At 67.1% G+C, this 55,703-nt stretch carries 57 protein-coding genes, 1 pseudogene and 1 riboswitch; of the genes and pseudogenes, 25 read left to right on the top strand and 33 right to left on the bottom strand.

Annotated features, from left to right (window positions below; all coding sequences use genetic code 11):
- Nucleotides 1-20: 20 nt before the first annotated feature.
- Nucleotides 21-917 (bottom strand): bile acid:sodium symporter family protein, encoded by an 897-nt coding sequence (locus tag ON22_RS31190; protein ID WP_033245713.1) that lies wholly within the window; start codon nucleotides 915-917, stop codon nucleotides 21-23.
- A 223-nt stretch (nucleotides 918-1,140) separates the two neighbouring features.
- Nucleotides 1,141-1,299, top strand: a riboswitch (FMN riboswitch).
- 75 nt (nucleotides 1,300-1,374) lie between these two features.
- Here ON22_RS31190 and ON22_RS31185 point away from each other — a divergent pair.
- Nucleotides 1,375-1,824, top strand: coding sequence for a 6,7-dimethyl-8-ribityllumazine synthase (locus tag ON22_RS31185; RefSeq protein ID WP_033245714.1), 450 nt, complete (start codon nucleotides 1,375-1,377; stop codon nucleotides 1,822-1,824).
- Here the strand turns inward: ON22_RS31185 and ON22_RS31180 are convergent.
- Nucleotides 1,797-3,371, bottom strand: a complete 1,575-nt coding sequence (locus ON22_RS31180) for an adenylate/guanylate cyclase domain-containing protein (RefSeq protein ID WP_033245715.1) — start codon at nucleotides 3,369-3,371, stop codon at nucleotides 1,797-1,799. The two genes, ON22_RS31185 and ON22_RS31180, sit on opposite strands and share 28 nt — an antisense overlap.
- Nucleotides 3,372-3,513: 142 nt before the next feature.
- Nucleotides 3,514-3,936, bottom strand: a complete 423-nt coding sequence (locus ON22_RS31175) for a DUF6924 domain-containing protein (RefSeq protein ID WP_051158329.1) — start codon at nucleotides 3,934-3,936, stop codon at nucleotides 3,514-3,516.
- A gap of 214 nt (nucleotides 3,937-4,150) precedes the next feature.
- On the opposite strand from ON22_RS31175, the gene ON22_RS31170 reads away from it, so the two are divergent.
- On the top strand, nucleotides 4,151-4,516 hold the full coding sequence (locus tag ON22_RS31170; RefSeq protein ID WP_033245860.1) for an HPF/RaiA family ribosome-associated protein: 366 nt from the start codon (nucleotides 4,151-4,153) through the stop codon (nucleotides 4,514-4,516).
- A 347-nt stretch (nucleotides 4,517-4,863) separates the two neighbouring features.
- Nucleotides 4,864-6,603, top strand: a complete 1,740-nt coding sequence (poxB, locus tag ON22_RS31165) for a ubiquinone-dependent pyruvate dehydrogenase (RefSeq protein ID WP_033245716.1) — start codon at nucleotides 4,864-4,866, stop codon at nucleotides 6,601-6,603.
- A gap of 128 nt (nucleotides 6,604-6,731) precedes the next feature.
- Here the strand turns inward: poxB and ON22_RS31160 are convergent, their stop codons facing one another.
- The 12 genes from ON22_RS31160 to ON22_RS31105 all read right to left on the bottom strand — a co-directional run bounded on the left by ON22_RS31160 (nucleotide 6,732) and on the right by ON22_RS31105 (nucleotide 19,613).
- Nucleotides 6,732-7,355: a hypothetical protein gene (locus ON22_RS31160; protein WP_081595964.1), complete on the bottom strand. Its 624-nt coding sequence runs from the start codon at nucleotides 7,353-7,355 to the stop codon at nucleotides 6,732-6,734.
- Nucleotides 7,356-7,449: 94 nt separating this feature from the next.
- Entirely contained in the window at nucleotides 7,450-8,598 is a 1,149-nt protein-coding gene (locus tag ON22_RS31155) for an acyl-CoA dehydrogenase family protein (RefSeq protein ID WP_033245717.1), read from the bottom strand.
- Nucleotides 8,599-8,606: 8 nt separating this feature from the next.
- On the bottom strand, nucleotides 8,607-9,770 hold the full coding sequence (locus ON22_RS31150) for a thiolase family protein (protein ID WP_033245718.1): 1,164 nt from the start codon (nucleotides 9,768-9,770) through the stop codon (nucleotides 8,607-8,609).
- A 404-nt stretch (nucleotides 9,771-10,174) separates the two neighbouring features.
- Nucleotides 10,175-11,023 carry an enoyl-CoA hydratase/isomerase family protein gene (locus ON22_RS31145; protein WP_051158333.1) on the bottom strand — a complete coding sequence of 283 codons (849 nt, stop codon included), beginning with the start codon at nucleotides 11,021-11,023 and terminating at the stop codon, nucleotides 10,175-10,177.
- Between the two features lie 5 nt (nucleotides 11,024-11,028).
- Nucleotides 11,029-12,264: a CaiB/BaiF CoA transferase family protein gene (locus ON22_RS31140; protein WP_033245719.1), complete on the bottom strand. Its 1,236-nt coding sequence runs from the start codon at nucleotides 12,262-12,264 to the stop codon at nucleotides 11,029-11,031.
- Nucleotides 12,264-13,031, bottom strand: coding sequence for an SDR family NAD(P)-dependent oxidoreductase (locus ON22_RS31135; protein WP_033245720.1), 768 nt, complete (start codon nucleotides 13,029-13,031; stop codon nucleotides 12,264-12,266). Before ON22_RS31135 ends, ON22_RS31140 begins: the two co-directional genes overlap by 1 nt.
- Entirely contained in the window at nucleotides 13,031-14,197 is a 1,167-nt protein-coding gene (locus ON22_RS31130; RefSeq protein WP_033245721.1) for an acyl-CoA dehydrogenase family protein, read from the bottom strand. The genes ON22_RS31135 and ON22_RS31130 overlap by 1 nt, the downstream gene beginning before the upstream one ends.
- Nucleotides 14,198-14,337: 140 nt before the next feature.
- Nucleotides 14,338-14,715 (bottom strand): hypothetical protein, encoded by a 378-nt coding sequence (locus ON22_RS31125; RefSeq protein ID WP_033245722.1) that lies wholly within the window; start codon nucleotides 14,713-14,715, stop codon nucleotides 14,338-14,340.
- Nucleotides 14,712-15,419 (bottom strand): ABC transporter ATP-binding protein, encoded by a 708-nt coding sequence (locus ON22_RS31120; RefSeq protein ID WP_033245723.1) that lies wholly within the window; start codon nucleotides 15,417-15,419, stop codon nucleotides 14,712-14,714. The genes ON22_RS31125 and ON22_RS31120 overlap by 4 nt, the downstream gene beginning before the upstream one ends.
- Nucleotides 15,416-16,129 (bottom strand): ABC transporter ATP-binding protein, encoded by a 714-nt coding sequence (locus ON22_RS31115; protein WP_033245724.1) that lies wholly within the window; start codon nucleotides 16,127-16,129, stop codon nucleotides 15,416-15,418. Before ON22_RS31115 ends, ON22_RS31120 begins: the two co-directional genes overlap by 4 nt.
- Nucleotides 16,107-18,233 carry a branched-chain amino acid ABC transporter permease gene (locus ON22_RS31110; RefSeq protein ID WP_033245725.1) on the bottom strand — a complete coding sequence of 709 codons (2,127 nt, stop codon included), beginning with the start codon at nucleotides 18,231-18,233 and terminating at the stop codon, nucleotides 16,107-16,109. Before ON22_RS31110 ends, ON22_RS31115 begins: the two co-directional genes overlap by 23 nt.
- 6 nt (nucleotides 18,234-18,239) lie before the next feature.
- A complete protein-coding gene (locus tag ON22_RS31105) occupies nucleotides 18,240-19,613 on the bottom strand; it encodes an ABC transporter substrate-binding protein (protein WP_033245726.1) in 1,374 nt (457 codons plus the stop codon).
- Nucleotides 19,614-19,950: 337 nt separating this feature from the next.
- On the opposite strand from ON22_RS31105, the gene ON22_RS31100 reads away from it, so the two are divergent.
- From ON22_RS31100 to ON22_RS31070, 7 genes are all read left to right on the top strand, one after another.
- On the top strand, nucleotides 19,951-20,481 hold the full coding sequence (locus ON22_RS31100) for a carboxymuconolactone decarboxylase family protein (protein WP_033245727.1): 531 nt from the start codon (nucleotides 19,951-19,953) through the stop codon (nucleotides 20,479-20,481).
- A 4-nt stretch (nucleotides 20,482-20,485) separates the two neighbouring features.
- Nucleotides 20,486-21,748: an aromatic ring-hydroxylating oxygenase subunit alpha gene (locus ON22_RS31095; protein WP_033245728.1), complete on the top strand. Its 1,263-nt coding sequence runs from the start codon at nucleotides 20,486-20,488 to the stop codon at nucleotides 21,746-21,748.
- Entirely contained in the window at nucleotides 21,738-22,079 is a 342-nt protein-coding gene (locus ON22_RS31090) for a hypothetical protein (RefSeq protein ID WP_033245729.1), read from the top strand. Before ON22_RS31095 ends, ON22_RS31090 begins: the two co-directional genes overlap by 11 nt.
- A 2-nt stretch (nucleotides 22,080-22,081) precedes the next feature.
- Nucleotides 22,082-23,296, top strand: a complete 1,215-nt coding sequence (locus tag ON22_RS31085; RefSeq protein WP_033245730.1) for a metal-dependent hydrolase family protein — start codon at nucleotides 22,082-22,084, stop codon at nucleotides 23,294-23,296.
- Entirely contained in the window at nucleotides 23,280-23,696 is a 417-nt protein-coding gene (locus ON22_RS31080; protein WP_033245731.1) for a nuclear transport factor 2 family protein, read from the top strand. The genes ON22_RS31085 and ON22_RS31080 overlap by 17 nt, the downstream gene beginning before the upstream one ends.
- Nucleotides 23,697-23,767: 71 nt before the next feature.
- A complete protein-coding gene (locus ON22_RS31075) occupies nucleotides 23,768-24,883 on the top strand; it encodes an acyl-CoA dehydrogenase family protein (protein WP_033245732.1) in 1,116 nt (371 codons plus the stop codon).
- Between the two features lie 51 nt (nucleotides 24,884-24,934).
- On the top strand, nucleotides 24,935-25,765 hold the full coding sequence (locus tag ON22_RS31070; RefSeq protein ID WP_197039707.1) for an acyl-CoA dehydrogenase family protein: 831 nt from the start codon (nucleotides 24,935-24,937) through the stop codon (nucleotides 25,763-25,765).
- Nucleotides 25,766-25,778: 13 nt separating this feature from the next.
- On the opposite strand, the gene ON22_RS31065 is transcribed toward ON22_RS31070, so the two are convergent.
- The 4 genes from ON22_RS31065 to ON22_RS31050 form a co-directional block, all read right to left on the bottom strand.
- A complete protein-coding gene (locus ON22_RS31065) occupies nucleotides 25,779-26,330 on the bottom strand; it encodes an MTB12 C-terminal domain-containing protein (protein ID WP_033245734.1) in 552 nt (183 codons plus the stop codon).
- Between the two features lie 286 nt (nucleotides 26,331-26,616).
- The gene (locus ON22_RS31060; protein WP_033245863.1) at nucleotides 26,617-27,126 is read right to left on the bottom strand and encodes an MTB12 C-terminal domain-containing protein; all 510 of its coding nucleotides are present in this window, start codon (nucleotides 27,124-27,126) and stop codon (nucleotides 26,617-26,619) included.
- Nucleotides 27,127-27,317: 191 nt separating this feature from the next.
- A complete protein-coding gene (locus ON22_RS31055) occupies nucleotides 27,318-28,106 on the bottom strand; it encodes an enoyl-CoA hydratase (protein WP_033245735.1) in 789 nt (262 codons plus the stop codon).
- A gap of 144 nt (nucleotides 28,107-28,250) precedes the next feature.
- Nucleotides 28,251-29,249: an acyl-CoA dehydrogenase family protein gene (locus ON22_RS31050; RefSeq protein WP_033245736.1), complete on the bottom strand. Its 999-nt coding sequence runs from the start codon at nucleotides 29,247-29,249 to the stop codon at nucleotides 28,251-28,253.
- A 185-nt stretch (nucleotides 29,250-29,434) separates the two neighbouring features.
- On the opposite strand from ON22_RS31050, the gene ON22_RS31045 reads away from it, so the two are divergent.
- The 4 genes from ON22_RS31045 to ON22_RS31030 are packed head-to-tail and all read left to right on the top strand — an operon-like array spanning nucleotide 29,435 to nucleotide 32,523.
- Nucleotides 29,435-30,091 carry a TetR/AcrR family transcriptional regulator gene (locus ON22_RS31045; RefSeq protein ID WP_033245737.1) on the top strand — a complete coding sequence of 219 codons (657 nt, stop codon included), beginning with the start codon at nucleotides 29,435-29,437 and terminating at the stop codon, nucleotides 30,089-30,091.
- Between the two features lie 48 nt (nucleotides 30,092-30,139).
- Nucleotides 30,140-30,991: an acyl-CoA thioesterase gene (locus tag ON22_RS31040; RefSeq protein WP_033245738.1), complete on the top strand. Its 852-nt coding sequence runs from the start codon at nucleotides 30,140-30,142 to the stop codon at nucleotides 30,989-30,991.
- Between the two features lie 32 nt (nucleotides 30,992-31,023).
- Nucleotides 31,024-32,085, top strand: a complete 1,062-nt coding sequence (locus ON22_RS31035) for an NAD(P)H-dependent amine dehydrogenase family protein (protein ID WP_051158327.1) — start codon at nucleotides 31,024-31,026, stop codon at nucleotides 32,083-32,085.
- A gap of 3 nt (nucleotides 32,086-32,088) precedes the next feature.
- The gene (locus ON22_RS31030) at nucleotides 32,089-32,523 is read left to right on the top strand and encodes a nuclear transport factor 2 family protein (protein ID WP_033245739.1); all 435 of its coding nucleotides are present in this window, start codon (nucleotides 32,089-32,091) and stop codon (nucleotides 32,521-32,523) included.
- 28 nt (nucleotides 32,524-32,551) lie between these two features.
- Here ON22_RS31030 and meaB read toward each other — a convergent pair whose 3' ends face one another.
- Nucleotides 32,552-33,472, bottom strand: a complete 921-nt coding sequence (gene meaB / locus ON22_RS31025) for a methylmalonyl Co-A mutase-associated GTPase MeaB (protein WP_051158326.1) — start codon at nucleotides 33,470-33,472, stop codon at nucleotides 32,552-32,554.
- A 567-nt stretch (nucleotides 33,473-34,039) separates the two neighbouring features.
- Nucleotides 34,040-35,188: a thiolase family protein gene (locus ON22_RS31020; protein WP_033245740.1), complete on the bottom strand. Its 1,149-nt coding sequence runs from the start codon at nucleotides 35,186-35,188 to the stop codon at nucleotides 34,040-34,042.
- Between the two features lie 100 nt (nucleotides 35,189-35,288).
- Between ON22_RS31020 and ON22_RS31015 the strand changes: the two genes are divergently transcribed.
- The 3 genes from ON22_RS31015 to ON22_RS31005 all read left to right on the top strand — a co-directional run bounded on the left by ON22_RS31015 (nucleotide 35,289) and on the right by ON22_RS31005 (nucleotide 37,566).
- Nucleotides 35,289-36,053 carry an SDR family NAD(P)-dependent oxidoreductase gene (locus ON22_RS31015; protein ID WP_033245741.1) on the top strand — a complete coding sequence of 255 codons (765 nt, stop codon included), beginning with the start codon at nucleotides 35,289-35,291 and terminating at the stop codon, nucleotides 36,051-36,053.
- Nucleotides 36,050-36,874: an SDR family NAD(P)-dependent oxidoreductase gene (locus ON22_RS31010; protein ID WP_081595961.1), complete on the top strand. Its 825-nt coding sequence runs from the start codon at nucleotides 36,050-36,052 to the stop codon at nucleotides 36,872-36,874. The genes ON22_RS31015 and ON22_RS31010 overlap by 4 nt, the downstream gene beginning before the upstream one ends.
- 182 nt (nucleotides 36,875-37,056) lie before the next feature.
- Complete coding sequence (locus ON22_RS31005) at nucleotides 37,057-37,566, top strand: pyridoxamine 5'-phosphate oxidase family protein (RefSeq protein WP_033245742.1); 510 nt, start codon at nucleotides 37,057-37,059, stop codon at nucleotides 37,564-37,566.
- A 156-nt stretch (nucleotides 37,567-37,722) separates the two neighbouring features.
- Here the strand turns inward: ON22_RS31005 and ON22_RS31000 are convergent, their stop codons facing one another.
- The 4 genes from ON22_RS31000 to ON22_RS30985 are packed head-to-tail and all read right to left on the bottom strand — an operon-like array spanning nucleotide 37,723 to nucleotide 41,865.
- Nucleotides 37,723-38,490 (bottom strand): enoyl-CoA hydratase/isomerase family protein, encoded by a 768-nt coding sequence (locus ON22_RS31000; protein ID WP_033245743.1) that lies wholly within the window; start codon nucleotides 38,488-38,490, stop codon nucleotides 37,723-37,725.
- Between the two features lies 1 nt (nucleotide 38,491).
- On the bottom strand, nucleotides 38,492-39,580 hold the full coding sequence (locus tag ON22_RS30995) for an acyl-CoA dehydrogenase family protein (RefSeq protein WP_033245744.1): 1,089 nt from the start codon (nucleotides 39,578-39,580) through the stop codon (nucleotides 38,492-38,494).
- Nucleotides 39,567-40,472: an acyl-CoA dehydrogenase family protein gene (locus ON22_RS30990; RefSeq protein ID WP_033245745.1), complete on the bottom strand. Its 906-nt coding sequence runs from the start codon at nucleotides 40,470-40,472 to the stop codon at nucleotides 39,567-39,569. The genes ON22_RS30995 and ON22_RS30990 overlap by 14 nt, the downstream gene beginning before the upstream one ends.
- Nucleotides 40,450-41,865 (bottom strand): class I adenylate-forming enzyme family protein, encoded by a 1,416-nt coding sequence (locus ON22_RS30985; RefSeq protein WP_033245867.1) that lies wholly within the window; start codon nucleotides 41,863-41,865, stop codon nucleotides 40,450-40,452. Before ON22_RS30985 ends, ON22_RS30990 begins: the two co-directional genes overlap by 23 nt.
- 223 nt (nucleotides 41,866-42,088) lie before the next feature.
- Here ON22_RS30985 and ON22_RS30980 point away from each other — a divergent pair, with 223 nt between their 5' ends.
- Nucleotides 42,089-43,156, top strand: coding sequence for a ferredoxin--NADP reductase (locus ON22_RS30980; RefSeq protein ID WP_033245746.1), 1,068 nt, complete (start codon nucleotides 42,089-42,091; stop codon nucleotides 43,154-43,156).
- 271 nt (nucleotides 43,157-43,427) lie between these two features.
- On the opposite strand, the gene ON22_RS30975 is transcribed toward ON22_RS30980, so the two are convergent.
- The 6 genes and pseudogenes from ON22_RS30975 to ON22_RS30950 form a co-directional block, all read right to left on the bottom strand.
- Nucleotides 43,428-43,940 (bottom strand): anthrone oxygenase family protein, encoded by a 513-nt coding sequence (locus tag ON22_RS30975; RefSeq protein WP_033245747.1) that lies wholly within the window; start codon nucleotides 43,938-43,940, stop codon nucleotides 43,428-43,430.
- Between the two features lie 160 nt (nucleotides 43,941-44,100).
- A pseudogene (locus ON22_RS36125) lies at nucleotides 44,101-45,034 on the bottom strand (alkyl sulfatase dimerization domain-containing protein); the annotation flags it as partial.
- A 58-nt stretch (nucleotides 45,035-45,092) separates the two neighbouring features.
- Nucleotides 45,093-46,040: a PQQ-dependent sugar dehydrogenase gene (locus tag ON22_RS30965; protein WP_197039701.1), complete on the bottom strand. Its 948-nt coding sequence runs from the start codon at nucleotides 46,038-46,040 to the stop codon at nucleotides 45,093-45,095.
- Nucleotides 46,041-46,607: 567 nt separating this feature from the next.
- Nucleotides 46,608-47,120, bottom strand: coding sequence for a carboxymuconolactone decarboxylase family protein (locus ON22_RS30960; RefSeq protein WP_033245748.1), 513 nt, complete (start codon nucleotides 47,118-47,120; stop codon nucleotides 46,608-46,610).
- A gap of 49 nt (nucleotides 47,121-47,169) precedes the next feature.
- Nucleotides 47,170-47,610, bottom strand: a complete 441-nt coding sequence (locus tag ON22_RS30955) for a DoxX family protein (protein WP_033245749.1) — start codon at nucleotides 47,608-47,610, stop codon at nucleotides 47,170-47,172.
- Between the two features lie 39 nt (nucleotides 47,611-47,649).
- Nucleotides 47,650-48,822, bottom strand: a complete 1,173-nt coding sequence (locus tag ON22_RS30950) for an EstA family serine hydrolase (RefSeq protein ID WP_033245750.1) — start codon at nucleotides 48,820-48,822, stop codon at nucleotides 47,650-47,652.
- A 276-nt stretch (nucleotides 48,823-49,098) separates the two neighbouring features.
- Here ON22_RS30950 and ON22_RS30945 point away from each other — a divergent pair, with 276 nt between their 5' ends.
- The 3 genes from ON22_RS30945 (at nucleotide 49,099) to ON22_RS30935 (ending at nucleotide 51,595) form a co-directional block, all read left to right on the top strand.
- Entirely contained in the window at nucleotides 49,099-49,974 is an 876-nt protein-coding gene (locus tag ON22_RS30945; RefSeq protein WP_033245751.1) for a sigma-70 family RNA polymerase sigma factor, read from the top strand.
- 239 nt (nucleotides 49,975-50,213) lie between these two features.
- A complete protein-coding gene (locus ON22_RS30940; protein WP_033245752.1) occupies nucleotides 50,214-50,873 on the top strand; it encodes a GAP family protein in 660 nt (219 codons plus the stop codon).
- A 71-nt stretch (nucleotides 50,874-50,944) separates the two neighbouring features.
- Nucleotides 50,945-51,595 (top strand): Uma2 family endonuclease, encoded by a 651-nt coding sequence (locus ON22_RS30935; RefSeq protein ID WP_033245753.1) that lies wholly within the window; start codon nucleotides 50,945-50,947, stop codon nucleotides 51,593-51,595.
- Between the two features lie 76 nt (nucleotides 51,596-51,671).
- Here the strand turns inward: ON22_RS30935 and ON22_RS30930 are convergent, their stop codons facing one another.
- Both ON22_RS30930 and ON22_RS30925 read right to left on the bottom strand, forming a co-directional pair.
- Nucleotides 51,672-52,295, bottom strand: a complete 624-nt coding sequence (locus ON22_RS30930; protein ID WP_033245754.1) for a P-loop nucleotide/nucleoside kinase family protein — start codon at nucleotides 52,293-52,295, stop codon at nucleotides 51,672-51,674.
- Between the two features lie 204 nt (nucleotides 52,296-52,499).
- Entirely contained in the window at nucleotides 52,500-52,823 is a 324-nt protein-coding gene (locus ON22_RS30925) for a DUF6463 family protein (protein ID WP_033245755.1), read from the bottom strand.
- A 53-nt stretch (nucleotides 52,824-52,876) separates the two neighbouring features.
- On the opposite strand from ON22_RS30925, the gene ON22_RS30920 reads away from it, so the two are divergent.
- The 4 genes from ON22_RS30920 to ON22_RS30905 all read left to right on the top strand — a co-directional run.
- Entirely contained in the window at nucleotides 52,877-53,503 is a 627-nt protein-coding gene (locus ON22_RS30920; protein ID WP_051158322.1) for a TetR/AcrR family transcriptional regulator, read from the top strand.
- Nucleotides 53,504-53,524: 21 nt separating this feature from the next.
- Entirely contained in the window at nucleotides 53,525-53,845 is a 321-nt protein-coding gene (locus tag ON22_RS30915) for a ubiquitin family protein (protein ID WP_033245756.1), read from the top strand.
- A 212-nt stretch (nucleotides 53,846-54,057) separates the two neighbouring features.
- Nucleotides 54,058-54,429: an effector-associated constant component EACC1 gene (locus tag ON22_RS30910; RefSeq protein WP_051158321.1), complete on the top strand. Its 372-nt coding sequence runs from the start codon at nucleotides 54,058-54,060 to the stop codon at nucleotides 54,427-54,429.
- Nucleotides 54,426-55,703: caspase, EACC1-associated type (locus tag ON22_RS30905; RefSeq protein ID WP_043740935.1), on the top strand; the 1,278-nt coding region annotated here is incomplete at its 3' end. The genes ON22_RS30910 and ON22_RS30905, both read left to right, overlap by 4 nt.

Genomic DNA, 55,703 nt, shown 5'->3' with positions numbered 1-55,703 from the left:
CCGTGAACTCGGATACGACCTTATCGAGGAGGCGCGGCCTCAGCAGACACCGAGGTCCGGCGGGCACGGTGGGACCTGGCGAACAGGACGGCAGCGATCGATGCGGGAATGTTCATGAGGAATCCGTACAGCCCGGCCGGCACGGCCATCGTTTCGCTGCCCAGCACGGTGGTCGCGATAGTGATGGCCAGCGCGGCGTTGTGCACGCCGATCTCCATTCCGGCGGCAACGGCGTCGGCGGGTTCCACGCCGAAGGCCCGGGGCACCAGATAGCCGACGAGCAGGCTGCAGATACAGAGCAGCAGAGCGACCGGGCCCAGGTCGCCGAGGTGTTCGGTGACGGTGTCGAATTCCGAGAACAGGGCGGCGGCCACCACGAACACGAGAACACCGGCGGCGGCGATCTTCACCGTGGACTGCCTCCGGCCCGACCAGTCCGGGTAGCGCCGGCGCACCCACATACCGACCGCCACCGGAACCAGAACCAGGGCGAAGACCTGAACGAACTTCGCGGGATGGAAGACGATCGCCGCGCTGTCGTCCAGGAACACCGCATAGGACAGGGCGACCACGAGGGGCAATGTGACCACGGCGAGGACGGAATTGATCGCCGTCAGCGTGATGTTCAAGGCGACGTTACCGCCGGCGATATGGCTGAAGAGATTCGCCGAGGTGCCGCCGGGTGAAGCGACCAGCAGCATCATCCCTACCGCAAGCACTCCGTCCACACCGAACAGGTGTATCAGGCCGAAGCAGATCAGCGGCAGCACGACGAGCTGGCAGAGCAGCGCGATCACGGCGGTTTTCGGGTACTTCACGACCCGGGTGAAGTCATCGGCCGTCAGGGTCAGCCCGAGGCCGAACATCACGATCCCCAGCGCGAGCGGCAGGGCTGTCGCGAAAAGGGTGGAACCCATATGCGTCCTTCCGACAGTCGAGGCCTACCCGGGTTGCGGGCAGCATCGACCTGGGCTTCGCCCCGGGTGCGTACCGTACCCGGGTCGAAGCGATCATCGATACGGTCGCCTTATATCTTTTCGACAGCTGCGACCGGCGCAAGCCGACAAACCTTCGGGGTAGGCAGCGATCACCAGGGGTGCTGTCGCCGCAACCGCAGGGCATTGTTAAAGTCCGCGCTGTACACGTTCTCAGGGCGGGGTGGAATTCCCCACCGGCGGTAATGGCATCCGGGCCGATCCGGGGGCACGAGCCCGCGAGCGCCACCACCCGTGGTGGGTCGAGCAGATTCCGGTGCGATCCCGGAGCCGACGGTCACAGTCCGGATGAAAGAGAACGCGGCAGCGGAGTGCCCGGGCACGGGCCGCTCCTGTTCGCGTTGCCATGCCCTGGGTGACATAGCGAAGAGGAGTACATATGTCGCCCACCTCGAACCGCATCGCTCTGGTTGCCGCGCGCTGGCACGCCGATATCGTCGACCGCGCGGTGGAATCCTGCCGGTCCGCGCTGGCCGGGCACGGGTTCACCGAGGTCGACGTGATCGAAGTACCCGGGGCGTTCGAGATCCCGCTGCGTATCAAACGGCTGGCCGCCACCGGCCGGTACGCCGCATTGGCCGGTTGCGCCCTGGTGGTCGACGGCGGTATCTACCGGCACGATTTCGTCGCCTCGACCGTGGTTGATGCGCTCATGCGAATCCAGCTCGAGGCCGATGTTCCAGTGTTCTCGGCGGTCCTGACCCCGCATCACTTCCATGAGCACAGTGAGCATCTGACGTACTTCACGCGGCATTTCGAGACCAAGGGTGCGGAGCTGGCCGCCGCCATCGCGGCCACGGTTCAACTCGATACCGTCGAAGCCCGCTGAACGGGGCGGGCCAGCCGGGTCGGGGTGAGCCGGCCGCGCAGCGTCACCGATTCGCCGAGCTGCCAGTGCCCGGCTTCGGTGGCTGCGGCCGCGGTGACCGTCTTACCCGAGGTGAGCAGCAGGGAATCCTGCTTCGCCAGTTCGCAGAGCCGGGCGGCTTCGTTGACGGCGTCACCGATCACCGTGAATTCGTAGCGCTGCCGGGCACCGACATTACCGGCGACGACCCGGCCCTCGGCGATGCCGATCGCTGCCTCGAATTCCGTACCGCCGCTATCGAGCCTGGCGCGGATCGCGCGGCCACATGCCAATGCCGCGCCCGCGGCGTCGGACAGTTGCGCCGGGGTGCCGAACACGGCCAGTGCCGCGTCGCCTTCGAATTTGTTGAGCAGGCCGCCGTGCTTTTCCACCTCGTCCACCACCACGTCGAAGAACCGGTTGAGGATCGCGACCATTTCGGGTGCGCTCAGGGTCGCGGCCATGGTGGTGGAGCCGACGATATCGATGAACAGTGCCGCGGCCTCGACCTCGGCTCCGCCGAGCACCGGTTTCCCGGCCAAAGCGGCCTTGGCGACCTCGTGCCCGACATGCCTGCCGAACAGATCCCTGATCTCCTCGCGTTCGCGGAGCCCGCCGACCATATTGTTGAAACCGCTCTGCAACTCGCCCAGTTCGGTGCCGTCGTACACCGCGAGCGTGAGATCGAATTCGCCCTTCTCGACTTCGCGCATCGCCCGGCGCACACCACTGATCGGGGCGACTGTCGCGGCCAGTGTCTGAATCATCAGCAGGGAGCCGATCACGAGGGCCGCCCCGCCGAGCGACAGTACGCACACCGCCAGTCGCGTGATGCTCACATCGCCGGTGGTCAGCGCCACCACCGCCACCACCATCAGGCCTGCCACCGGTAGACCCGAGCCGACCAGCCACATCAGCAGCGATCGCCCGAAGACACCGATCCCGCTGCGGGCGCGAGAGGTTCTCGCCGACAGCACCCGCGAGGTCACGGGCCGCAACGCGAATTCGATGATCAGGTAGGTACTCGCACACACCACGATCGCGCTGAAGGTGATGCCGAACGCCACTTTGGGGATCAACCGGGGGTCGGCGACTCCGGCCAGCAGCGTGAGCACGACCACTCCCCCGAACCACAGCAACGCCTGCATCCGCACCAGCCGCCGCGGCACGGCCGCGGCGGCGGCCTGCTGTTCCTCGGTGGGCACCGTTTCGGGATCGAGAGCCCAGCCCAGTGCGCCCAGCCCGCGGGCGGTGCCCCACCACACACCGATCAAGACCGCGACCGCCGCGTACACCGGAGCCGCGACCGCATCGATCAGGATCATCTTCTCGGTGAACACGGAAGGTCCGGGCAGGACGAAACCGATCAGCGTGATCGATACGAAGACACCGGCCAGGTTGGCCAGCACGATCGGCACCGTCAACAGCAGTTGGATACGAAGCCGCCGGATTCCCGCGGCCTCCTCCTCACGCCCGAGTAGTCGCGACCCCCATGGCGCCGCCGCGAGTGGGTCGTTGCTCCGCGGCATGTTCTGCCCGCCCTTTCCGGATCCACGCGTACCGAGTGCCGGTAGACCGGTACGGCGCCCGAGCTAAGGCATACCACGTCCGTAGAGGCTGCACAGCTCGGCCTGCACCTGGCTTGTTACCGGTCGTGAGTGCCGGCCGCGTTCACCGATCGAAGCCGCGGAAAACACCGTCGTCGTCGACATTGCCGGCGTAGTCCTCGAAGTCCACGTTGGCGAGAAGGAAGTTGACCTCGACCTCGACCATCGCGATCGGCGCGATCCGGAATACCGGGTCGCCATCCCCGCGGACATCCTCGTCGCTGGTATCGACCGCCAGCAGCGGGTGCTCGGGGTCGGTCATTGTGGTGGTGTCGGCGAGGAAAACATAGGTCTGGCCATCGACCAGATCACCTAGGTCGGCGGGGGCCAGCCCGGCGAAGGTCACGTCGTCGACGGGTGTCAGCTCTGTCATCGTGTCTTCGTCATAGGACGCGATGACCGCCGCGAGGGTTTGGGCCCAGGCCGCGTCGTCGCTGAAGTCCGTACGCACCAGAAGCGATTCGCCCTCGGGCAGAGATCGTGCCATACGTCCGAGTATGTACTACGACAGCGGAACACCATGCGCCACCGATATTCCGACGTCAAGATTCGCCGATACGAAAACTCTCGGATACGAGGCGGCGTCAGAATCCACCGATAGATGACGTCACAGATCGTCGATAGAACCAGGCGGAGTCGATAATGAGCACCATCCGCTTCTGCCCATGGGTACGGTTGCCATCTACCAGAATGGATCGCATATGCAAATTCAGATCAATACTGATAGCAACATCGACAGCGGTGACAAGCTGATCCGGCACATCGAGGGGGAGATCGCTTCGGCGCTCGAGCGCTTCAGCGACCAGATTGTCAGCGTCGAAGCCCACCTCAGTGATCAGCACGCGGGCAAAGGTGGGCCAGGCGACAAGCGATGCGTGTTGCAGGCTCGTCCAACCGGTCAGCAGCCGGTCGCGGTGACCCACAACGCCGTGACGATCGACGACGCCTGTCGGGGTGCGGCCGAGAGCATGGCACATCTGCTCGCCAGCCGGTTCGGCCGACTGCACGAGACAAAGGGTGGCGATTCCATCCGGCACCCGCATAAGGATCACCCGCACCCGAACTGAGTCAGCAGCAGCGGGTCGTTCGGCACCGGGTAGCGACTATCCGTGCAGCAAGCCACCCTCTCGACCGCGGCCGGGTGCTACCGCAGATGGTTTCGCGCAGGGCGTGAACCTGCGTACCGGCCGCAGCCGGACCGACCGGATCACGAACCGACAGACAGACCGACCCTCTCGCGGAACTACAGCGGAAAATACCTGGCTGCCAAGCCTTTCCGGCCCCATCAGGCCGGGCTCGCAGCGTGTTTCACATTACATTAATCCTAGCAAGGATAACAAGGATTGCTACCTGTTTTCCGATACGCGGCGGCGACCTCACCGACGATCGCCACCGGCGCGCGTAGGGTCGCGCCATGGCGACTGTTGCTCAACATATGATCTCTGCGCTGCAGGTCAGCGGGGTGAGCCGCGTGTACGGGTTGCCCGGTGACAGCTTGAACGGATTCACCGACGCGATACGGCGATCGGACGGCACCATCACCTGGGAGCACGTCCGGCACGAGGAGGCCGCCGCGTTCGCCGCGACAGCGGATGCCGCGCTGACCGGCGGGCTCGCCGTCTGCGCCGGGAGCTGCGGCCCCGGCAATCTCCATCTGATCAACGGGCTCTACGACGCGCAGCGCACCAGGGTTCCGGTACTGGCCATCGCCGCGCATATCCCGATCGCCGAGATCGGCTCCGGCTATTTCCAGGAAACCCACCCGGAAGAGTTGTTCCGCGAGTGCAGCGTCTACTGCGAACTCGTGAGCAGCCCGCAATCGGCTCCACGGATCGTGGAGATGGCGATGCGGGCGGCCGTAGAAGAACGCGGCGTCGCCGTCGTGGTGATCCCCGGGGAGGTGTTCCAGAGCAAGCTGTCCGGCGATCGCTGGAGCACGAGGCCGGTACTGCCGTCCCGGTCGGTGGTCCGGCCCGACGACACCACACTGCGCCGGGCGGCCGACATCCTGAATGCCGGGTCGCGGGTCACGATCCTCGGCGGGGCCGGGACGGCAGGCGCCCACGACGAGGTCATGAAGCTGGCCGCAACGCTGCAATCTCCGGTTGTCCACGCATTCCGCGGTAAGGAATACCTGGAGTACGACAACCCGTACGACGTGGGAATGACCGGGCTGCTCGGATACGCCTCGGGATACAAGGCGATCAAAGAAGCCGATGTACTGCTGATGCTGGGTACCGATTTCCCGTACACGCAGTTCTATCCGGAGGACGCCGCGGTCATCCAGGTCGATATCCGCGGCAGCCACCTCGGGCGGCGCACGCCGGTCGACGTGGGCATGGTGGGCAGTGTGCGGGACACCGCCGAGGCGCTGTTGCCACTGCTCACCCGGAAAACGGATCGGGCACACCTGGACCGGTCGCTGCGGCATTACCGGCGCACCCGCGCTTCACTGGACGAACTCGCGGTCGACGACCGGGGTCGCACCCCCATCCGGCCGGAATACGTTGCCGGTGTGGTGAACCGGTCGGCCGCCGACGATGCGGTGTTCACCTTCGATGTGGGGTCCCCGACGACCTGGGCGGCGCGCTACCTGACCATGAACGGGCAGCGGCGGCTGACCGGTTCGTTCACCCACGGCACGATGGCCTGCGCGCTACCGCATGCGATCGGCGCGCAGACGGCGTACCCCGGACGCCAGGTGATCGCCCTCGCTGGGGACGGCGGGTTGACGATGCTGTTCGGTGAGTTGCTCACGCTGGTGCAGAACGACCTACCGGTCAAGGTGATCGTGTTCAACAACTCGTCACTGAACTTCGTGGAGCTGGAGATGAAGGCCGCCGGGGTGGTGAACTTCGGTACCGGCCTGGACAATCCCGACTTCGGTGCCGTCGCCCGCGCGATGGGAATATGGGGTCGCCGGGTCGAGCAGCCGGGCGACCTGGAGCCGGCGATCGCGGAGGCGTTGGCCCACGACGGTCCCGCGCTCGTCGATATCGTCGTCGCACGGCAGGAATTGACGATCCCGCCGGCCGTGTCGGCGGAGCAGGCCAAGGGTTTCACCCTCTACGCCATCCGCACCATCCTCGCCGGCCGCGGCGACGAACTGCTCGATCTGGTCACCACCAACGTCGCCCGGCGCATCCTCGACTAGGCGGCGCGGGAACACACCGGCAACCGGTGAGCCGGCGGTAACCGCGCCGTCGATCGAACCGATCCGCAGCTGCCGGGCCGGCCCGGAAGGCGCTCGGTCCGACGGTGGACGCCTGGGCGATCCGCGGGTCAGACCGCGCGGACCAGTGCCTGGCGGCCCCGCAGGTCCGCCAGTAGAACCTCGCCGCTGTGGAAGATCTCGAGGTCTTCGTCCGCGCGCTCGGCGATCCCCGCCGCGCCGAGCGCGCAGCGCTTGAACGCCCGGGCGGCGGTGCTCAACCGGTGGTGCGCCGAGGACACCCGGCAGGCGAGTTCGTCGGGTAGGTCGTCACCCCAGACCGCCAGTTCGGACAGTCCCTTGTCCAGGCAGTCGATGGCCCCTCGGCGGACCCATTCGTTGGTGACGAACACATCGGGTGCGAGCAGCACGCTCTCCGGCCAGGTGGCGTGTACCGGGGAGGCGAGGGCGGTGGTCAGGTCCAGGACGGTGGCGCCGAGGATCTCCAGGGGGCGGACGTCGTCGTGTTCGGTGAGGACGGCGACCACTTCCCAGCCGGCCATCATCCGGTCGAAGATGAAACCGCCCGCGTACTGGACCGCATCCACGGTGTTCGGGGCGACGATCGCGAGCCGGTGCCGCAAGGGATGGCGCCGGGCGTGCGCACGCACGAGGTCGACCGGATGTAGCCCCGCGCGGATTCCGCACTCGGTGTCGACGAGGCAATCGACGTGCTCATCCCGTGGACCGATCACCGGGTACTCCGTTCGATAAACCAACTGCTGAAACAGTAGGGTCGAACGGGCCTCTGTGATGTGGATCTCACCGAAATATCCAGTGTGCTATACATCACAATCCGAGGTCTTTGGCAATGATAACTTTCATGACCTCGCTGGTACCCGCGTAGATACGGGCCACCCGGGCATCGGTGTAGAGCCGGGCGATCGGATACTCCATCATGTAGCCGTAACCGCCGAACAGTTGCAGGCAGCGGTCCACGATACGGGCCTGCGTTTCGGTGGCGAACAGTTTCACGCGGGCGGCGTCCGCGCCCGAGAGTTGCCCGTCCACCAGGTCCAGCACCGCCCGGTCCGCCATGGTCTGTGCGGCCTCGACCTCCGCGGACATGGCGGCGAGCTCGAATTTGGTGTTCTGGAACGACGCCACGGGCGTCCCGAAAGCCTTGCGTTCCCGCACATATTCGATAGTCGCGGCTACCGCGGCCCGGGCCTGCGCCACCGAGCCCACGGCCACCGTCATCCGTTCCTGCGGCAGATTGTGGCCCAGATAGCCGAAGGCAACACCTTCCTCCCCCAGCCGGTTGACCACCGGCACCCGCACATCGGTGAACGACAACTCCACCGTGTCCTGCACCTTGCAGCCCATCTTGTCCAGCACCCGGCCGCGTTCGAAGCCGGGCATCCCGTCCTCGACGACGAGCAGGGTGAGCCCGGCACGCCGGTTCGCGGGGTCGGTAGCGGTCCGCGCGACCACGATCACCAGATCGGCGAGTAGTCCACCGGTGATGAAGGTTTTCGCACCGTTGAGGATGTAGTGGTCGCCGTCGCGGACCGCGGTGGTGCGGATACCGGCCAAGTCGGAGCCGGTGCCGGGTTCGGTCATGGCGACGGCGGTGAGCAGGCTGCCGTCGGCCAGGCCGGGGAACCAGCGGGCCCGCTGATCGCGGTCGGCGTATTCGAGGAAGTACGGCAGGATCACATCCAGCTGCGTGCGAACCGTGCCGAGCGTGACCAGCGCGCGCTGCGCCTCCTCCTGCAACACCACGTTGTAGCGGTAATCACGGGTGCCCATACCGCCGTATTCCTCGGGAATGGCGGTACCGAGCAATCCGAGTTCGCCGAGGCGGCGGAACACCTCACGCGGCATCTGTCCCTGTTTCTCCCATGCGGGATAGTTCGGGACGACTTCCTTTTCGATGAACTCCCGCGCGAGGTCCCGGAAGGCCTCATGGTCGGGGCTGAACAGATCGCGGCGCATAATTCTTCCTAGGTAATCAATTCCACGACGGTGGCGTTGGCCGTACCGCCGCCCTCACACATGGTTTGCAGTCCGTAGCGAATTCCGTTGTCGCGCATGTGGTGCAGCATCCGGGTCATCAGCACGGCACCGGAGGCACCGAGCGGATGGCCCAGTGCGATCGCGCCACCGAGCGGATTGACCAGGTTCGGGTCGGCCCCCGTTTCGGCGAGCCAGGCCAGTGGAACGGGCGCGAATGCCTCGTTCACTTCGAAAGTCCCGATATCGGCGAGCGATAGGCCGGCCTTGCGCAGCACCTTCTCGGTGGCCGGGATCGGGCCGGTGAGCATGAGTACCGGGTCGGCACCGGCCACCGCGCCGGCGCGATAGCGGGCCAGCGGGCGCAGGCCCAGCTGGGTTGCCAGATCGGCGGTGGTGATCAGCAGGGCGGCGGCGCCGTCGGAGATCTGGGAGGAGTTACCGGCGTGGATGACACCGTCCTCCTGGAACGCCGGTTTCAGATTCGCCAGTTTCTCCGCGCTGGTGCCGCGCCGGATCCCTTCATCGGCGGTGACCACACCGCCCTCGGTGAATTCGCCGGCCGGGGCGGTGACCTCGACGATCTGCTCGCCGAACGCCCCACGATCCTGCGCCGCGGCGGCCAGTTCATGGGACCGCGCCGAGTATTCATCGAGAACAGACCGGCCGAAACCCCATTTCGCGGAGATCAGTTCGGCCGATATGCCCTGGTTGAAGGAGAAGTCGTCGTACCGCGCCAGCACAGCCGGGCCATACGGCTGACCGGTGGCCCGCGCGGCGCCGAGCGGCACCCGGCTCATCACCTCGACTCCCCCGGCCACGACCACATCCTGTTGCCCCGACATCACGGCCTGCGCCGCGAAGTCCAGCGCCTGCTGACTCGACCCACACGCCCGGTTCACCGTCGTTCCCGGGATGGATTCCGGCCACCCCGCCGCCAGGACGGCGTAGCGGGCGATATTGCTCGACTGATCACCGACCTGGGACACACAACCCCATACGACATCGTCGATGAGCTGCGTGCTCACCCCGGTCCGCTCGACCAGCTCCCGCAGCACCACCGCGGACAGGTCCGCGGCGTGCATCGCGGACAGCCCACCCTTCCGTTTGCCGACCGGTGTCCGCACCGCACCGGCGATCACTACTTCGCGCATCTACCCACTCCGTTCCGAGACGTCCCTGCCGTCGCTGTCGTACCCGGCGCGCCGGCGACACGCCCCTTTCGACCGGCTTGTTCGCCGCTGCCCCATCATCGCGAACCGGCGAGCCCGGCCCGCGCCGAGACTCGGTCCCGCTCCGATTGCCCCACAACCCACCGGCCGCCTCCGAACCTGCGCGCCGCACGCTCCTACACCGGCCCAGCCGACCGGACGGCGTGCCACCTGCTGTGCGCGGGCCTTTTTCCTGGTCACCCGCGGCCCGGCCCGTCGAGTACCGCTGTAACAACCCGGTTCGCGTTGTGTCCGGCCGGTGCACGCCGGGTTCACCCGGACGGTCGGTGGCGGGAGGAGCCTGCGGAATCCAGGTGTCTCCCGCAGGTAATACCGCACCTCGGCAACTACTCATTCTCTCGGCCCCTGACAGCCTTCGATCCCTCCGCGTGACCGCCGTTTCCTGCGGGTGGCAGGGACCACGCGCCGGTGAACCCGGGTGCGCGTTTCTCGGCAAAGGCCGCATACGCCTCGGGGGCGTCGGCGGTGGCGAAGTTGACGCCTTGGGCACGGGATTCACCGGCGAGCGCCTCCCGGAGCGTCACGTCGGCGCCTTCGTTGAGCAGTGCTTTGGTCTGCGCGAGCGCGACCGGTGGTCCGGCGGCCAGCCGGGCGGCGAGATCATCGGTGAACGCGTCGATCTCGTCGGCGGCGACGATCCAGGTGACCAGTCCGAGTGCCTCGGCGCGGGCGGCGTCGATGGTTTCGGCCAGCAGCGCGAGTCGTTTCGCCTGCTGCAATCCGACCAGTTTCGGCAGCAGCCACGAGCCGCCCAGGTCGAGTGAGAGGCCGCGCCGGGCGAAGATCTGCGCGAAGGTCGCGTCCGGGGTGGCCACCACGAGATCGCAGCCCAACGCCAGGTTCCAACCGGCGCCGACCGCCACTCCGGTCACCTTGGCGACGGTGGGTGTCGGCAGTTCGTGCAGTTGCAGCGCCAGATCGCTGAAGATCCGCATCTTGTCCATCGGATGCCGGGCATCCGGCACCGAGATATCGGCACCCGAGCAGAAGGCACCGCCGGCGCCGGTGAGCACGAGCGCACGTACCGACCGGTCCATGCCGGTATCGCGCAGGACGTCCGCGAGCTCGCGCCACATGGCCCAGGTCATCGCGTTCTTGCGGTGTGGCCGGTTGAGCGTGACGGTACGGATGCCGTCGTGATCGGCGACGAGCAGTTCACCGGCACCGTTGCCCACGGCGTTCACGACTGATCCCGTTCGGCCGCCACCGCGGCGTATTCGGGGCCGATCACCTGCGCCTTGCGCAGTTCGGCGATTTCCGCCGTTGCCCGGCCCAGTTCGCGCAGTACCGCGTCGGTGTGTTCGCCGAGACCCGGTACCGCACCCATCGGGGGTTCGAAGCCGTCGACGACCGCCGGGGGCAGCAGCGCCGGGATCGGTCCGCCCGGACTGTCGATATCGCGCCAGCGATCACGGGCGGAGAGTTGCTGGTGCTCGAGGACGTCGGTGGTGGTGTTGTAGCGGGAGTTGCCGATTCCGGCGTCGTCGGCGGCCTTCTGCACCTCGGCGAGGGTGTGCTCGGCGCACCAGGCGCCGATTGCTTCGTCGAGATCCCCGCGATGCCTTACCCGGTCGGAATTCGTGCCGAACCGAGGGTCCTCGGCCAGATCGGCCCGTCCGAGGATATCGCGTGCCAGCCGTTGCCATTCCCGGTCGTTGGTGGTGCCGAGGACGACCGTCTGCCCGTCGCCGGTGGCGTAGGCGCCGTAGGGGGCGACCGCGGGTGAGCTCATTCCGAGCGGCTGCTGTTCCACACCGGAATGCCGGGTGTAGTTCAGGTGGTAGCCCATCATCTCGGCCATGGTGTCGAACAGGCTGAGGCTGATGGTGCCACCGGGCGGGCCGGTGTCCCGGTAGCGCCCGCACAAGGTCGCCAGGATCGACAGCGCCGCATACAGTCCCGTGGTCACATCCGCCACGGGCGGCCCCGGTTTCGCGGGTTCACCGGGCCGGCCGGTCACCGCGCACACCCCGGACTCGGCTTGGACGAGCAGATCGTAGGCGCGTTTGTGCGAGAGCGGTCCCCCGGCGCCGAACCCGTCGATCTCCAGGGCGATCAGCCGGGGATACCGTTCGGCGAGGGTGGCGGGGGCCAACCCGAGGCGCGCGGTGGCGCCGGGCGCGAGGTTCGATACCAGGACATCGGCGCGGGCGAGCAGCTCGCGCAAGACCTGCAGGCCGCGTTCGGATTTCAGGTTCAGGGTCACCGATTCCTTGCCGCGGTTCACCCAGACGAAATGCGCGGCCTGCCCGGCTACCACATCGTCGTAGTGCCGGGCGAAGTCCCCGCCCACCGGGTTCTCCACCTTGATCACCCGGGCCCCGAAGTCGGCGAGAGTACGGGTGCACATGGGCGCCGAAACTGCCTGTTCCAGCGCCACCACCAGAACTCCGGCCAGCGGACCGGCGGCCGGCATCACATCACCATGCCGCCGTCGACCGGCAGCACCTGGCCGGTGACGAAGGACGCTGCATCGGAGGCCAGGAAGACGAATGCCCCGGCCACTTCCTCGGGTTCGGCCCAGCGGCGCAGCGGGATCCGGTTGATCATCTGCTCCGCGAACTTCTCGTCGGTGCGGATGGTCTCGGTCATCGGCGTGGCGGCCAGCGGCGCCAGCGCGTTCACCAGGATGTTCTTGCGGGCGAGTTCGCGGGCCAGCGATTTGGTGACCCCGATGATCCCGGCCTTGGCGGCGGAATAGTTCACCTGCCCCAATGTCCCGGTGAGTCCCGCGGAGGAGGTGACGTTGATGATGCGGCCGGTGCCGTCCGTGGCGAGGTACGGCAGTGCGGCCTGACTGCAGTTGAAGGTGCCCAGCACGTGCACATCGAAGATCTTGCGCATCGATTCCGGGGTCGTTTTCGGGAACATGGCCGGCGCGGTGATCCCGGCATTGTTCACCACGATATGTATTTTCCCGTCGCCCAGTTCGGCCGCCTGCTCGGCGGCCGCGACCGCGGATTCCGGGTCCGCGACATTCAGCGCGCAGGCCCGCGCGGTACCGCCGTCGGCGGTGATCTTCTCCGCGACCGTCCCCGCCGCGGCACCGTCGAGATCGGTGACCAGCACCGCCGCACCGTGGGCGGCCAGTGCCCGCGCCACCGCCGAACCGATACCGCCGGCGGCACCGGTGACCAGGGCTGCGCGGCCGGTCAGATCGAATAGTCCGTTTTTCGCTGCCATCAGTAACTCCTCGGCATTCCCAACACGTGCGACCCCAGATAGTTGAGGATCATTTCCTGACTGATCGGCGCGATCCGCATCACGCGTGACTCCCGGAAGTACCGGGAGATGTGATACTCCTCCGAATACCCCATCCCGCCGTGCGTCTGCATCGCCCGGTCGGCGGCTTCGAATCCGGCTTCCGCGCACAGATATTTGGCGGTGTTGGCCTCCCGGCCACAGGGTTTGCCCTGGTCGTACAACCAGGTCGCTTTCCGCAGCACCAGTTCGGCCGCGTCCAGCCGGGCCAGCGAATCGGCCAGCGGGAACTGGATTCCCTGATTCTTGCCGATGGGCCGCCCGAAAACTTCGCGTTCGTTGGCGTAGCGCACCGCACGATCCAGTGCGACCCGCCCGATCCCGAGCGCTTCCGCCGCGATCAGCATGCGCTCCGGATTGAGGCCGTCGAGCAGATATTCGAACCCGCGACCTTCCTCTCCGACCCGGTCTTCCACCGGGATCCGCAGATCGTCGATGAACAGTTCGTTCGACGAGACCGCATTGCGGCCCATCTTCGGAATGGGCCGGATATCGACGTGGTCGCGGTCGAGATCGGTGAGGAACAGCGTCATCCCGCTGGTCTTCTTCTCGACATCGTCGTATTTCTGGGTGCGGGTGAGCAGCAGGATCTTCTCGGATTCCAGCGCTTTGGAGATCCAGACCTTGCGGCCGTTGACCACGTAGTGGTCGCCGTCGCGGCGGGCGAAGGTGGTGATCCGGCTGGTGTCCAGGCCGGCGCCCGGTTCGGTGACGCCGAAACACACATGCAGGTCACCGCGTGCGACCCGAGGCAGGGTGCGCTGTTTCAGTTCTTCCGAGCCGTGCACGATCACCGGCTGCATACCGAACAGGGACAGGTGGATCGCGGTGGCGGCGTTCATCCCGCCACCGGATCGGGAGACCTGTTCGGCCAGGATCGAGGCCTCGGTGATCCCGAGGCCGTGCCCGCCGTACTCCTCGGGAATGCAGATACCCAGCCAGCCGCCGTCGGCGATGGCGCGATAGAACTCGGTGGGGAATTGGTGATCCCGGTCCTTCTCCATCCAGTACTGATCGTCGAATTTCCGGGCCAGTTCGGCCACCGAATCCCGGATCAGCCGCTGATCCTCGGACAGCTCGAAACTCATACCCTCGGACACATCAACTCCTCTCGTCATCGCCGCCGCGCCCCCGCGCGGCCGCAGGTCACCGCCGTCACTCAGATCAACTCACCGGGCCGAGAATTCTCGCCCTCGTGCCCGCAGGACCCGCTGTCGAATCGAGCAACTCACCGTTGTGGCATACCGACCTCCCCGAGTTCCCGGCCCGACTCGCCGGGCAGGCGCCCGGCGAGCTGAGCCAGGTCGTAGGACTGTCGCGCCATCCAGTACCGCAGCACCCCGGTCAGCGAGTACCGCAGGAACAGCGCCGCCCCCACGATGTTCAGTGCGATACCGCCCAGGGCGATGATGATCGCGTCGCGCTGCACCAGTGCGTCGGACGTGTTGTTGGACATCAGATAGCCCAGCACGATCACCACCGGGCCGAGGATCAGCAACGCGACACCGACCCGCAGCCACAGACCACCGCGGCCGGCAGCGGGGTCGGGGATCTTCAGCTCCGCGAGTTCCTGGACGAAACGGTCCGCGCGTGTGGATTCGGTCATGAGGGACTTCCTAGATAGAGAGTGGCCAATTGGTTGCGGAGCCCGAGATCGGGTGGGCCCTGATGTTCGATGCGGCCGCGGACGAGTACCGCGGCGGTATCGGCGATATCGAGTACCGCGGCAGCGAACTGTTCGACGATCAGCACCGCCACACCCTGGCGGGCGATTTCGGCGACCTGTTCGTACAGCCGTTCCACCACCAGTGGCGCGAGCCCCATGGACAGTTCGTCGAGCAGCAGTACGGCCGGGTCGGTGGCCAGGCCGCGGGCCAGGGCCAGCATCTGCTGTTCGCCGCCGGAGAGCGTGCCCGCGGTCTGCCCGGCCCGCTGCGCCAGGATCGGGAACCGCGCGAACGCGATATCCTCGATCTCGGCGACCGGGCGGCCGGTGAACGACATCATCAGCAGGTTGTCGCGGACGGTGAGGTTGGGGAAGATACCCCGGCCCTCGGGGATCAGGCAGACACCGGCGCGGGCGAGGTCGCGGGGATCGACTCCGTTGACCGTGCGCCCGCCGAGCCGGAGTTCGCCGTCGGCGATCGGATGTACTCCGGCCGCCACTTTCAGCGTGGTGGTCTTACCGGCGCCGTTGGGCCCCAGCAGCGCGACCACTTCGCCGGCCCGCACAGTCAGGTCGACACCGTGCAGGACGGTGATCGCGTCGTAGGCGGCGCGAATTCCGGTCAATTCCAGTAGTGCGGTCACGAGTCCCCCAGATAGGCCGCCAGGACCTGTTCGTCGCGGCGGATCACCTCGGGCGATCCACTGGCGATCACACTGCCGAGATCGAGGACGTAGACCTGGTCACAGACGCTCATCACCAGCCCCATATCGTGCTCGACCAGCACCACCGCGGTGCCGTCCGCGGCCACCGAACGCAACAGTTCGGCGAAACGATCCGTTTCCGCGCTGTCCTGCCCGGCGGCGGGCTCGTCGAGCAGCAGCAGTGTGGGCCGCACCGCGAGTGCGCGACCGACCTCGACCAGCCGGGCCAGCCCGGTGGGCAGTGAATCGGCCAGATCACCGGCACGTTCGCCCAGACCCAGCCGGTCGATGATCTCGTCGACGACCTTGTCCGCGTGGCGCCGCCGCGGGCCGAGTTCCGCGGCGACCAGCAGGTTGTCCCGGACCGAGAGCCGGCCGAAGAGTTCGAGCCGCTGGAAGGTCCGCGCCATTCCGCGCCGGGCCCGCCGTGCCGGGTCGAGCCGGGTGATATCGCGGCCCGCCAACCGGACCCGTCCGCCCGCGGGCCGCCGCAATCCGCAGATCACGTCGAACAGCGTGCTCTTCCCGGCCCCGTTCGGCCCGATCAATCCGGTGACCTCGCCCGCTTCGGCCTGTAATCCGGCGCCGTCGAGGGCACGCCGGCCACCGAAGGTGACGGTGATATCGCTAACGTCCAGCAGTGATGGCATGATCGAGCACCTCCTTGTCCTCCGGCCGCCACGGCCGTTTCACGCCCCACCATTCGACGGGCACATCCGGTTCCCCGGCGTCGGCGCGCTGTTCACGGTTGTTCGCCCAGATGCGGATGGCGAAGACCGCGAGGAACGAGCCCCAGAAGAACATCCAGCCGTCGATCACACCGGCCAGCCGCACCAGCCACAGCGCCACCGGTACGGCGACCATCAGCACCAGCGTCACCCGGTTGCGGATCGCCGCCTCGAAGCCCTCCCGGATACGGGCGACCGCACCGTGGCTCACCACACCGCCACCGAAGGCGATACCGGCCAGCGCCGGAAGCACGTGGATGAGGTTTTCGGTCGACGGGAACAGCACCGGGATCGCGAGCATCGGCCCGTAGAGCGCGACACCCACGAACAGGCCGTTGCCCAGTGCCCCGAGCCCGGCGAACACCGCCACCAGGAAGATCGGCAGACCGGCCACGAAATTGAACTGTTCGGGGGTCACCGAACCCATCTGCATCCCGAACAGTGCACCGCCGAGCCCGGCCAGCCCGGCGCTCAGCGCGAAAACCGCCACCTTGGCGCGCAGCAGGTTACCGCCGAGGGTGGCGTAGGCGGCTTCACTGTCGCGCAATGCGATGAGCCTTCGGCCGAACCGGCCGCGTCGCAGGGCGGCTACACCGAGTGTGGCCACCGCCAGGCAGACCGCCGCGAAAACGGTGATGCTCGCGGCGGTATCGAGCCGCAGCCCGAACAGGTTCGGCCCGAACACCTCCACCGACCCCTGGTCGAAGAACGAGATCTCCACACCCGCGATCTCGAAGGACGGGAGGGTGAAGATCCACCGATCGAGCACCACCGCGAAGGCCGCGGTTCCCAGCGCCAGATAGACGCCCGAAAGGCGTAGTGCCGGAATCGCGATCAACGTACCGGCCAGCGCCGCGATCGCCACGGCCGCGAACAGGCCCCACAGTTCACCGTCCGGGGCGAGTTGCCCGTAGGCGATCGCCCCGATACCCGCCATACTCAGCTGGCACAACGAGATCTGCCCGGCGTACCCGGACAGCGGTACGAACGACAAGGCGATGACACCGAAGGCGAACATCGGCCCGTAAGCGATCAGATCGCTTTCCCCGAGCGTGGTGGCGACGATCAAACCGATGATCACGATCACCGCCGCGAAGAACAGCGCACCGCTGCGCGACGGTGTGGGCACCGGGCTGAGTTTGCGGTCGCGGCCGCGCAACCGCCCGTGCGGGAACAGCAGCAGCGCCGCGAACAACAGCAGTGCCGGCGCCGCTAGCCGCAGGCCGGGCAGGTATTCGTTCTGCGGCAGATACCCGGTCAGATAGCTCTCCATCAGACCGACCACGATCGCGCCGAGGAAGGTCATGGGCAGGCTGCGCAACCGCCCGAAGATCGCCGCGGTGTAGGCGCTGACGATCAGCAGCGACAGCGTGGATGCGTCCAGCGAGACCGTGGGCGCGATGAGAATGCCGCCCACCGCGGCCAATTCGATACCGAGGATCCAGGCGACCCGGTTGGCGCGGACCGGGTCGGCACCGGTGAGCCCGGCGAGAGCCCGGTCGTCGACGGTGGCCCGCATCTCCGCACCCGTCCGGGTGTTGAACAGCAGTACGCGCAATGCCACCGCGACCGCGATCGCCACCAGCATGGTCAATGCCTGATGCCAGGTGACGGTGGCGGCGCCGAGCCGGATCGGTTCGGCGTCGGCGAAGAAGGTGGGTAGCGTGCGCGCTTGCATCGGATCCCAGATCCAGCGCGCGGTGGCGATGAGGCCGCTGAGCAGCGCGACCGTCATCACCAGTTTTTCCGCGTCACCCAATCCCTGCACGGCCCGCAGCGCCCGTTCGACGAGCAGGCCCGACAGCGGCGCCAGCACCAGCAGCACGATCGCCAGGGCGACCGGTACGGGTACCCCCCAGCCGGCGGTGAGCTGCCAGTAGGAGAAGGCCGCCATCATCCCGGCCGCGCCGTGCGCGAAATTGAAGATTCCGGTGGTCGTATGGGTGAGCACCAGACCGCTGCCGATCACGGCGTAGACGGCCGCGGTGCTCAGCCCGACGATCCCGAAGGCGAGGAATTGATCCATGGTCGGTTACTTGACGTCCGCCATGGTCTTGCCCACATCGGCGAGCGTCATCGGCTCGCCGTAGTCACCGGTGTACCGGTAGGGCGGGGTACCGCAGCGGAACAGGCCCTCGTTTGCACCGAATTCGGGCGCCTTCCAGCCTTCCGGTGTGGCCTGCATGACGTTGAAACAGTTCGGTGCCGGATCCTTCGCGGACAGATCGTTCGGGCTGTGCAGCCCGCCGCCGGTCCACTCGGTCTCCTTCTTCGCCGTCTCCACCACGCAGGTGCGGGTGAGTTCGGACCCGCAGGCGCTCGCGGCTTTCGCGAACAGCAGCCAGGCCGAGAACGCGCGGATGGCGGGCAGGCTGATCACCGCGTCCGGTGCGTACTGCTCGTACAGCTTCTGCAGTTGCTGCATGGCCGGCGATTCGTCGGCCAGCTGCGGCGGGACCACGCCGCCGAGATCCACGATATTGTTCTGGAAGCTCGCCGAGCGGCCGAGCAGTTCGATGTAATCGGGCCGGAAAGCATTGTTGGTGGGGTCGATCCAGTCCAGCTTGTAATCCATCGAGGTCAGTTTCTCCTCGAGTTTGGCCAGCGGGCCGTCCTCGCCGATGAAGATGAGGCCGCGCACGCCGCTGTTCTTGATGGCCTGTGCGTAGGGCGTCCAGTCGGTCACGCCGCCCACCGGATACAGCTGGTTGTAGACCACCTTCGCGCCCATCGCGTTCAGCGATTCGACGGCCTTGTCGCCGAGCACCTTGGTCACCGGCGAATCGCCGTTGATGATCCCGATCGCACCGGCCGATTCCGGATAGGCCTCTTTGGTCAGCCACTGGCGAGAGGCGTTGTAGGGGTCGTAGTGGGCGTAGGTGCTCTGCGAGGCGATGACCTGCAGGTCCGTGCCGAGGTTGGGCTGCTGGGAGATCTGCGCGGGGAAGTCCGGGAGGGTGCATTCCAGCCGTTCCTTCACCCCGAGCCCGTCCAGTCCGGCGCCACCGCCGACGAGCGCGAAATCGGTACGACAGGCTTCCACCATCTTCTGGCGGACCGCCATCACTTTCGAGTCGTGGATTTCGGTGGTGATGGTGCGGCCGTTGATACCGCCGGCCGCGTTGCACCAGGAGGTGAACACTGTCGCGGCGTCGACGAATTCGGGGTTCTTGGAGTAACCGACATCGGTGAAGACACCTGCGGTGATCTCACTGCCGGTGACTCCCTGGGTGGGCGACCCCAAGGCGTCACCGTCGCCGCAGACACCGGTCAGGTCGCCGAAGTCGGCCACGACCTTGTCTCCGGACGAGGAGTTCTCGGTTTCGCTACCACTACGTCCTGAGCAGCCGGCGGTGGCGAGTAACGCCACCGCTATCAGGACGGCGGCTGTTCTCTTCGGTCTCACGATGGTCCTTTCTGAGCTGACCCCCATCGGCCAGCCGATCGTGATCGGGCGAGCGGCCCGCCCGTACACCGATTTCGAGTCGGACACCCTGGCCGATTGACCGCCGTACCCAGCTCTCGGTGAATGAAAACTAGCTTCTCACTTATCGAGAATCAATATCCTCTTTTTCGGGTACACATCGGCATGGGCGACCACACCGGCCGCAGCCCGACCGAGCAGGGAGGTCACAACCGCAGGCTCACCACCTGTCGATACGCCTTCACATTGACTATCCGCGCAGCACATGGAAATCTGTTATCCGAAAGCGAGAATACCATTCTCATCGAGAGGAGTCGCGATGCGAGTACCGCCGCTACCCGCGGACCGGTGGGACGAGGACGTCGACGATGCGCTGCGCGTCATGCTGCCGCGCAGGTTGCGGAACCCGGAGTCGGCGAGCAACGCCCTGTCGACACTCGCCCGGCATCCCGCGCTGACCAAGGCGTTCCTCACCCTGAATGTCCACCTGCTTTTCCGGTCCCCGCTACCGGCCCGGCTGCGCGAAATCGCCATCCTGCGCGTCGCGCACCTGCGGGACTGTGTCTACGAGTGGAACCACCATCGCGAAGCCGCGCTCGCGGAGGGAATCACCGCCGACGAGATCGCCGGAGTCGCCCGGGGCGAGGCCGCCGACGCCGTCGACCGGCTGATCCTGCGCACCGTCGACGAACTCGATGAGAAATCGAACCTGTCCGACGCCACCTGGGACGGACTGTGTGCGCATCTCGACGAACACCAGCGGATGGATCTGATCTTCACCATCGGCACCTACAACACGCTTGCCGCGGCCTTCAACACCTTCGGCATACGATCCGAGTACGAGAGGTAATCCCTTGGCACACTTCAACAAACCGGCGGCGGGTAGCTGGACCGAACACTACCCGGATCTGGGCACCGAACCGGTCGACTACTCCGATTCCATCGATCCGCAGTTCTACGAAGACGAGCGCGAGGCGATCTTCAAGAAGACCTGGCTGAATGTAGGCCGGGTGGAGCGGCTCCCGCGCAAGGGCAGCTATTTCACCAAGGAACTCTCGGCCGCCGGCACCTCGCTGATCATCGTGCGCGGTAACGACAACGAGATCCACGCCTACCACAACGTCTGCCGCCACCGCGGTAACAAACTCGTCTGGGACGATTACCCCAACGAGGAGACCTCGGGCTTCTGCAAACAGTTCACCTGCAAATACCACGCCTGGCGCTACAGCCTCGAGGGCGAACTCACCTTCGTCCAGCAGGAGAAGGAATTCTTCGGCCTGGACCGCGCCGACTACGGGCTCAAGGATGTGCGGTGCGAGGTGTGGGAGGGGTTCATCTTCGTCAACCTCGACCACGACGCCGAACCGCTGACCACCTTCCTCGGCCCGATGATCAAGGGGCTGGAGGGTTATCCGTTCCACGAGATGACCGAGGTGTTCAGTTACAAGGCCGAGGTCGGCAGCAACTGGAAACTGTTCATCGACGCGTTCGCCGAGTTCTATCACGCGCCGATCCTGCATATGAAGCAGGCGGTGAAGGACGAGGCCGACAAACTGGCCGGTTACGGCTACGAGGCCCTGCACTACGAACTGCAGCCGCCGCATTCGATGATCTCGTCGTGGGGTGGGATGGCACCGCCCAAGGACCTGAACATGGTCAAACCGATCGAGCGCATCCTGCGCAGCGGACTGTTCGGCCCCTGGGACCGCCCCGATATCGAGGGCTTGGACCCGCTGCCCGTGGGGATCAATCCCGCCGGCCACCGGGCCTGGGGTGTGGACGAGTTCGAGATCTGGCCGAACTTCTCGCTGCTGTTCTGGGCGCCGGGCTGGTACCTCACCTACCACTACTGGCCGACCGCCGTGGACAAGCACATCTTCGAGGCCAACCTGTACTTCGTACCCGCCAAGAACGCGCGGGAGCGGCTGGCTCAGGAGCTGGCCGGCGTGACCTTCAAGGAATACGCGCTGCAGGACGCGAACACCCTCGAGGCGACCCAGACGATGATCGCGACCCGCACCGTCACCGATTTCCCGCTCAACGATCAGGAAATCCTGCTCCGCCACCTGCACAAGACCGCGCAGAAGAAAGTCGAGGATTACCGCAATGGCAACTGAGGACACACAAGCGCTGCCCGCCGAATTCGCCGATCTGGCGCGCTTCGCGGACTGGATCCTGCCCACCGAACCCGAGCGGTACGCCAAACGGCTGGCCTCCACGATGCCGGAGATGCAGGACTTCTACGACGCCGGGATGGCGCGGCTCGAGGATGCCATCGCCTACTGCGACCGGTTCGACCTCGACGATCTGCCCGATGAGGCCCGTAACCTGTTCCATCTGATGCAGTCGCTGGTGATGGCGTCGTTCCCGGTGGAGGTCTGGAAGCAGCCGCGGGTGCCCGACAGCGGCGCGGCCTACCTGGACATCGTGCGCGAACCGGTGGTGTAGCGATGCTGACACTGCGGGCCGCCGGTCTGCTCGATGTGGACTCCGGCGAAATCGTCCGGCCCGGCATCCTGCGCATCGACGGGGACCGGATCGTCGGCGTCGGTGGAGAACCGGAGGGTGAGATCATCGAGCTCGGTGATCTCGTCCTGCTGCCGGGATTGATGGATATGGAGGTCAACCTCCTGATGGGCGGCCGGGGCGAAACCGGGCTGAGCTCCTCGGTCCAGGACGACCCGCCGCTGCGGATGCTGCGCGCCGTCGGCAATGCGCGCCGCACCCTGCGCGCCGGGTTCACCACGGTGCGCAACCTCGGCCTGTTCGTCAAAACCGGCGGCTACCTGCTGGATGTCGCGCTCGGTAAGGCCATCGACGCGGGCTGGATCGATGGCCCGCGGATCGTGCCGGCCGGCCACGCCATCACCCCCACCGGCGGGCATCTCGACCCCACCATGTTCTCGGCCTTCGCCCCCGATGTGCTGAAGCTGACCCTCGAAGAAGGCATCGCCAACGGTGTCGACGAGGTACGTAAAGCGGTGCGGTACCAGATCAAACACGGCGCCCAGCTGATCAAGGTCTGCGTATCCGGTGGGGTCATGTCGCTGACCGGAGCGCCCGGCGCGCAGCATTATTCGACCGAGGAACTGCGGGCGATCGTCGACGAGGCGCACCGGCGGGGCCTTCGGGTGGCCGCGCACACCCACGGGGCCGAAGCCGTGAAAGAGGCCGTCGGGGCCGGAATCGACTGTATCGAGCACGGTTTCCTGATCGACGACGAAGCCATCGATCTCATGGTCCGGGAGGGCACCTATATGGTGCCGACCACGCGCCTGGCCGATGCCATGGATGTCTCCAAGGCGGCACCGGAACTGCAGGCCAAGGCGGCCGAAATGTTCCCGCGCGCCCGGACCTCGGTGAAGGCCGCCTTCGACGCCGGCGTGAAGATCGCGGTCGGCACCGACGCACCGGCGATCCCGCACGGCCGCAACGCCGACGAGCTGGTGGCCCTGGTCGAGCGGGGACTCGATCCCCTGTCGGTACTGCGGGCGGCGACGGTCGTGGCGGCCGAGCTCATCCAGGTCACCGACCGCGGCCGGCTCGCCGAGGGACTGCTCGCCGATGTGATCGGGGTACCCGGTGATCCGCTGGCCGATATCACCGTCACCCAGCAGGTGCGGTTCGTGATGAAAGGCGGAAAGGTCTATGGCAGCAAACGATGACCTGATCGAAATCCAGCAGCTGCTCGCCCGCTACGCGGTGACCATCACCAAGGGCGATATCGACGGACTGATCGGCGTATTCACCCCCGACGGCAGCTACAGCGCGTTCGGCGACACCTACACCCTCGACGTGTTCCCCGAACTCGTCGACGCCGCACCGAAGGGCCTGTTCCTCACCGGGACCCCGCTGATCGAACTCGACGGCGATACCGGCACCGGTACACAGCCGCTGTGCTTCGTGGAGCAGTCGACCCACGATATGCGGATCGGGTACTACACCGACACCTACCGGCGCACCGACAAAGGCTGGCGGCTGGCCACCCGCGCGATGACCTTCATCCGGCGCAGCGGTATCCACGATTCCGGTATCCCGCACGCCTTCGAGCGGCCGTCGGCATGAGTGAGTCAGGCTCGGAGGCGGTAGCGAAGCGTCACCACGCAGAGCCCGCACTCATGCCCGATGGACACAGCATGAGTGAGTCAGGCTCGGAGGCGGTGCCAGAGGTCGGGGAGTTCCGGTCGCGGGTGCGGGACTGGCTCGATACCAACGACCTCTCCCCCGGGCCCGAACCCGGTTTCGACGCGCAGGTCACGCAGCTGGGCCGGGTCCGACGGGCGCTGTTCGAGGCCGGTTGGATGCGCTACGGCTGGCCCGAGTCCGTCGGCGGTTTCGGCGGTCCGGCGCTGCTGCGGGCGGTGCTCGGCGAAGAAGTCGCGAGCCGTGACCTGGCCGAACCGGGCATCTATTCCATGGTGGAGGTGCTGGCCCCCACCATGATTTCCTATGCCCGTCCGGAGCTGGCCGCCGAGATGGTGCCCCGGCTGCTGGACGGTAGTGAACAGTGGTGCCAGGGTTTTTCCGAGCCGGGTTCCGGTTCGGACCTGGCCTCGTTGCGGACCCGCGCCGAACAACGCGGCGACCGCTGGGTGATCAACGGGCAGAAGGTGTGGACCAGCCTCGCGCAGTTCGCGTCGCGCTGTGTACTGCTGACCCGCACCGGTCCGGGCCACGACGGGATCACCGCGTTCTTCGTCGATATGGATACCCCGGGGATCACCGTCCGGCCGCTGCGCACCATGCACGGGGTCGACGAATTCGCCGAGGTCTACTTCGACGATGTGCTGGTCGACGAGGCCCGGATGCTGGGCCGGCCCGGTGACGGCTGGCGGGTCGCGATGGATCTGCTGCCCTACGAGCGGTCCACCTGTTTCTGGCATCGGATCGCGCATCTGTTCACCCGGCTCGACCGCCTCCTCGACCAGACCGCGCACGCCGACGACGCGGATCTCGGCGCCGCCTATCTGGCGTTGCACACCGTGCGGTGCCGCTCCCGCGCCACCCAGCAGCGCCTGGCCGGCGGCGCTGCGCTGGGGCCGGACACCTCGATCGACAAAGTACTGCTGGCCACCGCCGAACAGCAGCTCTTCGATACCGCCCGCGATCTGCTGCCGGGTGAGATCGAGTTCGCCGATTCCGAATGGCGCCCGGAGTTCCTGTATTCCCGCGCGGCGACGATCTACGGCGGCACCGCCGAGATCCAGCGCAATATCATTGCCCGCCGCCTGCTCGACCTGGGAAAGGAGTGAGCGGTGGACGCTGCCGAACAGACTCTGCTCACCGATACGCTGCGTAGGTCGATGGGCGCGGCCACCGGCGCCGAACTCTATCCCGCGCTCCGTGCTCTCGGCTGGTACGAGTTGCTCACCGACAGCGCGGATATCGCAGTGCCGCTCGCCTTCCGGCTACTCGGCGAGACCGGCGCCCACGCACCGTTGATCAACGATGTGCTGGCGTATGCGGCAGGCCGCCCGTTCGGCGAACCGATACCGCTACCGTTCACCGGCGGCCGGTGGGTGCTCTGGCAGGAAAATGCGGGCCCTGCGGAACGTGGGCAGCACGCCGAGCCGGTCGTTCTCCTCGATCCCGAACTGCCGCTGTCCACTGTCGCCGAGCCCACCGAATCCCTTGCCTCCGACGCTGTCCCACTCGCCCAGGCGCGCCGGGCACTGGGCTGGTGGCTGACCGGCTCCGCGCGCGCCATGCTCACGCTGGCCCGCCGCCACGCGCTCGAGCGGGTGCAGTTCGGCAAACCGGTCGCGGGTTTCCAGGCCATCCGGCACCGGCTGGCCGAAACCCTGGTCGCCATCGAGGGAGCCGAGGCCACACTCGCGGTAGGACCGTCCGATGCGCACCATCCGGCCCACTCCGAGACTGCGGCACCGCAACACTACGATTCCCTTGCCGCCGCGCTCGCCAAGGCCGCCGCCGGTCGCGCGGCGCTGGTGACCGCTCGCCACTGCCAGCAGGTGCTCGGCGGGATAGGTTTCACCGCCGAGCACGAATTCCACCGCCACTACCGGCGGGCCCTGGTGCTGGACGGATTACTCGGCAGCTCCCGCGAGCTCACCCGCGAGGCCGGTGCGACGTTGCGCGAGTTGGGCTACGCCCCCCGACTGGCGCAGCTCTAGACCCCGCCGCGGCCTACGCGCAGGCCTGGGACATGCCGCCGGAAATCGCGACCAGGCCGCACATGGTGGTTGCGGAGATCTTCCAGCCGTTCGTCTCCCGTACCGCATGACCGATCTGGTTGCTCACCACCGGATTACCGGAAATATTCAAGGTGAATCGCAATTCGGCGTGCGCCGGGTCGAGTACCACCACATCGGCGATCTCGACCGTGGTGAGCGCGGTGCGGATATGGTTCGCCATACCAGCGATCTCGGTTTCGAAATCCGGTCCGCGTTCCACCAGCGCCAGCCGATCCTCGGTGGACGTCGCGGGCGCGAAAAAGGCTTGGTAGACGCCGCTTATCGCTGCGGCAGCGGCGGCCGGCGAATCCGAGGTGGCCACGCCGGCCCCCGGATTCGCCGCCCCCGGGTTCGCGGCGGCGACTTCGGTGGCGGGCGCCTCCGTTGTCGGTAGGACATAGCAGTTGTCGGGCCCGAAGAAGTTGCCGCAACCCGTGATCGCGCCCAGTGCGAGCGCGATTCCACAGGCAGCGGCAGTTCGCGCTACCCGGTGTCTTCGTGACATCGGTTCGTCTTTCTGAAGAGTGATGATCGGCGTCCGCGGAAACCATGTTCTACGGACGCCGCGGGGAGCTTAGCCCGACACCACCTCGGGTACGGCCGGTTTCGCCTATTTTGCCGGATATTCATCCGGTTAAATAACCCGGCCGGCGGCGAGTGTGTTCTGTCCACCGAAACCCGGCCCGTGCCAGGCCATTCCGGAAGCCGGAGAAGACGCCGTATCGATACTGCGCAACCGATACGACGTCCACCTCTCCCGGCTACCGTGAGAGTGCGACCGTGCGAGAAGATCAGCCGCAGGCGGGGACCACTTCGCCCGTACCCTGGACCGCGAGCAGCGCACAGAAGGTCATCGCGGCCACCTTCCAGGTGTCACCCTCCTTGATCGCCTGCCCGGACTGATCCGGCAGCACCGGATTTCCGCCCAGCAGCAGGGTATAGGTGACGTCGGCGGTCTTATCGTCCACAACCTCCACGGCCGATACGGTCACGCTCGTCCCCTGGGCGCGCGGGTCGGCGGCCATTCCCTCGAGGAAGGGTGTGAATTCTTCCCCCTTCTCGACCAGGCCCGCCCGGGTCGCCGGTGCGGCTTTCCCGTCGAAGAAGGTGACGAAAGCGTCGGTGACCGCTTTCTCGGTCTCCGGCGCGGCCGCGGCAGGGGCGGCGGAGCTGGTGGCGGCCGGAGTGGAGGTGGACGCGGCCGCGTCTTCTCCGGAATCACCACAGCCGATCACGGCCGTGGCGGTCAGCGCCACCAGGCCGAAAAAAGTGGTGGCATGCCGGATTCTGCTGGAACGCATAGCGGAAACCTTTCCGATGGACATTCGGTAATTCTTGTCCATCCGGGGAAATTCGAAAACGGGGTTCCGGGCGGTCGTCATTCGGTTACGCTGCCCGTGTCGAAAGAATCCCTGACCGCCGGTTCCAGCTCGGCGTCATATCTTCGATACGGGGGCCGGCACCGCAGCGAACGGCGCAGGCCCCCGTTTCGCTATTTCATATTCGTCTTCATCTGATCCAGATCCACCAGAATCGGGTAGCCGCTCACACTGAGCGCATTTCCGTGCCCGGTGGAATGGATATCGAATACCGATTGGATCGCGGCGTAGAAGCCCTGCACATCCATGGTCTGGTTCACCGCGCGTTTGGCCTGGCGCAACCCGAACGGCGGCATCTGCGCGATCTGCCCCGCCAGTTCTGTCGTCTTGGCCGGCAACTCCTCCAGCGGTACCACCATATTGACCATCCCGGCCTGCTCGGCCTCCTGCGCTGTCACCGGACGGCCGGTGAACAGGATCTCCTTGGCCTTGCGGTGACCGAGTTCCCAGGTATGGCCGTGATATTCGACGCCACCGATCCCCATCATCGCCACCGGATCGGAGAACAACGCATTGTCCGCGGCGACGATCAGATCACACGGCCAGCACAGCATGAGCCCGCCGGCGATACAGCGGCCCTGGACGGCCGCGATCGAGGGTTTGGGCACATTACGCCACCGCAGCGTGTATTCCAGATACCGGCGGCTCTCGGTCTGGTAGATCCAGTCGAGGGTGATCTTCTCCGGTTTGGGCCAGCTGTCGTCCTTGAGGTCGTGCCCCGCCGAGAAATGTTTTCCGGCCGCATTCAAGACGATCACCACGGCATCGTCGTCGTTGGCGGCACGAGTCCACGCGGCATCCAATTCGTCCAGCAGCGCGGAATTCTGGGCATTCGCCGCTTCGGGCCGGTTCAGCGTGATCGTCGCGACCTTATCGGCGACGGAATAGTCGATATAAGACATAACATTGCTCCTCGGTTCCGGGGTGCACCGGGCGCACACCCGGTACTCGTATTCCGTTTGCTGCACCACGCGGCTGCCGGCCGGTGTGCCACTCGGCCGCGCCGATGACCGGAGTCCTGGTGCGCGCACCCATGATGCGTCCGATCAGCGATGGGCGGCGAGATACTCGTGCGCTACCACCGCCCGGTGCGTGGCCGCGCCACCGAACAGAAGTTCGCCGGCCTTGGCCCGTTTGATCGCGAACTGCAGATCGTTCTCCCAGGTGAATCCCATGGCACCGAACAGCTGCACACCGTGCCGGAACACCACCGACTGACATTCCCCCGCCGACGCCTTGGCCATCGCCGCCGCCAGGGTGCGGCGCGGATCGTTCTCCGCCAGGCACAGGGCCGCGAAGTATCCGAGGGCTCGCGCCCGCTCGATGGCCAGGTGCATATCGGCGGCCTTGTGCTGGACGGCCTGGAACGCCCCGATAGCGGTATCGAACTGCCGGCGGGTACGCACATGGTCGAGGGCCAGGTCGAGAATGCGCTGGCAGGCACCCACTGTCGTCAGTGCGAGACCGGTCAGCGCCAGCTGCCGGGCGCGTTCGGGGTCGGCGCCGGTGCGGTCGGCATCGGTGACCCGCACCCCGTCGAAGGTGACCTCCGCGATATGCAGCACCGGATCGAAGACCTCGACCCGCCGGGCGGTGACGGTATGTGCGGGGACGACGAACACCCCGGCCGTGGTGACCACCGCGAGCCGGTCGCAGCGGTCGCCGTCGAGAACCTGGGCGGCGGTCCCGTGCAGCAGCCAGCCTGCACCGTCGCGGACCGCGGTGACCCCGTCGAAAATTGCGGCACCCGTTCCTTCCGATGTGCCGAAAGCACCTGCCAGCGGCGCGAACTGGGTCATCGTGGCGAGGTAGGGTGTGGGATCGGTGGCCCGCCCCAGACCTTCGAGCACGATCCCGAGCTCCACGGTCGCCTCCGGCTCCACGAGTTCGGTCCAGCCGAGTTCGGCATAGGTTTTCCACAACCGGCCGGGATCAGCGCCCGCGTCCACGATATCCCTGATCACCGAGGCGGGGCATTCCTTGGCGGTGACCTCGCGGACCGTATCGCGCAGCAGCCGTTGGTCGGCATCGAACTCGAAGAGCATCCGGGCTGCCTCCTGTTGGGCGGGGTTGCGTTACGTTCAGGAGAATAGCATTCTCTTGAGATGAAATTAATAGTCTCCTCAAGGGTGCGAACACCGGACGTGCCCGCCCGGACATGGGACGTTCTCCGGTACAGTGCACCCATGTTCTCCTCATATGGGATCGATGGGATCGGACGGGCCGGCCGGTGACCGCCCCGAGCGAAGAGCCCGCTTGGAAGCAGCGTGCGGTCGAGCGTTCGATCCGTACCGCGAAGTTGCGGGCCGAGCAGCGCGTGCAGCGGTTCCTCGATGCGGCCCAGGCGATCATCACCGAAAAGGGCACCACCGATTTCACGGTCCAGGAGGTCGTGGATCGGTCGAAACAGTCGCTGCGCAGCTTCTACCTGCAGTTCGACGGGAAGCATGAACTGCTGCTGGCACTGTTCGAGGACGCCCTGAGCCGCACCGCGGACCAGATTCGCGCCGCCGCCGCGGGCAAGGACAATGCCCTGGACCGGTTGCAGCTCGCCGTGGAACTCCTCTACGAACTGTGCCGCCCGGACCCCACCGCACAGCGTCCGCTGTTCACCGATTTCGCCCCGCAGCTGCTGGTCAGCCATCCGGCCCAGGTGAAGGTCGCGCATACGCCGCTACTGGCACTGTTCACCGAGCTCATGGTCGACGCCGACAAGGACGGCCTGCTGCGTGAGGAGCTCAATCCGCGCCGGATGGCCGCCATGGTGATGCAGACGGTGATGTTCACCGCCCAGTCCAACGGCGAAATCGACGACGAGACGACCCATCCGATCTCGGCCGAGGAGATCTGGGAGTTCTGCGCCAAGGGGTTCGCCCGCGGAATCTAGACGAGAATAGCGTTCTCCAAATCAGAGATACGGGTTTACACTCGGTGTATGCCCGATCTCTGGACCGACCTACTCGCGTGTATGGATCTGCGCCTGCGTCCCACCACACCGCAGACCGACGACACCGAGGCACCCGCCCCCGACCCGCAGGCCACCCTCTCGGTATTCGAGGGCCCCAATCAGCAGCTGGAGTACCACCGGCTCTTCGGTGGTCAGCTGCTGGCCCAGTTCCTGCGCGCCGCGGTGTTCGCCTGCCCGGACAAAACGGTGAAATCCGTCCATGTCATCTTCGCCCGCGAGGGTAAGAGCGATGCCCCGGTCTACTACGTGGTACAGCCACAGCATCGCGGGCGCTCCTTCGCCACGCTCACCGTCGTCGCCCGGCAGAAGGGTGATGTGATCGCCACCGCGCTGCTGTCGATGACCGCGCTCGAGGACGGCCGGGAGAACCAGGAAATCGGCACGGTACCACCGGTTCCGGGTCCCGAGCACACCGTCGGCATAGGCCTGATCCCCTGGGAAACCCGTTCCCTCACCGACCTCGGCGACAAGGCCGCCGGGCCGGCCGAATACGACCTGTGGATGCGCACGCCCGAGGTCGGTGCCGAACTCGCGCCCGGCCTGGTGTCCTATGCCACCGATCTCAATGTCATCGGCACCGTCCTGCGCCCGATCGAAGGTTTCGACCACAGCGGCAACGGCACCGAATTCACCTCCGCCACCACCTCGCACACACTGTGGTTCCACCGCCCGTTCCGTAGCGACGACTGGTTGCTGCTGCGGCACGAGGGCCTGGTCATGGCACACGGCCGCGCCTACGGTCGCGGTGACGTCCTCACCGCGGACGGCACCCTGGTGGCCTCGTTCGCACAGGAAGCCCTGCTGCGTTTCCGGCCCTGAACCATCCGGCCCGTACGACCGATAGGCATTCGATGCACCCCTCTCCCCCGACCGCCGCCGCCGAACCGTTGCGGGTCGCCCAATGGTCCACCGGCACCATCGGCGCCCGGGCCCTGCGCGCGATCATCAACCACCCGGAACTCGTTCTGACGGGCGTGTATTCGCACGACGCCGCAAAACGGGGTCGCGATGCGGCCGAATTGTGCGGATCACCGGCCCCCACCGGGGTCTGTGCGACCGGCGATATCGGCGAAATCCTGCGCGACACGCCGGACTGCGTGCTCTATATGCCCCAGTCCTGCGATATCGACGAGGTCTGCCGGATACTCGCCGCCGGCGTGAATATCGTGACGACCGCCGGCGTCTTCCACCATCCCGGCAGTATGGACCCCGCTGTCCGTGCGCGAGTGGAGGCAGCGTGCACAACCGGCGGTACCTCGATCCACAGTACGGGCAGCAGTCCGGGGTTCATCACCGAAGCCGTTCCACTGGTGCTGGCGTCGATCCAACGGCGCCTCGATGTACTCACCATCCAGGAATACGCCGATCTGTCCCAGCGGAACTCACCGGCGATCCTCTTCGATGTCATGGGATTCGGCGGACCGCCCGGCGAATTCGCCCAAGTGCGGCTGGATCATCTGCGCAACAGTTTCGGTCCGTCACTGCGGTTGCTGGCCGATGGTATCGGGCTTCCGCTCGACGAGGTGACTGCCACGGGCGAGGTCGCCACCGCGGCACGCACGTTCGATATCGCCGCCGGCACGATCCCGCAGGGAACCGTTGCCGCCCAGCGCATCACGATTTCCGGCATTCACCAGGGCCGGACCGTCCTGCGGTTCCAGGCCGTCTGGCATTGCGGTGCACAGGCCGAAACCGACTGGGCGATCCGCCCCACCGGCTGGCATATCGGCGTGGAAGGCGACGCGCCCCTCGAAATAGATATGGTTTTCCCGTTCCCGCTCGATCAGATGGCCCGGCACTCCCCCGCCTACACCGCGAACCGGGCCGTCAACGCCGTCCGCTACGTCTGCGCGGCCGCCCCCGGTATCCGCACCGTCCTCGACCTGCCCCCGATCACCGCAACCCTGGGATGACCCGTGAACGACTACGAAGCGATCCGCGCACTCGAGGCCCGCTATTTCCGGCTCATGGACACCAAGGACTGGACCGGTTTCCGGGAACTGTTCTGTGACGATGTCGTCATCGACGTCTCCGGGTCGGGTGGCGAGGTCATCACCGGCGCCGACGAATTCCTGGCCTTTCTCACTCCCCGGATCGGTGACGCCGTGACGATCCACCACGGCCACACTCCCGAGATCGAACTGCTCTCCGATACCGAGGCCACCGGTATCTGGGCCATGGAAGACCGGCTCACCTTCCCCGACGGCACCCGGCTCCACGGCTTCGGCCACTACCACGAGACCTACGCCAAAACCGGCGGCCGGTGGCGTATCCGCTCCCAGCGCCTGACCCGCTTGCACATGGATTTCACACCAGCGCAGAGTGATCCACCGGGCCGAACCGCCGGGTGAACAGGCGGCGCATAGGCGCGACGGCTCTTCACACCCCTGCGGAACCGCCTCTTTCGAGGTGCCCGGCGGCCACCGCCGGTATTTCCGCGTCCCGCGGCGCCAGAAGTTCTGCGGCAGTGTAGGGATCACACCGCCCGGCAGCCACTGCGGCGGACAGCGCATCGAGGCCGGGATGGGTGCGCAGCCGGCTGTGCGCAAGTGACAGGATCTGTGATCGGGCCCGGGCGGACCGTCGATCGGGGGTATCGGCGCGGTGGTGCGCGTCGACGGCCGCGACCAATTCCGGTATCCCGGTGCCGTCGGCGGCGACCGCGGTGAGGATGGGCGCGGCGGATTCGGCGCGCAGTTCGCGGACCGTCTGATCGGCGCCGGGCCGATCGGCCTTGTTCACCACCAGCAGATCGGCGACCTCGAGCAGTCCGGCCTTGGCCGCCTGCACCGCATCGCCGGCGCCGGGAGTGAGGACCACGACGGTCGGGTCGGCCACGGCGGCGATTTCGATCTCCGATTGGCCGACCCCGACCGATTCGATGACCACGAGGTCGTAGGCCAGCGCGGCCAGTAATCGAACGGCGGCCGGTACTGCCATCGACAGTCCGCCCAGGTGTCCGCGCGTGGCCATCGAGCGGATGAGCACCTGCGGGTCGTCGATATGGGCGGCCATCCGGATCCGGTCGCCGAGCAGAGCGCCGCCGCTGTACGGGGAGGACGGGTCCACGGCCAGCACGGCCACCCGCAACCCTTGCGATCGGTAGGCCGTGACCACAGCGGCGATGGTCGTGGATTTACCGGCGCCGGGCGGACCGGTGAATCCCACCACCCGGATCGTCGCCGGTTCCAGTAGTCCGAGGACCTCGTCGCGACGGTCGCCTTCGATCAGGGTGAGCAGCCGGCCCGCCGCGCGCACCGACCCGTCCCGCGCGGCGGCGACCAACGCCGCCGGCTCCATGGCGCCGACTCCGGCGCTATGCGGCCCGGGATTCTCTCGGCTTGGGTTCTGCACCCCTTCACTCCTCTACGTCGCTCCGCGCTGTGTTACGGCGCCGCCCCACGCGGCGCGGCTCGGAACCACACGGGTCCCGGTTGTTCGGTCATCCGGTTCGCTCCATACGCCCGCTGTTCCGAAACCGGGACAGGGCCCCGAACCACGAAGGACGACCGCTTCGAGGACGGAACGCAGCGGACCGCGGCGGGCAGCCCACCTTGCGCCGCGGCGGCAGAATCGCGACCGGACCGGCAGCCATCGGAGCCGGCCGTTCGGCGCGGCATCCGATCCGCATCCGGTCGCAATTGCCCGCTTGCGTTGTCGTGCAGCCCGGGGTCGGGCCGCCGGTCCCCGGAACGGCGGCCGTTCCGGGGACCGCCTTGTCTGTGCCCGGCGACCGCATCGTCTCGGCCCGGCACCGCAACCGTCCTGTCCCGGCCCGGCACCGCAACCGCCTGGACCCGGCACCGCATCGTTCGGTCCAGGGCTGTGGCGTCGAGGACCACGAACCGCGGTGCCGGGGCCGAAACGTCACGGAGCGGCGACCTCGAGGACTGTCGCCGAACCCATACCACCACCGGCGCACATCGCCACAATGGCGAGTCCGCCACCGCGGCGCCGCAATTCGTGAATTGTTGTGACGATCATCCGGGCTCCCGTAGCGGCCACCGGATGGCCCAGGGAGCAGCCGCTGCCGTTCACGTTCACCAGGTCCGGGTTCAGGTCCAGGGCGCGGACGGCCGCGATGGGCACCGAGGCGAAGGCTTCGTTGATCTCGAAGAGTTTCACATCGCTCAGCGAGATCCCGGCCTTCTGCGCGGCTTTGGTGATCGCTTCGATCGGGGCGAGGCCGGTATCGGCGGGGTCGACGCCCACCGAGGCCCAGGAGCGGATGGTGGCCAGGGCCGGCAGGCCCAGTTCGTCGCTGGCGACGGTGAGCAGTGCGGCGCCGTCGTTGGCGCCGGCCGCATTGCCGGCGGTGATCGAGAACCCCTCGATTTCGGGGTGCAGGACCTTCAGCGAAGCGAGCTTCTCCATGGTGGTGGAGCGGCGGGGATGCTCGTCCACGGCGAATTGGCCGAACGGGGTATCGATCGGCACGACTTCGTCGTCGAATCGGCCCTCGTCTATCGCCGCGACCGCGTTGCGGTGCGAACGCAGCGCCCAGGCGTCCAGCTCCTCACGGGTGATCCCGGATTTCACCGCGGCGTTCCAGCCCACGGTGATCGACATATCGAGGTTCGGGGCGTCGGGGCGGTCCGGATGTGAGGGCGAGGTCCACGGATCGACCCATTCGTCCGGTCCCACCCGGAATCGTGCCCTGGGCCCGGTGGAATCGGCGTTGACTCCACCCGCCAGCACCAACCGGTCCATTCCGGCCCGGATACCTGCCGCCGCGGTCTGCACGGCCGCCATCCCGGCCGCGCAGTGCCGGTTGTGCGCCAGGCCTGGTACACCGGTGAGCCCGGCGGTGATCGCGGCGTGCCGGGCGATCACACCGCCGCCGTAGCGGCCCTCCCCGAGGATCAGGTCATCGACGGACGCATCGGTGTCCAGCTGTTTTGTCGTCGCTTCGACCACGTGATGGGCGAGGTCGAAAGCGGTGGTTTCGCGCAGAGTTCCCTTCACGGCGGTACCGATCGGGGTGCGCAGCGCGGATACGATCACGGCTTCGGGCATCAGTTCTCTCCAGTTTCCGCCACGTCGACGATCTTGCCGATATACATGAGAATAGTATTCTCTCAATTTGAGAGCGATAATCGCAAGAGAGGGTAGCGCTATGCAGATCCAGGGAAGTTCGGCGATTGTCGTCGGCGGTACGGGCGGGCTCGGCGAGGCGACCGTCCGGCGACTGCACGCCGCCGGAGCAAAAGTCGTGGTGGCCGATGTCGCCGACGACAAGGGCAAAGAACTGGCCGGCGAACTCGGCATCCGGTACGTGCACACCGATGCGACCAGCGAAGAGTCGGTGCAGGCGGCCATCGAGGAGGCGAAATCCCTCGGCCCGCTGCGCATCTCCGTCGACACCCACGGCGGCCCCGCCAGCGGCGGGCGACTGGTGGGCAAGGACGGCTCACCGCTGGCGCTCGACGGATTCCGCACCACCATCGAGTTCTATCTGACCGCGGTCTTCAACGTCATGCGACTGTCCGCTGCGGCGATCGCCGAATCCGACCCCACCGAGGAAGGCTCGCGCGGTGTCATCGTGAACACCGCGTCCGTCGCCGGCTACGAAGGCCAGATCGGGCAGCTCCCCTACTCGGCCGCCAAAGGTGGCGTTATCGGGATGACGCTGGTCGCAGCCCGCGACCTGTCCCCGCTGGGCATCCGGGTGGTCACCATCGCCCCCGGCACCTTCAACACGCCCGCCTACGGCAAGGCCGCCGACCAGCTGGAACAGTACTGGTCGCCGCAGATCCCGTTCCCGAAGCGTATGGGCCGCTCGCCGGAATACGGGCAGCTGGTGCAGTCGATCGTGGAGAACGACTATCTCAACGGCGAGGTCATCCGCCTCGACGGCGCCCTGCGGTTTCCACCGAAGTGAGTACCACGTCACCAAGCCATGGCGAGGTCGGTGCGGGGCCGGAGGCACCGTCGAAGGCCGCCCGCACGACGAACAGCGGTCCGCTCGCGGGCAAGGTCGCGTTCGTCGCCGGCGCCAGCCGCGGGATCGGCGCCGCCATCGCCGAGACGCTGGCGCAGCAGGGCGCGGCCGTCGCCGTGGCCGCCCGGTCGGAGGCGACCGGGCGGGTCGCGGGAACGATCCATGAGGTGGCCGCGCGGATCGAAGCCGCGGGCGGGCGGGCATTCGCGGTGCCCTGCGATGTGACCCGCGAGGAGTCGGTACGCGCGGCGGTATCCGCGACCGTTGCCGAATTCGGCGGGATCGATATCCTCGTCGCGAACGCCGGCGTGCTGTGGCTGGGTCCGGTGGAGAGCACACCGCTCAAACGCTGGCAGTTGTGCCTGGACGTCAATCTCACCGGAGTTTTCCTGGTGACCCGCGAGGTGATCCCACATATCCGTGCCCGCGGCGGCGGCGCACTCATCGCTGTCACCACCACCGGGGTCGGTATGGCCGATCGTGGCGCCAACGCCTACTGGGTGTCCAAGGCCGCGGTGGAACGTCTGTACCTGGGGCTGGCCGCGGATCTACGGCCGGACAATATCGCGGTGAACTGCCTCAGCCCGTCGCGCGTCGTGCTGACCGAAGGCTGGCGTGCCTCGGGCGGCGGCGATATCCCGGCCGAGATGGTGGAACCGCCCGAGACGATGGGGCGGGCCGCGGCCCTGCTCGCCACACAGGACGCCACCGGGATCACCGGCACGATCCAACGCTCGGAGTCGCTACTGGCCACCCGCTGAGGACGCGGACGAATCGACCGGCCGGCCTTTCACCGCACGGTTCAACGCGCCGGTCGGCCACGCAACACCATTGCCGCAAGGCTCCGCATCCCGGGCGCCGGATTCGGTGGCGGCAAGATCCGCCGATGAGAATCCGGCCCCGGATCGGTCTGTAGATGTACCCGACCGTGTGGAGGTACATCATGCCGATCGACACCATCAATCTGGACGGCTACGGGAACGCCCCGCTGCCGTGGTCGCGGGCCGCCGATGCGCTGGCGAACTATGTGGCCGACCCCGGATCCACCGCATTCCTCAGCACCTGCTGCCCGAACGGCCGACCGCACACGAACGGTATCGGCGCCGTCTGGATGGACAGCGGGTTCTATTTCGTGAGCGGACCGTCCACCCGTAAGTCCCGGAATCTCGCCGCGCAACCGTACTGCACCGTCACGGCCCAGCTCGAAGGTATCGATGTGGTCGCCGAGGGGACGGCCGTGATCGTCACCGACCCCGCCACCCTGGAGCGTGTCGCCGCCTACTATCGCGAGCACGGGTGGCCGGTCGAGGTCCAGGGCGAGGCCTTCACCGCACCGTTCAACGCACCGAGCGCGGGCCCGCCGCCCTGGCACCTCTACTACCTGGCCCCACGCTCGGTGGTGGGGGTCGCGACCGCGGAACCGCACGGGGCCACCCGCTGGAACCTGCTCTGATTCCGGAGTCCGGCACGATCCCCTGGTGTTCCACGGGCCACGAGCAGCGCCCATATCCGGGAGCAGACCGATCACGATGCCGGTTCGGTGAGATCGAAGCGCCGCAGCCGGCCCGGCGGCCGACCTCTGGCCGATCGCGTGGGTGCGGCGCCGGACCTACTTCTTCCCCGAGGTGAGCCGGGTGATCGTGGTGTGGAAATCGTCGGTCTGGAAGGACTGGTATTCCGCGGTGAGCGCATAGTCCAGGGACGTGAGTACGGCCTTCTCCAGCTGCATGTTCAAGACCCGCTTGGTGGCCTCGACAGCCTGGCGGGGCATTTCCGCGATCCGTGTCGCGCAGGCCAGCGCCTCGGCCATCGGATCGGCGACCACATGATTGGCCAGACCCATCTCCCGCGCGTGTTCGGCGGGGATCCGGGCACCGGTGAGCGCGTATTCCTTCGCCAGCAACAGGCTGGTGTGCAGCGGCCAGGTCAAGGGACCGCCGTCGGCGGCGACCAACCCCACTTGAACGTGCGGATCGGCAAGATAGGCGTTTTCGGCCATGTAGACGATATCGCTGAGCGAGACCAGGCTGCAGCCGAGACCGACGGCGGGGCCGTTGACCGCGGTCACCACCGGGACCCGGCAGCGCGCCATCCCGAGGACGATATCGCGGCCGTGCGCAATGGTTTTCTCGCGCAGTACCGTATCCCGGCCGAGTTCTTCGAGATAGGTGAAATCTCCACCCGCCGAGAACGCCTTTCCGGCGCCGGTGAGCACCACGGCCCGCACCTCGGGATCCTCGGACAGCCGCGGCCACAATCGTGCCAGCCCGGTGTGCAGGGCGTCGTTCACGGCGTTGAGCGCGTCCGGCCGGTTCAGGGTGACGATACGCAGCGCGCCGTCGGCCCGGACGTCGATTTCCGATGGCATATCGTACATTTCAGACTCCCAATCCGAGGATGCGTGCGGCGATGATGTTCTTCTGGATCTGCGAGGTTCCGCCCATCACGCTCTGTGCGCGGCTGTACAGGTAGGAACCGAACATCTCCTGGTCACCGGTTCCGGCGACGGTGAGGGCGGCATGCCCGACCGCTTGGTCGACCCAGGTCATGAGCAGTTTGTCCAGGGAGCCTTGCGGTCCGTGCGTGACACCGTCCAGCTGTTCGGACAAGCGCCGGCGTACGTGCAGCCGCAGCATCTCCGATTGCACCGCTGCCCACGCGAGTTCGTCCGGCGCCGGACCGTCCACTCGGGATGCCAGCTGTCGCACCAGTTTTCCGTACCGCGCGGCGTAGCCCAGGGTGGCGGGTTCGCGTTCGTGCCCGACCACGGTCATCGCGAGCTTCCAGCCTTCGCCGGGCGCACCCACCATCTGAGCGGCCGGGACGCGTGCGCCGTCGAACAGCACCTGACCGAATTCGGTCGTCACACCGCTCATCATTTCCAGCGGCCGCTGCTCCACTCCGGGCTGTTTCATGGCGATGATGAACGCCGAGATACCTTTGTGCCGGGGCGCTTCCGGGTCGGTGCGGGCGAGCAGCAGACACCAATCCGCAACATCCGAATAGCTGGTCCAGATCTTGTGCCCGTGGATCACGTACTCGTCACCCGTACGGGTGGCGGTGGTGGTGAGCGAGGCCAGATCCGATCCGGCACCCGGCTCACTGAATCCCTGGCACCAGCGCTGACTGCCGTCGATCATGCCGGGCAGGAACCTGCGGCACAGTTCGGGGCTCGCGTGCCGGCCCAGCCCCTGGATCAGGTAGCCCAGGCTCGGCCGTGGTGGCGCGCCCGCGATGGCCAGTTCCTCGTCCAGGATCACGTCGTACACCGGTGGCAGTTCCTGTCCGCCGTACTCGCGTGGCCAGGACAATCCGAAGAAACCGGCCCGGTACAGCTCGGCATGCCATTCGCCCTGCCGGGCCCAGTACTCGTCACCGGAGGTGGGGTATGTACCCGCCACACCGGCAAGCCAGTCGCGCAGCCGCTGCCGGAATGCTGCTTCTTCCGGGGAATCACGATAGTCCAAGACCGGCCTCCTCCAGGCGTACGGGAAACAGTTCGGTGGACACCAGGGCCCGCCGTAGATACACGTGGGCCAGGCATTCCCAGGTGTTGCCGATTCCGCCGTGCACCTGGATGGCGGTTTCGCAGACGGTGCGGGTGGCGCGGGCGGCGTAGATCTTGGCGATCCGGGCCGCGCGCAGCGCCTCGGCCGGCTCGAGTTCGTCGACGGCCCAGGCGGCATGCCACAGCACGCTGATCGACCCTTCAATCAGCGCCTCGCTTTCGGCCAGCAGATGCGCCACCGCTTGATAGGAGCCGATCGAATTGCCGTATTGCTCGCGCATTTTCGCGTACTCCACCGCGAGCCGCTGTGCACCGCGTGCCGTACCGACCAGATCGGCGCAGGTGGTGGTGAGCGCCAGCGCCTGCCAGCGGTCGCGATGGGCGTCGGAGATATCCCCGCGCGGCTCCCACGGTCCGACGGCGGCCGCGGTACCGCGGGTGAGGTCGGCGCCGGGGAGAGCGTCGCCGACCGGCCCGGCCAGCAGCCGGCCACCCTCCAGCTTCAGCACCCGATCGCTGCCGCGGGCGTCGATCGCGTTCCCCTCCACCGCGATCGTCCACCGCGAGGTATCGCCGTCGGACCGGCCGTGCAGATCATCGGCGAGTACCGGCCCGAGCAATGCGACATCCACCAGCCCGCGCCCGAATTCCTCGGCGACCAGCGCGACCTCTACCCCGGATGCGCCGTCGGACCGCAGATCCCGGAACCCGGTCGCCGCCACCGCGTCCTCGAGCCGGGCCCGGCGTTTCTCGTCGGCCAGGTCCAGAACCGATCCGGGCCCCAGCTCGTCGGCCAGTTTCGCGGCCGCGTCCCGGAGTTGCCGCTGTTCACTCGTCAGCCGGACGTCCATAACGCTCCTTCAGCACTCGCCGCAGCACCTTGCCGGATGGCAGGCGCGGGATTTCGTCCACGAACAGCACCTGCCGCAACCGCTTGTAGCCGGCCAGCCGCTGTTCGACCGTGGCCATCAGCTCGTCGGCCGTTACGGGCGCGGCGATCGCGACCGCGGCCACGATCGCCTCCCCGTTCGCGCCGTCCGGGATCCCGAACACCGCGCAGTCCGACACCGCGTCGTGGCCGTGCAGGACGGTTTCGATCTCCGCGGGCGCCACCTGGAAACCACGGACCTTGATCATTTCCTTGGACCGGTCGGTGAGCCGCAGCCAGCCGCCGGTGTCCAGGTTTCCGACATCACCGGTGCGGTACCAGCCGTCGTCGAATGCGGCCGCGGTCGCGGATTCGGGGAGATACCCGGCCATCACCGACGCCGCGCGCAGCTGGATCTCGCCGTCTTCCCCCGGGGATACGGGTTTCCCGTCGTCCAGCGACACCACCCGCACCTCGACCCCGGGCACGGCCTTGCCGACACTGTCCAGCCGTGGCCCGTCGAGCGGACTGCACGCGATCACCGGCAGTTCACTCGCCCCGTACGCGGGGAGCCAGGTGACGCCGGTCCGGCGGGTCACGGTTTCGGCGACGCTGGCCGTCACCGGCGTCGCACCCCACATGATGTAACGCAGCGAGGACAGATCGTAGGACTCCAGATCCGGATACTGCGCCATGGCCAGGGCGATCGGCGCGACCGCCATCTCGATGGTGATCCGGTCGGATTGGATGTGCGCAAGCACCCTCTGCAGGTCGAACCGGCGATGCAACCGCACCCAGCAGCCGGTTTCGAGGGCGGTGACGATATTGAGGATGCCGAGGATATGCGAGGGCGGCGTAGCAACCTGGATCCGATCGGCGGGACTCAGCCCGAGCGCGTCCTGCCAGTGCCGCACGGCCGCCGCGAAGGATCCGTGCGTATGGCGCACCGCTTTCGGCAAGCCGGTGGTGCCGGAACTGAACACGAGGACGGCGTCGGCGGCCGGATCCGGGGTCACGAATGTCCGCGTGACGGCGGGCAGCGGGTCGTCCAGCGACACCATCTCGGTGAGACCGGCGAGCACCGGATGATCACCGACGGCGTGCCGGGCGCCGGTGATCTCCAGCGCGTGCGCGACCTCGGTGTCCTTCCACGCCGGGCTCAGCAGCACCACGGCAGCTCCCAGCCGCCAGATCGCCAGCACCGCGGTCACGAATTCGGGCCGATTGGACGACATCAACGCCACCCGCGTACCGGACCGGACCCCGCGTGTGGCCAGCGCCTCGGCCAGGCCGTCGGCCATGGCGTCCAGATCGGAGCGGGTGTACTCATTTTCCTCGAATGCGAGGACGGCGGGCTCCGTCCGCCTTGCCGACACTGCCGTCTCCGGCACACCCGCAGGCACCGCAGATTCCGATGCACCCGCGGGCGCAGCAGACTCCGGTGCGCCCGCCGGCGCTGTGGGCTCGGGAACCCCCGCGGGCACTGTGGCCTCACTCATCTGCCGCCCCCGATCCGATAGCACTTCATCGCTGTTCCTATCCGAATTTGAGAATACTATTCTCGCCTGGATAGAATCTTACTACCAGAAGGAGGCGACCATGGCGAGACCACCGTTGTTCCGGCGCGCGAAAGTGATCCGGATCGTCAAGGAAACACCCGATACCCGCACCTTCGTGCTGGAACCGGACGACGGGCCGTTCTCCTATCAGGCCGGGCAGTTCTGCACCTTCAAGGTCACCGTCGACGGCAAACCGCTGTTCCGGTCGTATTCGATGTCCAGCGCCCCCGAAACCGATACCGAGTTCATGACCACGGTGAAACGGGTCCCCGGCGGGACGGTGTCGAACTGGATGCACGACAACATCAGCGAGGGCGACGAGGTCGAACTGACCGTGCCCACCGGCCGGTTCTGCCTGCGCGACGGCGAAGTCCCGGTGCTCGGCTTCTCCGGCGGCAGCGGTATCACCCCGATCATCTCGCTGGCCAAGAGCACCCTGGCGAGCACCGACCGCACGGTCCGGCTGCTGTGCGCCGACCGCGACCGGCCGTCGGCGATTTTCGAAGCCGCACTGAACGAACTGGTGGCGAAGTATCCGGACCGGTTGACCGTCGTCCGGCACCGCGACGACGAACACGGGTACGTGGACGCGGCGAAGGTTCTGGAATTCGTCGGCGAGAACACCGCGGGCGATGCCTATATCTGCGGCCCCGAACCGTTCATGGAACTGGTGGAGAACGCACTCCCCGGCCCGGGCCGGATCTTCTCGGAACGCTTCGGTGGCGCCGCCCCCGCGAAACCCGCACCACCCACCTCGGCTCCGGCTGCCGAATCTTCCGGCGCACAGGCAGTGCCGGCCCCCGCAGCCCAGTCGCCCGATCCCGCGGCCACCGAAGAGGGCACAGTCACCATATTCATCAACCGGAAGAAGAAATCCGTCCCCCGCCGCGACGGCGAAACACTCCTCGAAAGCGCCCGCCGAGCCGGCCTGACTCCCCCGTTCTCCTGCGAATCCGGCAACTGTGCCACCTGCATGGCCAAACTTACCGAAGGCAAGGCCACCATGCGCGTCAACGACGCTCTCACCGACGACGATCTCGACGAGGGCTACATCCTCACCTGCCAGGCCGTTCCGGACACCCCATCGGTGACCGTACGCTACGAATAGCGCCCACCGGAGCCAGAGGAACCACCGCCGGACCGCCGCGGACAGTCGTCACGGACCGCACGAATCGGGCACCCGGGAAGCCCGGACGGCAGGTGATCCTGCGTCCGCGCCGGCATAGGATGCGCGGCCCCGCTGTGCGTGACGCCGAGACGAACCGGGTCGGCGGCCGAGCGGACCGACCACCGCGATACGCGTGGACCGTCGTCCGCCGGCCACCGAACCAACGGAATACGCCGCAACGCGCGCCGATCCGCCGCGGACCGGTATGTGGTCAACCGGCCGCCTGCACCCGCCCCCACTGCACCAGCGCCCACGCCAGGCACCCGAACGCCACCCCGCTCGTCACCACGCGGACGTAATTCCACGTCACCCACCGCGCCTCGTCGAACGCCGCCCGCACCCCCGCCGGGTCCGTCATCTCCGCCGGCGCGCCGGCAGCTTTCAGCGCGTCGTTGAGCGGCAGATGAACCGCCACGGTGACCACGACCGCCACCAGGTAGAGCACCGCCGCGGCCGCCGTCCACACGAGTACGGACGAACGACCCTCGCCGAGTTGCAGCAGCGCCGCCGCCACCGACAGGATGAGCGCCCCCATGAAGGTCGCCAGGAACAGGGGGTTCACGATCGCCCGGTCCATGGCCTGAAACGAGCCGATGAACGTCCGGTCGTCCGTCGACCGCAGCCCGGGCATGACCGCCAGCGCGTAGGTGCCGAACACACCCGCCATGAAACCGGTGGCCACGGTCGCCGCTACCAGCACCGTCGCACGTATCCCGTCCAGCATTCCCACACCTCGTCCGAGTAGCCCGATGCCTCGCCCGGAGACAGACCCCTACGGGATCCGCAGGTGGACAAGGGCTACCGTACCGGGGTTAGGCCCGGCAGGCCTCCTGCGCTCGGGCCCGGCAACCCCACCGGGCCCGAGGACAAGAGCACCGGCCGGATCAACGTGTGACTATCCCGAATTCCGGGTCGGCACTGTCCAGGAGTTCTTTGACCTGCTGGAGCGCCGCAGGGTTACCGGTGACGCGGATATCCCCTGCCTGCACGACGGCAGCGAAATCCCCGCCGCCGGGCAGCACGCTCAACAGTGTCGCCTTGGTGAGGTCGAACGCGGCCACGGGTGCCGGACCGGAGTGGTCGCGCGGTAGGTCGTAGTGGACGAGTACACCGTTGCGCAGTTCGGTCCGGTGGGTGCGCCGCTCATCGCGGATACGCCAGTCCATGACGATCCGCCGGTCCCAGGCTTTTCGGTCCGTCGAGCTGCACCGCCATGGCGTCGAAGACCATCTCGACCGTCAGCGCCGCCGCCAACCCGGCACTGTCGGTGGTGACCGGAGTGCCGAACGACCCGCTGCGCAATTCGGTCGCGCCGGAGAGATAGAAGTTGCGCCAGGTGGCGTTCTCCGACCCGTACCCGAGCTGTTCGAAGGCGCCGGCCTGCAGTTTTTTCGCCGCGGTGTTGGCCGGGTCGGCAAAGATCACGTAGTTCACCAGCTACGCGACCCAGCGGAAATCGCCGTCACGATAGGCGCCGTATGCCTTGTCGAGGACCGCGTCCGCACCGCCCATAGCCTCCACATGCCGCGGGCCGATTCGGCGGGGAGGATGCTCCCACAGATGCGCGGGATTACCGTCGAACCAACCCATATAGCGCTGGTAGATACCTTTGACGTTATGGCTCAGCGAGCCGTAATAGCCGCGACTGTGCCACGCCCTGCGCAGCGCGGGCGGCGGCTCCAGCATCTCCGCGATCTCACTGCCGACGAACCCCTGATTGATGAGCCGCAGTGTCTGATCGTGCAGATAGCCGTACAGGTCGCGTTGCAGCTCGAGGTATTCGACGATCCGGTCCGAACCCCAGGTCGGCCAATGATGCAGGGGCGCTCGGCTATTTCGTCAAACCCTTCCCGCCTGCCGCCCTGAGCTCCCGGGGTCAGTGGCCGATTCCCACGCGCAGTATGCGGTCGTCGCCGGGGGCGGGTTCGCCGCGACCGTCGGTGTTGTTGGTCAGCACCCACAGTGCACCGTCGGGCGCGACGGTGACATCGCGCAGACGCCCGTACTCGCCGACGAGATGTTCGGTCGAGGTGGCGAGGTCGTCGAGCGGGATCTGCCGCAGCCGCTCGCCGCGCAGGTTCGCGAGGTAGAGGGTCCCGCCGCTGATCGCCATACCGCTCGGGCTCGCTTCATCCGGCCGCCACTGCTGAACCGGATCGATGAAACCGGCACGGCCGGCGATACCTTCGACCTCGGGCCAGCCATAGTTGCCGCCCGGTTCGATCACATTGAGCTCATCCCACGTGTCCTGCCCGAACTCGCTCGAATACAGGGTGCCGTCCGCGGACCACGCGAGACCCTGAGGGTTGCGGTGGCCGTAGCTGTAGACCCGCGACCCGGGTAAGGGGTTGTCCTCGGGCGCCCGCCCGTCCGTAGTCATCCGCAGAATCTTGCCGGTGGGTGCGTTACGGTCCTGCGCGCTGCCACGATCTCCGGCATCACCGACGGTGGCATACAGCATCCCGTCGGGTCCGAAAGCGATCCGGCCACCGTTGTGGAACCGGGCGGCCGGGATACCGTCCAGCAGCATTTCCCCGGCACCGAGACCGAGACTGCCGGGCTCTCCGGTGAGCTCGAATCGTTCGATCCGGTTCTCGCTACCGGCCGTGTAATAGGCGTAGAGGCTGCCCTCGCGCACGGCGATCCCCAGCAAGCCACCCTCACCGGCCGGCGCGACCCCCGCGATCACACCGACCTCGCGCGGGTTGCCCTCGGCATCGAGTTCGAGAATGCGCGCGGAATCCCGTTCGCTCACGAGCGCCGTATCGCCGTGGAATGCGACTGCCCAGGGCGCGGCGAGGTCTGTCGTGATGGTCGTAACCATCGCGTCCGGCGAGGAAGAAGATGAAGCGGCCTGGGGTTCGGTCGAAGCGGGACCCGTCGGATCCGTGCTCGGACCGGGGGTGCACGCGACCAGCACGCCGGCGACCAGAATCGGGCCGAAGAACCCGGTGAAACGTCCCCGCCCCGTCAACCGTCCTTGCCCAGTCAATCGTCGCCACCCGGTCGTCGACGCCCGCACGCCCCCGCCTCCTGGCCCCGCCCCGGTGTCCCCACGGTGCACTCCAGCGACCTGAGCGGAGCCGATCCTGCTGCAACCGCCGCGGTTGCCGCGCTGGTGTTCCCGGCGCATGTCGTGTTGCTGCTCCCGGGAACACCGGCCGCCGCAGACTTCATCGGCCCGATCGCTCGAGGTCATGGTTTCGAGGCTACGACCTGGGCACCGGAACCGACCAGGATCCCGGGGGACGTTCACTGCTCGTACCTGGCACGGCGGGCACGCACAGTTCCTCGACGGCAGGTCGGGCCCGGCCCAGCGATGGGACGATCGGGTTCGCCAGGCATTCGGCCGGGGCAACGGTTGCCCCGGCCCTGCCACCGGAATTTTGACCTATCGAGTCGGCACCGGCGTCCACTGTTCGGCCGGCGACCGGCCGGGCAGTGGTTTGCCGATGAGAGCCAGCGGAACGAAGAAGTTCACCTGTCCGATGGCCATCGCGAGGGTCGCCAGCGCCGCGTCGTCGTAATGTTCGGCGACGCGTGTGTACAGTTCGTCGGGTACGCGTTCACCGTGCGGTGCCGGTTGCAGTACCGCTTCCACCAGGGCAAGCGCTGCCCGTTCGGCCTCGGTGAAATAGGGCGCGTCGCGCCAGGTGGCGACCGCGGCGATACGTTCCTCGGATCCCCCGGCCCCGCGCAGGTTCCCGGCGTGCAGGATGGCCAGATAGGCGCTACCGACGAGCTGTCCGGCACGCAGCTGGACCAGGCCGATCGTGGCGCGTGGGATCGCACCGTTGCCGGTGGCCTTGAACAGTGCGGCGCCGACCTCGCCCAATGCCGGAACCAGTTGCTGCGGATTCGGCAGGCGGGAGGTACCGGTGTGCTCGGTGGTGTTCGTATTCATGACTCTTCGTTTCCTTATCTGTTGTGGTGAATCCGTGGTGGTGGACCGGTCAGGCGGGTTGGCGGCGGCTCCCGCCGAGTGCTTGCAGCGCGGCCGTCGTCGACGTGCCCTGCGGCAGCCAGGCGCGCGCGGCGAAGGTACAGGCGGCGAAGGCCAGCGGCATGGCCCATTTGTCCGGGCCGTCGCCGGCGGCGAGATGGGACGTGGCGGCGCCGCCGTAGACGAAGACCAGTCCGGCGTAGGCCCATTCCTTGGTGCGGGGGTGTCCCGGGGTGAGGATTGCGGCGAGCGCGGCGGTTTTGGCTACGCCGAGCATCGTGGCGAAGTACATCGGGTAGCCGAGATGGTCGAACGAGTCGCGGACGTAGGAGATCCGGGCGAGGTCCCAGTAGGCGCCGACCGCGGTCTCGGACAGAACGGCCGCTACGGGAACCCACCGCGCGAATTTCAGGCCTCGGGCTCGGATCTGTGAGGTGGTGCGAGTGGACATGGTTGTACTCCTCTGAGTCGGGGAAGGGGGGGGGAGGTGTCAGGCGGCCGCTGGGCGACCGGTTTCGATCGCCGCGCGGTGGATGACTGCTGCCAGCCGGGCGTTTTCAGGTGCGTTGAAAGCGAACGCGGCACGGCGGCGGGTGTAGCCGTAGGTGAGCCCGCTGTGCGGGTCGGCGAATCCGTCCGACCCCGCGGATCCGGTGTGCCCGAAAGCATGCGCACCGAGGAACGGATACAGCAGACTCTTGGCTTCGAAACCGAGTGCGTACGGTGCACGGTCACCCCGGACCAGATCGGTCCCGCTGGAATGGATCGCCGAGACGGTGGCGATGGTTTCCAGGGTCAGCAGCGGTTCCCGGTCGTCGATACCGGTGACGGCCGCCGCATACATTGCGGCGAGCCCGTTCGCACTTCCGACGCCGCCGGCCGACGCTTGCCCGAGCCGGCGTAGGGCCGGGTCGTTGGGCAATGCCATGACGTCGGCCGCGGTGAAGCCGCGGGCGTTGAGGTTGTAGGAGATCCCGGCCATACCGTGCGGATTCGGTGAGTTCGCGGCGAACGCGGCGGCCATCTCCGGGGTCGCCCGCCAGGGCCGGATCGGGAGGTAGCGGTGATCCAGTTCCGCGGGCAGGCCCAGGTACACATCCAACTCGTACGGGGCGCGGATACGCTGCTCGAACAGCTCCTGGACGGTACTGCCGGTCACCGCGCGCACCACCTGACCGACGATGGCGTAGGTGACGAATCCGCCGTAACCGTGCACTGTGCCCGCTTCGAAGTATGGCCGCTGCCCCACCAGCCGTTCGGCGATGAGCTGTTCGTCGGCCAGCTCGGCGACAGTGAAACCGCCGTCGGCGCCGACGATGCCGGAGCGGTGTACGAGGACATCGCGCACCGTGATCCGCTGTTTACCCGCAGCGGCGAACCGCGGCCAATAGTGGGCGACCGGGCGGTCGATATCGAGCACACCGTCCTGGATCAGCAAGGCGATCACCAGGCCGGCGGCCCCCTTGGACGTCGAGTGCAGACCGGTCAGGGTCGAGGCGGTGACCTCCGGGCCCGCCCACAGATCCACGACCCGCCGGCCACGGACACAGGCGGCGAGCTGGGCCCCGGATTCGCCGTTCTCCTCGGCGACGACTGCGGTGAATTCACGGCGCACATCTTCGTATCCGTCGGTGACGGTTCCGTGCACTTGGATCGGCTCCATGGTTTTCGTTCCCTTCGGTGGCCGTAGTGGCAACCGCGACGCCGAGTGTTCGGCTGCCACGGTTCGTGGTCTGCCGCATTGACGGACGGCGGAACGACAACGTGACCGTCATAACTGAAACCGCTGGTAAGAGCCTGTTGTGGAGTCGCGCCACGGTCGGGAGGGCAGCCGCGCCGCGACCCGGTACGTGCTCGGCGACCCGGCCGCGAAATGATGCGGTCACGTTTGCAGCCGCCGATCCGTCATCGATACAGGACGAGAATCGAGGAGGATCCCGTGCACGACGACCAGTTCCTGGCCGACCGTTTCGAGGAACACCGCACCCATCTGCGGGCGGTCGCCTACCGCATGCTCGGCTCGCTCACCGAAGCCGACGACGCGGTGCAGGAGACCTGGCTGCGCCTGGCCCGCACCGACACCTCCGATGTCGGCAATCTGGGCGGCTGGCTGACCACCGTCGCCGGACGGGTCTGCCTGGATTTGCTCCGCAGCCGCAAAACCCGCCACGAAGAACCCTTCGAGGCCGAGCACCTACCCGACCCGGTAATCGTCAGCGAGACCACGCCCGACCCGGAAAGCGAAGCAGTGCTGGCAGATTCGGTCGGGCCGGCACTATTGGTCGTGCTGGAATCGCTGAGCCCCGCTGAACGGCTCGCCTTCGTCCTGCACGATATGTTCGCCATGCCCTACGAACAGATAGCGCCCATCGTCGACCGCACCCCGCAAACCGCGAAGAAACTCGCCAGCCAGGCGCGCCGCCGCGTGCAGGGTGCCACCCCGAACCCGGACCTACCCCGGCAACGCCGCGTCGTCGGCGCTTTCCTCACCGCCGCCCGCGGCGGCGACTTCGGCGAACTACTCCGCCTGCTCGACCCCGATGTCGTGCTGCGGGCCGACGCGGGCGCAACGATGCGCGTGATCCGTGGCGCCACCGCCGTCGCCGGCCAGGCCGAAACCTTCCGGCGTATGGCCACCACCTGCACCATCCACCCCGCCGTCGTCAACGGCGGCGCGGGCCTGGTCAATACCCTCGACGGCAACCCGTTCTCGGTGCTGGGCTTCACCGTCACCGGCGACCGCATCACCGCCATCGATATCCTCGCCGACCCCGCCCGCCTCACCCACCTCGACCTGACCGCAATCCTCGGCTGACCCGGGACCCCGAGCCCGGTAGGTGGCGCTCGGTGGCCTGTCTCCCCGACTACCGCCCGTGTGTCCGAAACGGCGGGCACTATGTGCGGCATCGACGCCGTCGTCGACAAGGCCGCGGCAAAAAGGCGCGGGTGAGTATCGGCGCCCGGCGTAGCCCTGGGTCACGATGCGCCAACGACACGAACCCGCAGCGGCGCAGCGCGGGCTGTGAACTGTCGCTGTGTCCTACTGTCCAGCAGATGGGCACTGTGATCGGTGATCTGCTCCCGCTGGCGGTCGGGGTGGCGCTCTCCCCCATCCCGATCATCGCCGCGAGCCTGATGATCCTGTCGGCCGACGCAGGCAGAGCCGGGCGCGGGTTCGCGCTCGGCTGGGTCGCCGGTATCGCGGCCGCCACCGTGATCGTGGTGTTGCTGGCCGGTCCGCTGGGCGGCGGAGGTGACCGGGAACCGTCGGCCGCGGGCGCGTGGGTGAAGATCGTGCTCGGCATACTGCTGCTGGGGTTGGCCGCGGCGCAGTGGCGGTCTCGCGCCGATACCGCGATACCCGGCTGGATGCGCGCCATCGACACACTGACCATGCGGCGGGCGGCCGAATTGGGTGCGCTGCTTTCCGCGGTGAACCCGAAGAACCTGCTGCTGTGCCTGTCGGCCGGCGTGGTGATCGGGTCCAGCGGCACCAGTGTCGGCGGACAGGTGGTCGCTGTCATCGTGTTCACGGTGCTGGCCGCGTCCAGCGTGCTGTTCGTGATCCTCGGCTACACCCTGGCCGCCGACCGGCTGCGCGCCCCACTGGATCGGGTTCGGGCATGGTTGCAGGACAACAACCACGTGATGATGGCGATCGTTCTGGTCGTCATGGGCGCAGTCGTTGTCGGGAAAGGAATCGGCGGCCTGTGAACACGAGGCTCCCGGTGTTTCGAATCGCTACACAGCTGCTCGGCGGCCTGTTGTCCGCATACGATTGACCCATGTCCTCGCCTCGGATCGAGAAGCCCGACCTCCCCGAATACATGACTTGGGAGGAACTGGAGCGGCTACCCGACGAGATCGCCGATCAGATCGAACTCTGGGAGGGCCGCGTGGTGTGGTTGCGGCGCGGCCCACGAGAGCATCAGCGGTTCACTCGCCGCGCAGTCCACGAGATCGAACGTTGCGCGCGGGATAGCGCCTCGGTGCGGACCGACACTTGTTGGGAGGTCGATCTCGAAACCAACGTGTTTCTCGGGACCAGCGGCAAGTCCGACTTTCTCACGCCCGACTTCATTGTTTTCCGTTGTCTTCCCCCCTACCAGGATGTGCGGGCACACGATACGGTCCTGGTCGGTGAAGTGCTGTCGCCGTCCAATACCCAATCCGATATAGAGGCGAAGAAGAGCCGGTACGCCGCGGCGGGAATCCCTTGGTATTGGGAAGTCACCCTGCAACCGGACGTCAGCGCCATCGCCAAGATCCGGGCGTACGGGCTGGAAACCGGCGTCGCCACGCTGCCCGAAGGCGTCCGCCCGCTGCACCGATCCGACTACCGGCTGGTCGGCGAATGGACACCCGCGGACGAGGCAGGAGTGCAGTTCGGATACCCCTTCCCGATCGACATTCCCTGGGCCTCCCTCGCGTTCTGAGCCGCCGTTGCCGTCCAGAGCGCCGGCGGTCGCTCGCTTCCGCCCGTGCTCTGGCCGAAGCGAGCGACCGCGCAGTTCAGCGGACGATATGCCAGCCCCGGCGGAACACCGGCACCTCGCCTGCTATCGCCGCACGACACCATTCGACAAGCGCTCGCCCGACATCGTGGGCGTCCAGCGCCGATGTGTCGATCACGCGCATAGCCCATATTCCGGTGAGATCTTCACGACCGACCCACCGCTCCCAGCACATTTCCGCCCAGCCGTCGTTGGTAACGGCTTCGGGGACATAGGTGGGATCGGTGGCATGCCGTCGCATCCACTCGGCGAATTTCAGATGCAAGGGCAGCAGTTCCGACGGCTCCTGCCTGGCCCTCAGGCGCGCGGTCTGCGTGGGTTCGTCCGCGTCGAGCAGGCAGACCGCGATATCGATCCGGTCGGCCGACGGCGCCGCGAGCATTTCACCCGCGGGGACGGGGTCACCGGCGAACAGCAGGTGCCGGCCTTCCTTCTCCAGTTCGATCGCCTTCTGCACGGCGACCTCGGCCAACTGATGGCGCCCGGCGATCGTCGGAACAGTGGGAAGCGGACCGAGCGTGAACAGTTCGGCCGTTTCGACGGTCTCCCCCAGCAGGGGTGCGGCGACGAGTCGGGCGGTGGTTTTACCGACGCCCGAGGCGCCGGAGACGAGCAACAGCATAAGGTTCCTTCGCGTTTCGAGTACGACGAATCACTTCGGCCGAGTACGGGCCGAAGTCGTTCGGAGCCGCGGAGGCGGCTGCGGTCGTCAGACGAGACGGAAGAAGAACTGCTGCATCACGCCGGGGACGATAGCCGCCGCTCTGTCCCGGCGTCCACCGATTACGTGCTCACCTCCCCGCCGCGCCGTGCCCGACGGGGCCCCTCATGTCGCGGTGCGAGCCATCGCATGGCGTTTGTTCCAGCCGACCACGCCGAACGCGAGAGGCAGGAGCAGGCTGAGGAAACCGGAAACGGGCATGTAGACCAGCCCGAAAGCGGCCAGTGCCGCGATGGCGGCGAGGATCGGCGCGGTCACGAATCCGCGCGCTCGCTCGACCTCGAGGACCGCGATCCCCAAACCGACGGCGAGGACACCGAATGCGGTGAACCAGAAGGACAGTTCGGGGTCCTGATCCTGCGTCGCCCAGACGACGATTCCCATGGCGGTATGAACCGACCCGATGAACACGAGCAGGCCGCCGACCACCGGAACTCTAGTTTTTTAATCCATATTCTAAAACTATGTCCTAAACTGACGCGGTGGCAAGACCCCGGCGTTTCACCGATGATCAGGTCCTCGACGCGGCCCGAGACCTGCTCGCCGACCCCGCGATCACCCGGCCGCGAATCGCCGCGATCAGCGCCGCCTCCGGCGTGCACACCGGATCGATCTACGTACGTTTCGCCTCCCGCGACGAACTGCTCGCCCGCCTGTGGCTCCGCTCGATCCGCCGCTTCCAGGCCGGCCTCATCGACGCCCTGTCCGGCCCGGACCCGCTACTCGCCGCCGCGGCATACCTACCCCGCTATTGCCGCGAACATCCCACCGAGGCACGGGCGATGAAGATGTTCCACCGCGACGAACTGCTCGAGACCGGACCGGACGATCTGAGGGACGCGATCGGCACCGTCAACGACGAGATGAATACCGCCGTAGGCGACGCTGTCACCAAGGAGTTCGGCATCGCCGACGAATTCGGTATGGCGATAGCTACCGCCGCCATCAAAGCCATCCCCTACGGCCTGGTCCGCGACTACATAGCGCGCGCCGCCCCGATCCCGGTCTGGGTCGACGATATCGCCGCTACCGCATCGACCTCCGTCGTACGCGAGTTCGGAGGCCGAACCGCACAAACCGGGGTAACAGCTCCGGCGGAACCTGCCTAGAACCGAGGAGCGGTAAGTCACGTGACGCGCAACCATATCGAGCCGACAGCCGCAGGTTTTCGTCTCATCGATGCCGCAGACCGTTCCATCGACCTCCGCTGGTCCGACATCGAGACGGTATCTGCCTACGCCGTCGACGCCATCACCTCCGTCCTGAAATACCTCGACTTCACACTGATGAACGGCTCCGTCATCACCGTCGACGACCGCACCGGCGGGTGGAGGAGTGTGCTGGAGGCCGTCTCGAAGCACCTGGACCTCCGCGTCACCGATTTGGCCGCAGCGATCGACTCCTTGACTCCCGACGGCGATATCCAGACCCTCGCCACCGCTCGCCGATAGCCCCGAGGAAGCCGCGTGGACCTTATACCCGGTGCGGACGGCCGGTCAGAGGAAGGGCGGTGCGGCACCGGCCACCGTGCGGCGTTTGCTCCGGAGTCGGCGTTCCAGGTTGCGTCGATCACCTGACTTGTTCGATCGCTGTAGGTAGGGTTGCCGGAAACTGCTGTGCTGCAAATCAATCGGCTGGTGCGCAACAAACGCTGGGGGTTCGAATGTTCATTACCGCGGAAGAGGCCGAAGAACTGCGCGACTTGGGCGATTATCTCTCCGATACCGAAGAACTGCACGGATGTGTGCGTTCGCGCTCGCGACCGCCGGGACAGGAGGAGATGGGCCCGGTGCTGGACGCACTGGAGATCGTCGTGGGTCCCGCCGGTGTGACGGCGGCGACCGCGACGGCGATCGTCGCTTGGCTGCGGAGTCGCCGTACGAACGTGCGGATTACGGTGAAGGGTGCGGATGAGCGCAGCGTGGACCTGAATGCGCACGGTGTGACTGCGCTGGACGCCACCGGCTTACAAGAACTGACCACCACACTGCTGGACACCCTCGATCCGGAGCAACGCCCCCGGCTCGGCGAATGACCGGCCTGTCCGGCGACGGTGTCCGCATCCTGGTGCTGGCCATCGCCACCCATAGCGATACCGTGCTGCCGCCGCTACCTACGGTGGCGCAGACATTTGCCGATCTGCGGCAGGCGTTCATCGAACGATGCGGCGCCTCGGCGGAGAACGTGGTCGGCGTGCTGGATCCGCCGGATGCGCGGACGATGGCGGCGGTGATCGCCGAGGAGGCCGCCCGTGCCCGGTCGGTCCTACTGATCTATTTCATCGGTCACGGTTTGCGCGGGCCCGGCGGACAGCTATACCTGGCTGCAGCCGAAACCGGCGATCTGGTACCAGGTTTGGCTGCGCATCAAGCGCTGTCGTTCGCCGCGCTGACGCAGGCGGTGCAGGAGTGCCGGGCGCCGGCCGTGGTGGTGGTCCTGGACTGCTGTTTCTCCGGAACCGCCAACATGGATGCCGATACCGCCTCGATCCGAGAGTTCGCCACCGGTGCGCACGGCCGCTACCTGATCGGCTCCGCCGAACACCTCGCCTCGGCCCCCGCTGGGCAACGGCACACCGCTTTCACCGGCGCCCTGCTGCGATTGCTGGAACAGGGTGATCCCCGGGAACCATCCTGGCTGACTCTGGACGCGGTGTATTCCGGGGTCTACCGCGTGCTGCGCGAGACACAGCACGGCCCGCTACCGCGCCGCCAAGCGGGCGACCGCGCGGGCGACCTGATCATCGCCGCCAATCCCGCCGCCGGACCGCCGGACGACGACACCACCCGAGAACCGGCGCCGGGCCGGAGCCCATATCCCGGGCTCGCGCCGTTCGGCCCGGAGGACGCGGAAATGTACTACGGTCGCGACACGATGCTCGAGCTACTGCTCGACGAACTGTCGGCCGCGGCCCGCGCGGGCGGACTGCGGATACTGGTTGGCGCGTCGGGGTCGGGAAAGACATCCCTGCTCAACGCCGGAGTCGTTGCAGCTGTGCGGGCCGGCGGAATCCCCGGGACAGACGGTTCGTCCGGATGGCCGGTCCGGCGGTTCACTCCCGGCTCCGATCCATTGCAACGTCTGGTCGACGCACTGGACAGCCCCCGTGCCCGCGACTCGATCCAACGCAACCCCGGACGAATCAGTGAACCCGCCGACCTACTTCTGCAGGGGCGGCCCGGCGACACACTGGTGGTGATCGTGGACCAGTTGGAAGAGCTGTTCACCCTCTGCACCGATCCCGCCACCCGCACGACGTTCCTGGCCGCACTCACCGCCCTCGCCGCATCCCAGGCGGAGACCCGGCCT

This window comes from Nocardia carnea NBRC 14403 (genome assembly GCF_000308515.1).
In the GTDB taxonomy this organism is placed as follows: domain Bacteria; phylum Actinomycetota; class Actinomycetes; order Mycobacteriales; family Mycobacteriaceae; genus Nocardia; species Nocardia carnea.
The sequence above is the reverse complement of the archived record's forward strand: the minus strand, read 5'-3'. Positions and strand labels throughout refer to the sequence as shown.

Excerpts from the sequence above, each read along its gene's own strand:
- ON22_RS31190 (WP_033245713.1), bottom strand. The coding sequence starts at position 917 with ATGGGTTCCACCCTTTTCGCGACAGCCCTGCCGCTCGCGCTGGGGATC.
- ON22_RS31185 (WP_033245714.1), top strand. The coding sequence starts at position 1,375 with ATGTCGCCCACCTCGAACCGCATCGCTCTGGTTGCCGCGCGCTGGCAC.
- ON22_RS31180 (WP_033245715.1), bottom strand. The coding sequence starts at position 3,371 with ATGCCGCGGAGCAACGACCCACTCGCGGCGGCGCCATGGGGGTCGCGA.
- ON22_RS31175 (WP_051158329.1), bottom strand. The coding sequence starts at position 3,936 with ATGGCACGATCTCTGCCCGAGGGCGAATCGCTTCTGGTGCGTACGGAC.
- ON22_RS31170 (WP_033245860.1), top strand. The coding sequence starts at position 4,151 with ATGCAAATTCAGATCAATACTGATAGCAACATCGACAGCGGTGACAAG.
- poxB (WP_033245716.1), top strand. The coding sequence starts at position 4,864 with ATGGCGACTGTTGCTCAACATATGATCTCTGCGCTGCAGGTCAGCGGG.
- ON22_RS31155 (WP_033245717.1), bottom strand. The coding sequence starts at position 8,598 with ATGCGCCGCGATCTGTTCAGCCCCGACCATGAGGCCTTCCGGGACCTC.
- ON22_RS31150 (WP_033245718.1), bottom strand. The coding sequence starts at position 9,770 with ATGCGCGAAGTAGTGATCGCCGGTGCGGTGCGGACACCGGTCGGCAAA.
- ON22_RS31140 (WP_033245719.1), bottom strand. The coding sequence starts at position 12,264 with ATGCCGGCCGCCGGTCCGCTGGCCGGAGTTCTGGTGGTGGCGCTGGAA.
- ON22_RS31135 (WP_033245720.1), bottom strand. The coding sequence starts at position 13,031 with ATGGCAGCGAAAAACGGACTATTCGATCTGACCGGCCGCGCAGCCCTG.
- ON22_RS31130 (WP_033245721.1), bottom strand. The coding sequence starts at position 14,197 with ATGAGTTTCGAGCTGTCCGAGGATCAGCGGCTGATCCGGGATTCGGTG.
- ON22_RS31125 (WP_033245722.1), bottom strand. The coding sequence starts at position 14,715 with ATGACCGAATCCACACGCGCGGACCGTTTCGTCCAGGAACTCGCGGAG.
- ON22_RS31115 (WP_033245724.1), bottom strand. The coding sequence starts at position 16,129 with ATGCCATCACTGCTGGACGTTAGCGATATCACCGTCACCTTCGGTGGC.
- ON22_RS31110 (WP_033245725.1), bottom strand. The coding sequence starts at position 18,233 with ATGGATCAATTCCTCGCCTTCGGGATCGTCGGGCTGAGCACCGCGGCC.
- ON22_RS31100 (WP_033245727.1), top strand. The coding sequence starts at position 19,951 with ATGCGAGTACCGCCGCTACCCGCGGACCGGTGGGACGAGGACGTCGAC.
- ON22_RS31090 (WP_033245729.1), top strand. The coding sequence starts at position 21,738 with ATGGCAACTGAGGACACACAAGCGCTGCCCGCCGAATTCGCCGATCTG.
- ON22_RS31085 (WP_033245730.1), top strand. The coding sequence starts at position 22,082 with ATGCTGACACTGCGGGCCGCCGGTCTGCTCGATGTGGACTCCGGCGAA.
- ON22_RS31080 (WP_033245731.1), top strand. The coding sequence starts at position 23,280 with ATGGCAGCAAACGATGACCTGATCGAAATCCAGCAGCTGCTCGCCCGC.
- ON22_RS31075 (WP_033245732.1), top strand. The coding sequence starts at position 23,768 with ATGAGTGAGTCAGGCTCGGAGGCGGTGCCAGAGGTCGGGGAGTTCCGG.
- ON22_RS31070 (WP_197039707.1), top strand. The coding sequence starts at position 24,935 with ATGGGCGCGGCCACCGGCGCCGAACTCTATCCCGCGCTCCGTGCTCTC.
- ON22_RS31065 (WP_033245734.1), bottom strand. The coding sequence starts at position 26,330 with ATGTCACGAAGACACCGGGTAGCGCGAACTGCCGCTGCCTGTGGAATC.
- ON22_RS31060 (WP_033245863.1), bottom strand. The coding sequence starts at position 27,126 with ATGCGTTCCAGCAGAATCCGGCATGCCACCACTTTTTTCGGCCTGGTG.
- ON22_RS31055 (WP_033245735.1), bottom strand. The coding sequence starts at position 28,106 with ATGTCTTATATCGACTATTCCGTCGCCGATAAGGTCGCGACGATCACG.
- ON22_RS31050 (WP_033245736.1), bottom strand. The coding sequence starts at position 29,249 with ATGCTCTTCGAGTTCGATGCCGACCAACGGCTGCTGCGCGATACGGTC.
- ON22_RS31040 (WP_033245738.1), top strand. The coding sequence starts at position 30,140 with ATGCCCGATCTCTGGACCGACCTACTCGCGTGTATGGATCTGCGCCTG.
- ON22_RS31035 (WP_051158327.1), top strand. The coding sequence starts at position 31,024 with ATGCACCCCTCTCCCCCGACCGCCGCCGCCGAACCGTTGCGGGTCGCC.
- meaB (WP_051158326.1), bottom strand. The coding sequence starts at position 33,472 with ATGGAGCCGGCGGCGTTGGTCGCCGCCGCGCGGGACGGGTCGGTGCGC.
- ON22_RS31020 (WP_033245740.1), bottom strand. The coding sequence starts at position 35,188 with ATGCCCGAAGCCGTGATCGTATCCGCGCTGCGCACCCCGATCGGTACC.
- ON22_RS31015 (WP_033245741.1), top strand. The coding sequence starts at position 35,289 with ATGCAGATCCAGGGAAGTTCGGCGATTGTCGTCGGCGGTACGGGCGGG.
- ON22_RS31005 (WP_033245742.1), top strand. The coding sequence starts at position 37,057 with ATGCCGATCGACACCATCAATCTGGACGGCTACGGGAACGCCCCGCTG.
- ON22_RS31000 (WP_033245743.1), bottom strand. The coding sequence starts at position 38,490 with ATGTACGATATGCCATCGGAAATCGACGTCCGGGCCGACGGCGCGCTG.
- ON22_RS30990 (WP_033245745.1), bottom strand. The coding sequence starts at position 40,472 with ATGGACGTCCGGCTGACGAGTGAACAGCGGCAACTCCGGGACGCGGCC.
- ON22_RS30980 (WP_033245746.1), top strand. The coding sequence starts at position 42,089 with ATGGCGAGACCACCGTTGTTCCGGCGCGCGAAAGTGATCCGGATCGTC.
- ON22_RS30975 (WP_033245747.1), bottom strand. The coding sequence starts at position 43,940 with ATGCTGGACGGGATACGTGCGACGGTGCTGGTAGCGGCGACCGTGGCC.
- ON22_RS30965 (WP_197039701.1), bottom strand. The coding sequence starts at position 46,040 with ATGGTTACGACCATCACGACAGACCTCGCCGCGCCCTGGGCAGTCGCA.
- ON22_RS30960 (WP_033245748.1), bottom strand. The coding sequence starts at position 47,120 with ATGAATACGAACACCACCGAGCACACCGGTACCTCCCGCCTGCCGAAT.
- ON22_RS30955 (WP_033245749.1), bottom strand. The coding sequence starts at position 47,610 with ATGTCCACTCGCACCACCTCACAGATCCGAGCCCGAGGCCTGAAATTC.
- ON22_RS30950 (WP_033245750.1), bottom strand. The coding sequence starts at position 48,822 with ATGGAGCCGATCCAAGTGCACGGAACCGTCACCGACGGATACGAAGAT.
- ON22_RS30940 (WP_033245752.1), top strand. The coding sequence starts at position 50,214 with ATGGGCACTGTGATCGGTGATCTGCTCCCGCTGGCGGTCGGGGTGGCG.
- ON22_RS30935 (WP_033245753.1), top strand. The coding sequence starts at position 50,945 with ATGTCCTCGCCTCGGATCGAGAAGCCCGACCTCCCCGAATACATGACT.
- ON22_RS30930 (WP_033245754.1), bottom strand. The coding sequence starts at position 52,295 with ATGCTGTTGCTCGTCTCCGGCGCCTCGGGCGTCGGTAAAACCACCGCC.
- ON22_RS30910 (WP_051158321.1), top strand. The coding sequence starts at position 54,058 with ATGTTCATTACCGCGGAAGAGGCCGAAGAACTGCGCGACTTGGGCGAT.